General features: G+C 60.5%; 50 protein-coding genes (2 of these 50 cut by a window edge). 22 read left to right on the forward strand and 28 right to left on the reverse strand.

What is annotated here, in order from left to right; genetic code table 11:
- The 3 genes from ACQK2L_RS29005 to ACQK2L_RS29015 all read left to right on the forward strand — a co-directional run.
- Positions 1-364 carry the 3' end of a hypothetical protein gene (locus tag ACQK2L_RS29005; protein ID WP_425400544.1) on the forward strand. It extends 1,049 nt beyond the left edge of the window, so the window shows 364 of its 1,413 coding nt (coding positions 1,050-1,413); the start codon falls outside the window, past its left edge; its stop codon occupies positions 362-364.
- A gap of 811 nt (positions 365-1,175) precedes the next feature.
- Positions 1,176-1,565 carry a CARDB domain-containing protein gene (locus ACQK2L_RS29010; protein ID WP_425400545.1) on the forward strand — a complete coding sequence of 130 codons (390 nt, stop codon included), beginning with the start codon at positions 1,176-1,178 and terminating at the stop codon, positions 1,563-1,565.
- Between the two features lie 575 nt (positions 1,566-2,140).
- Positions 2,141-2,959 (forward strand): hypothetical protein, encoded by an 819-nt coding sequence (locus ACQK2L_RS29015; protein ID WP_425400546.1) that lies wholly within the window; start codon positions 2,141-2,143, stop codon positions 2,957-2,959.
- Positions 2,960-3,320: 361 nt separating this feature from the next.
- Here ACQK2L_RS29015 and ACQK2L_RS29020 read toward each other — a convergent pair whose 3' ends face one another.
- From ACQK2L_RS29020 to ACQK2L_RS29030, 3 genes are all read right to left on the reverse strand, one after another.
- Positions 3,321-4,214, reverse strand: a complete 894-nt coding sequence (locus ACQK2L_RS29020; protein ID WP_425400547.1) for an endonuclease/exonuclease/phosphatase family protein — start codon at positions 4,212-4,214, stop codon at positions 3,321-3,323.
- Between the two features lie 225 nt (positions 4,215-4,439).
- On the reverse strand, positions 4,440-4,925 hold the full coding sequence (locus ACQK2L_RS29025) for a chemotaxis protein CheX (RefSeq protein WP_425400548.1): 486 nt from the start codon (positions 4,923-4,925) through the stop codon (positions 4,440-4,442).
- Between the two features lie 39 nt (positions 4,926-4,964).
- Positions 4,965-5,330, reverse strand: a complete 366-nt coding sequence (locus ACQK2L_RS29030) for a response regulator (RefSeq protein ID WP_425400549.1) — start codon at positions 5,328-5,330, stop codon at positions 4,965-4,967.
- Between the two features lie 341 nt (positions 5,331-5,671).
- Here ACQK2L_RS29030 and ACQK2L_RS29035 point away from each other — a divergent pair, with 341 nt between their 5' ends.
- From ACQK2L_RS29035 to ACQK2L_RS29060, 6 genes are all read left to right on the forward strand, one after another.
- Positions 5,672-8,323 carry a chemotaxis protein CheW gene (locus ACQK2L_RS29035; RefSeq protein ID WP_425400550.1) on the forward strand — a complete coding sequence of 884 codons (2,652 nt, stop codon included), beginning with the start codon at positions 5,672-5,674 and terminating at the stop codon, positions 8,321-8,323.
- A 2-nt stretch (positions 8,324-8,325) separates the two neighbouring features.
- Positions 8,326-8,790, forward strand: a complete 465-nt coding sequence (locus ACQK2L_RS29040) for a chemotaxis protein CheW (protein WP_425400551.1) — start codon at positions 8,326-8,328, stop codon at positions 8,788-8,790.
- 92 nt (positions 8,791-8,882) lie between these two features.
- The gene (locus tag ACQK2L_RS29045) at positions 8,883-11,663 is read left to right on the forward strand and encodes a methyl-accepting chemotaxis protein (protein WP_425400552.1); all 2,781 of its coding nucleotides are present in this window, start codon (positions 8,883-8,885) and stop codon (positions 11,661-11,663) included.
- Between the two features lie 154 nt (positions 11,664-11,817).
- Entirely contained in the window at positions 11,818-12,933 is a 1,116-nt protein-coding gene (locus tag ACQK2L_RS29050; RefSeq protein ID WP_425400553.1) for a protein-glutamate methylesterase/protein-glutamine glutaminase, read from the forward strand.
- Positions 12,924-13,790 carry a CheR family methyltransferase gene (locus ACQK2L_RS29055; protein ID WP_425400554.1) on the forward strand — a complete coding sequence of 289 codons (867 nt, stop codon included), beginning with the start codon at positions 12,924-12,926 and terminating at the stop codon, positions 13,788-13,790. The genes ACQK2L_RS29050 and ACQK2L_RS29055 overlap by 10 nt, the downstream gene beginning before the upstream one ends.
- 64 nt (positions 13,791-13,854) lie before the next feature.
- Positions 13,855-15,264, forward strand: coding sequence for a glucoamylase family protein (locus ACQK2L_RS29060; RefSeq protein ID WP_425400555.1), 1,410 nt, complete (start codon positions 13,855-13,857; stop codon positions 15,262-15,264).
- Positions 15,265-15,282: 18 nt separating this feature from the next.
- On the opposite strand, the gene rarD is transcribed toward ACQK2L_RS29060, so the two are convergent.
- Positions 15,283-16,266 carry an EamA family transporter RarD gene (gene rarD, locus ACQK2L_RS29065; protein ID WP_425400556.1) on the reverse strand — a complete coding sequence of 328 codons (984 nt, stop codon included), beginning with the start codon at positions 16,264-16,266 and terminating at the stop codon, positions 15,283-15,285.
- Positions 16,267-16,616: 350 nt separating this feature from the next.
- Between rarD and ACQK2L_RS29070 the strand changes: the two genes are divergently transcribed.
- The 3 genes from ACQK2L_RS29070 (at position 16,617) to ACQK2L_RS29080 (ending at position 21,217) form a co-directional block, all read left to right on the forward strand.
- Positions 16,617-18,869, forward strand: a complete 2,253-nt coding sequence (locus tag ACQK2L_RS29070; RefSeq protein WP_425400557.1) for a tetratricopeptide repeat protein — start codon at positions 16,617-16,619, stop codon at positions 18,867-18,869.
- Between the two features lie 140 nt (positions 18,870-19,009).
- Positions 19,010-20,560, forward strand: a complete 1,551-nt coding sequence (locus ACQK2L_RS29075; RefSeq protein WP_425400558.1) for a sulfatase — start codon at positions 19,010-19,012, stop codon at positions 20,558-20,560.
- 144 nt (positions 20,561-20,704) lie between these two features.
- Positions 20,705-21,217, forward strand: a complete 513-nt coding sequence (locus ACQK2L_RS29080; RefSeq protein WP_425400559.1) for a hypothetical protein — start codon at positions 20,705-20,707, stop codon at positions 21,215-21,217.
- A gap of 815 nt (positions 21,218-22,032) precedes the next feature.
- On the opposite strand, the gene ACQK2L_RS29085 is transcribed toward ACQK2L_RS29080, so the two are convergent.
- The 3 genes from ACQK2L_RS29085 to ACQK2L_RS29095 form a co-directional block, all read right to left on the reverse strand.
- Positions 22,033-23,799: an arylsulfatase gene (locus ACQK2L_RS29085; RefSeq protein ID WP_425400560.1), complete on the reverse strand. Its 1,767-nt coding sequence runs from the start codon at positions 23,797-23,799 to the stop codon at positions 22,033-22,035.
- A complete protein-coding gene (locus tag ACQK2L_RS29090; protein WP_425400561.1) occupies positions 23,780-24,076 on the reverse strand; it encodes a hypothetical protein in 297 nt (98 codons plus the stop codon). Before ACQK2L_RS29090 ends, ACQK2L_RS29085 begins: the two co-directional genes overlap by 20 nt.
- 370 nt (positions 24,077-24,446) lie before the next feature.
- Positions 24,447-25,349: a CAAX prenyl protease-related protein gene (locus tag ACQK2L_RS29095; RefSeq protein ID WP_425400562.1), complete on the reverse strand. Its 903-nt coding sequence runs from the start codon at positions 25,347-25,349 to the stop codon at positions 24,447-24,449.
- A gap of 466 nt (positions 25,350-25,815) precedes the next feature.
- Here ACQK2L_RS29095 and fusA point away from each other — a divergent pair, with 466 nt between their 5' ends.
- Both fusA and ACQK2L_RS29105 read left to right on the forward strand, forming a co-directional pair.
- Positions 25,816-27,924, forward strand: a complete 2,109-nt coding sequence (gene fusA / locus ACQK2L_RS29100; protein WP_425400563.1) for an elongation factor G — start codon at positions 25,816-25,818, stop codon at positions 27,922-27,924.
- A 115-nt stretch (positions 27,925-28,039) separates the two neighbouring features.
- A complete protein-coding gene (locus ACQK2L_RS29105; RefSeq protein ID WP_425400564.1) occupies positions 28,040-29,431 on the forward strand; it encodes a PhoPQ-activated protein PqaA family protein in 1,392 nt (463 codons plus the stop codon).
- A gap of 1 nt (position 29,432) precedes the next feature.
- On the opposite strand, the gene ACQK2L_RS29110 is transcribed toward ACQK2L_RS29105, so the two are convergent.
- On the reverse strand, positions 29,433-31,220 hold the full coding sequence (locus ACQK2L_RS29110; protein WP_425400565.1) for an ATP-binding cassette domain-containing protein: 1,788 nt from the start codon (positions 31,218-31,220) through the stop codon (positions 29,433-29,435).
- Positions 31,221-31,393: 173 nt separating this feature from the next.
- Between ACQK2L_RS29110 and ACQK2L_RS29115 the strand changes: the two genes are divergently transcribed.
- From ACQK2L_RS29115 to ACQK2L_RS29135, 5 genes are all read left to right on the forward strand, one after another.
- On the forward strand, positions 31,394-32,806 hold the full coding sequence (locus ACQK2L_RS29115) for a Gfo/Idh/MocA family oxidoreductase (protein ID WP_425400566.1): 1,413 nt from the start codon (positions 31,394-31,396) through the stop codon (positions 32,804-32,806).
- A gap of 35 nt (positions 32,807-32,841) precedes the next feature.
- The gene (locus ACQK2L_RS29120; RefSeq protein ID WP_425400567.1) at positions 32,842-33,120 is read left to right on the forward strand and encodes a hypothetical protein; all 279 of its coding nucleotides are present in this window, start codon (positions 32,842-32,844) and stop codon (positions 33,118-33,120) included.
- Positions 33,071-33,631, forward strand: a complete 561-nt coding sequence (locus ACQK2L_RS29125; RefSeq protein ID WP_425400568.1) for a hypothetical protein — start codon at positions 33,071-33,073, stop codon at positions 33,629-33,631. Before ACQK2L_RS29120 ends, ACQK2L_RS29125 begins: the two co-directional genes overlap by 50 nt.
- 275 nt (positions 33,632-33,906) lie before the next feature.
- A complete protein-coding gene (ligA, locus tag ACQK2L_RS29130) occupies positions 33,907-36,051 on the forward strand; it encodes an NAD-dependent DNA ligase LigA (RefSeq protein WP_425400569.1) in 2,145 nt (714 codons plus the stop codon).
- Between the two features lie 42 nt (positions 36,052-36,093).
- Entirely contained in the window at positions 36,094-36,687 is a 594-nt protein-coding gene (locus ACQK2L_RS29135; RefSeq protein ID WP_425400570.1) for an HAD family hydrolase, read from the forward strand.
- Positions 36,688-36,693: 6 nt separating this feature from the next.
- Here ACQK2L_RS29135 and ACQK2L_RS29140 read toward each other — a convergent pair whose 3' ends face one another.
- Entirely contained in the window at positions 36,694-38,364 is a 1,671-nt protein-coding gene (locus ACQK2L_RS29140) for a sigma-70 family RNA polymerase sigma factor (RefSeq protein ID WP_425400571.1), read from the reverse strand.
- Positions 38,365-38,548: 184 nt separating this feature from the next.
- Complete coding sequence (locus tag ACQK2L_RS29145) at positions 38,549-39,559, reverse strand: DUF1207 domain-containing protein (RefSeq protein WP_425400572.1); 1,011 nt, start codon at positions 39,557-39,559, stop codon at positions 38,549-38,551.
- A gap of 302 nt (positions 39,560-39,861) precedes the next feature.
- Between ACQK2L_RS29145 and ACQK2L_RS29150 the strand changes: the two genes are divergently transcribed.
- A complete protein-coding gene (locus ACQK2L_RS29150; protein WP_425400573.1) occupies positions 39,862-40,176 on the forward strand; it encodes an MTH1187 family thiamine-binding protein in 315 nt (104 codons plus the stop codon).
- Between the two features lie 26 nt (positions 40,177-40,202).
- On the opposite strand, the gene ACQK2L_RS29155 is transcribed toward ACQK2L_RS29150, so the two are convergent.
- The 12 genes from ACQK2L_RS29155 to ACQK2L_RS29210 all read right to left on the reverse strand — a co-directional run bounded on the left by ACQK2L_RS29155 (position 40,203) and on the right by ACQK2L_RS29210 (position 48,888).
- The gene (locus ACQK2L_RS29155) at positions 40,203-40,418 is read right to left on the reverse strand and encodes a DUF6980 family protein (protein ID WP_425400574.1); all 216 of its coding nucleotides are present in this window, start codon (positions 40,416-40,418) and stop codon (positions 40,203-40,205) included.
- Positions 40,419-40,446: 28 nt separating this feature from the next.
- Positions 40,447-40,671: a hypothetical protein gene (locus ACQK2L_RS29160; RefSeq protein ID WP_425400575.1), complete on the reverse strand. Its 225-nt coding sequence runs from the start codon at positions 40,669-40,671 to the stop codon at positions 40,447-40,449.
- 5 nt (positions 40,672-40,676) lie between these two features.
- Positions 40,677-41,111 carry a secondary thiamine-phosphate synthase enzyme YjbQ gene (locus ACQK2L_RS29165; protein ID WP_425400576.1) on the reverse strand — a complete coding sequence of 145 codons (435 nt, stop codon included), beginning with the start codon at positions 41,109-41,111 and terminating at the stop codon, positions 40,677-40,679.
- 77 nt (positions 41,112-41,188) lie between these two features.
- On the reverse strand, positions 41,189-42,499 hold the full coding sequence (locus tag ACQK2L_RS29170) for a hypothetical protein (RefSeq protein WP_425400577.1): 1,311 nt from the start codon (positions 42,497-42,499) through the stop codon (positions 41,189-41,191).
- The gene (locus tag ACQK2L_RS29175) at positions 42,496-43,140 is read right to left on the reverse strand and encodes a hypothetical protein (protein ID WP_425400578.1); all 645 of its coding nucleotides are present in this window, start codon (positions 43,138-43,140) and stop codon (positions 42,496-42,498) included. Before ACQK2L_RS29175 ends, ACQK2L_RS29170 begins: the two co-directional genes overlap by 4 nt.
- Complete coding sequence (locus tag ACQK2L_RS29180) at positions 43,140-44,237, reverse strand: PilW family protein (protein WP_425400579.1); 1,098 nt, start codon at positions 44,235-44,237, stop codon at positions 43,140-43,142. The genes ACQK2L_RS29175 and ACQK2L_RS29180 overlap by 1 nt, the downstream gene beginning before the upstream one ends.
- Before the next feature lie 10 nt (positions 44,238-44,247).
- Positions 44,248-44,751: a pilus assembly FimT family protein gene (locus tag ACQK2L_RS29185; RefSeq protein ID WP_425400580.1), complete on the reverse strand. Its 504-nt coding sequence runs from the start codon at positions 44,749-44,751 to the stop codon at positions 44,248-44,250.
- Positions 44,752-44,894: 143 nt separating this feature from the next.
- Positions 44,895-46,091 carry an L-2-hydroxyglutarate oxidase gene (gene lhgO, locus ACQK2L_RS29190; RefSeq protein ID WP_425400581.1) on the reverse strand — a complete coding sequence of 399 codons (1,197 nt, stop codon included), beginning with the start codon at positions 46,089-46,091 and terminating at the stop codon, positions 44,895-44,897.
- Positions 46,092-46,099: 8 nt separating this feature from the next.
- The gene (locus tag ACQK2L_RS29195) at positions 46,100-46,573 is read right to left on the reverse strand and encodes a flavin reductase family protein (protein WP_425400582.1); all 474 of its coding nucleotides are present in this window, start codon (positions 46,571-46,573) and stop codon (positions 46,100-46,102) included.
- 105 nt (positions 46,574-46,678) lie between these two features.
- Positions 46,679-47,545, reverse strand: coding sequence for a DUF4105 domain-containing protein (locus tag ACQK2L_RS29200; RefSeq protein WP_425400583.1), 867 nt, complete (start codon positions 47,543-47,545; stop codon positions 46,679-46,681).
- Positions 47,546-47,655: 110 nt separating this feature from the next.
- Entirely contained in the window at positions 47,656-48,507 is an 852-nt protein-coding gene (gene hisG, locus ACQK2L_RS29205; protein ID WP_425400584.1) for an ATP phosphoribosyltransferase, read from the reverse strand.
- A gap of 48 nt (positions 48,508-48,555) precedes the next feature.
- Positions 48,556-48,888, reverse strand: a complete 333-nt coding sequence (locus ACQK2L_RS29210; protein WP_425400585.1) for a phosphoribosyl-ATP diphosphatase — start codon at positions 48,886-48,888, stop codon at positions 48,556-48,558.
- 171 nt (positions 48,889-49,059) lie between these two features.
- On the opposite strand from ACQK2L_RS29210, the gene miaA reads away from it, so the two are divergent.
- Positions 49,060-50,001: a tRNA (adenosine(37)-N6)-dimethylallyltransferase MiaA gene (gene miaA / locus ACQK2L_RS29215; RefSeq protein ID WP_425400586.1), complete on the forward strand. Its 942-nt coding sequence runs from the start codon at positions 49,060-49,062 to the stop codon at positions 49,999-50,001.
- A gap of 761 nt (positions 50,002-50,762) precedes the next feature.
- Here the strand turns inward: miaA and ACQK2L_RS29220 are convergent.
- The 6 genes from ACQK2L_RS29220 to ACQK2L_RS29245 all read right to left on the reverse strand — a co-directional run bounded on the left by ACQK2L_RS29220 (position 50,763) and on the right by ACQK2L_RS29245 (position 57,169).
- Positions 50,763-51,362 (reverse strand): hypothetical protein, encoded by a 600-nt coding sequence (locus ACQK2L_RS29220; RefSeq protein WP_425400587.1) that lies wholly within the window; start codon positions 51,360-51,362, stop codon positions 50,763-50,765.
- 138 nt (positions 51,363-51,500) lie between these two features.
- A complete protein-coding gene (locus tag ACQK2L_RS29225; RefSeq protein WP_425400588.1) occupies positions 51,501-52,499 on the reverse strand; it encodes a polyprenyl synthetase family protein in 999 nt (332 codons plus the stop codon).
- The gene (moaC, locus tag ACQK2L_RS29230; RefSeq protein WP_425400589.1) at positions 52,496-52,999 is read right to left on the reverse strand and encodes a cyclic pyranopterin monophosphate synthase MoaC; all 504 of its coding nucleotides are present in this window, start codon (positions 52,997-52,999) and stop codon (positions 52,496-52,498) included. Before moaC ends, ACQK2L_RS29225 begins: the two co-directional genes overlap by 4 nt.
- Positions 53,000-53,121: 122 nt before the next feature.
- On the reverse strand, positions 53,122-53,682 hold the full coding sequence (locus ACQK2L_RS29235; protein WP_425400590.1) for a hypothetical protein: 561 nt from the start codon (positions 53,680-53,682) through the stop codon (positions 53,122-53,124).
- 62 nt (positions 53,683-53,744) lie between these two features.
- The gene (locus ACQK2L_RS29240) at positions 53,745-55,031 is read right to left on the reverse strand and encodes a hypothetical protein (protein WP_425400591.1); all 1,287 of its coding nucleotides are present in this window, start codon (positions 55,029-55,031) and stop codon (positions 53,745-53,747) included.
- 68 nt (positions 55,032-55,099) lie between these two features.
- Positions 55,100-57,169, reverse strand: coding sequence for a hypothetical protein (locus ACQK2L_RS29245; RefSeq protein ID WP_425400592.1), 2,070 nt, complete (start codon positions 57,167-57,169; stop codon positions 55,100-55,102).
- A gap of 198 nt (positions 57,170-57,367) precedes the next feature.
- Between ACQK2L_RS29245 and ACQK2L_RS29250 the strand changes: the two genes are divergently transcribed.
- On the forward strand, positions 57,368-57,671 hold the beginning of the coding sequence (locus ACQK2L_RS29250; RefSeq protein WP_425400593.1) for a hypothetical protein. 431 nt of this gene lie beyond the right edge of the window; only the first 304 of its 735 coding nucleotides appear in the window; its start codon is at positions 57,368-57,370; its stop codon lies beyond the right edge, outside the window.

Raw genomic sequence — 57,671 nt, forward strand, 5'->3', positions numbered from 1 at the left:
GGTCGCCATGCTACTATGGACGCTCGGGCCGGCGGCCATCGGTGCCGCGGTGGCCGCTCCGCTGATAGCGCCCGATGTAATCACGCTGGACAAAGTGTTCGCCGCAGTCGCCACGGGCATCGCCATCCAACCGTTGATGCTCGCCCTGTCCCTGCGGCTGGCCCTCATCCAGTCGGGACTGAAGCGCATGTTCGGCATGGTGTTGGTCTTGTACCTGCTGATGGGTATCGCGGTAGTTTCGTTCTCCACGTTCACCAAAGCCGGCTATGGCTGGGGAGCCCTGATCGTGACGATGACCCTGGCGCTCGGCATATGGAGCCTCAAATGGGCACGCAAGGCATGGCTAAACGCCGAGTTCGGATAATGTAGCTCGACTCTGCGAGTCGAAACGCTCGAAGTACGATGGCCGCCTCGGCCGTCGGTGGGTGAAGAACGCACCACCCAAGGTTTTTGGATGCCACTGCTGGTTCATCGAGCGTGGCCCTTGTAGTGCGTGTCGAAATCAAGCGACACCGGGTTCTTCGCCGCCCGGTGGAATGGAGCCAGCAGTGCTCCTTGGGGTTTGCATTTAGAGCACTGCTGGCTCGTGGCAACGTGGCGGTAAGTCACTCGCACGTTGTCTGCCGAGATGCGGTATTCTCACGGCACACGACGATAAACCAGCAGTGGCACCCAGAACGATTGTGAATTCTCTCTTCTCTGTTGCCTCCCATGAAGCATTCGCCGTCAAGTCGTTGGGTGGGTGGTTCTGCCGGCGCAGTGCTTCGCCATTTGGAGCAATCATCCACCGGCAGGTTCACCCACCGTTCACCATAGTCGCCAATGGTGGGTGAACCCATCGGCGGGAACAATCCTTGGCCGAGACCCGTTGTCCTCGCCGATGGAACCACCCACCCTACTTACTGTCCGTGCTACCTACTGTACTATTCGAATGCACTGTGATGGGTCCGCGCGAGCTGAGACTCGCTTGACCCATCCTACTTCTCTGCTTTCTCTGTTGCCTCCTGTTCCCTGATTCTGCGAGGTCGTAGCGTCTTGGCGGTAGCACGGCGAGAAAAATCTCGATCTTCTCGTAACAACGCACTCCGCAATCGTATGAGGAAGCAACAACCTTCCCATAGGGCCGGACTCGCTTCGGCCACTTCCACTAACCTACGATTTGAGGAAATGAATCGATGAAGAATACATTTTTGTTTCTGTTTGGTCTCGCCGTGGCTGTGAGCAGTATCGGCGAGGCTCAAGCGGCCAACGGACTCCCGAAAGTGGATTTCCAAATCGGGCAAATCTACCCCTTAGGCCAAGGCTTGGCCATCCCGGTGAAGAATGGCGGATTTGTCAGGTCGCCAGGCACGACCGTGTCGGTAGCAATCTACGACGGCCAAAGCCGGCAACTGCTGATGACCAAGATCCTGTCGGTGGCCGCCATGCAGCCCAACCAAAGTCGACGCGTGATCGTAGTCCCGCCGTCGAACGCTCAGTCGGTAGTCGTCAAGGCCACCATCGATCCCGGTAACCGAGTACAAGAGACGAACGAGAACAACAACATGACCTCGTCTCGCCACTGATACTCGCTACCGAATCGATCCCCTCGCAGGAGCCGGCCCATCTTGGGTCGGCTCCTGTTTTTTGTTGGAGCAATCGTAGTGGTGAATGCAGGTAGCTACCGTCGCCAGACGGTGGATGCGTTGCCAAGCACGTTTGCAGCCCCGATTTATTGTGCGCCGCGTGTGCATGCTATCCTCTTCTCTGCTTCCTCTGTTGCCTTCTGTTCAAACGTCTCTCGAGAATTGCCGTAACTGCGCTTAGCTTGTTACGGCCTACGTCATTCCCGGTATGGAAGTATCATGGCCGCCTCGGCCGTGACGAATTCTGGCTACGGCCGGGGCGGCCATAGTACAGTGCCATTCGTATGTAGCTAACATCGCCAGACGGTGGATGCGTTGCCACGAACGTTTGCGGCCCCGATTGTCATGTGCTCTTGGTGGGGGCGTCCACGCTCTGGCGAGCGTAGCTACGGGCGCTCGGAGCGTGGAGCGAATGGCTACTTTCTCTTTCGCGCTTGGTAGTTGTCTTACACCCGTTTGGTAGAACTTAGGTAGACGAAACTGTACACGCATATACCTACCTAAGGAGCCCGAAGATGGCGAGACCACGAGTACTAGACGATGTGAAAAAAGGTGAAATTGCCGCCCTGCTTTCTACCGGGATGAGCATGTCGAATGCGGCTCGGTACGTTGGTTGCGATCGGAAGACGATTCGGCGGGAACGTGAAGTCGACGAGGCGTTTGACGAGCGGATTCGCCGGGCTCAGATGGGGGCCGAGTTGAAACCTCTGCAGGCGATTCGGGAAGCGGCTTCCAAGCATTGGCGGGCGGCCGCCTGGCTCATTGAGCGGCAGGACAAGCAGCGCGCTGCGCGGCGGAAAGCCAAGCAGGCCGACAAGGTGACCGTGTCGCGGAAGCAGCTTGCCAAGGTGGCGGTGAAGGTCAAGCGGGCGGCGCTATCCTTGGTCGCGTTTCCTGAATTCGAAGCGGAGGTGGCGCAGAAGATCGACGAGGCGCTGGTCGAACTCGCGCCGGTGCTGGCGGCGCCGCGACCATCCGCGCCTGAGCCGGTGGAAGTTGAAATAGAAAAAGAGGTCGCCAAGGAAGCTGCCAAACCAAACGGCGCGAAATCCCCTTCACCAACCAAACCAACGTGGCAGCAGTCGGCCGCGTTTCTCGAGCAGCTTCGCCCGGAGCGATATGGTCCACCGGCCGAGCGGCCGGCCGAGCCGCCGACGGAAAAGGAGCTGAAGTTCGCCGCGGCGCTGCAGGACTTTCGCGACGACTTGTTCGCGGAGCTCAGGAAGGAGCATGCTGAGCGAATGGGTGAAACATGCGGGGAACAACTCGGTGGGGCAAAACCAGCCGACGTGCAAAAAGAGTCGGAAAACACCGAGGTTGGCGATGAGTCGTAGGGGGTGAACTTCTCGGGTTTTGGGCCAATGGATGGGATGTTGGGGAAAAACCAACCCAAGTGGGTAGCACGGACAGCTGGCCGGAGTTGCTCTAGCCATATGCCACGTGCACCACGGCCAGTTGTCCGTGTGCGCAGCACAAGAGGTCTTGGAAGGTACCTTACGGATAGCGTTAACACCTCTTGTCGCAAGCGACACCGACAATCGGTCGAACAAGCGTGTTGGATATAGCAATGCTGCGCGCGACCGACTGTCGGTGCTACCCGATGTTAGTAGCCGGATCGCCACGCGGTGCGCGATTGGTCCACTCAATCCTCCGTCTGGCGACGGAAGCTACGGAGAAGGTGCGCGCGTGGAGGTGCTACTCCTTTGCTGCGAGCTTCACCAGCACGGGATAGTGGTCCGAGGGATAGACTCCGTCGAAGTGGGTGCGGATGATCTCGGCCGAGAGAACCTTCCACTTGGGCGCGCTAAAGACGTAGTCGATCGACTGGCCTTGCGTGGCGCCGCGGAAGCCGTTGAAGGTGAGTTCGTCATCGCTCACGTCCGGATGCGCCTGGCGATAGGCGTTTATTAGTTGTAGGCGCTCGTCGGCCAGGAGTCCGGTAATCGCTGGGCTGTCGGGCTTGGCGTTGGTGTCGCCGGTCACGATCGCTCGGTCGGCAAGGTCCATCGCGGCCAGACGATCGGCAATGAGCTCGGCGGAGAACTTGCGTGCGGTCTTACCCACATGGTCCCAATGCGTATTGAGAAACACGAACTGCTGGTCATCGTTTTCACGGTCCTTGAGCTGCACCCACGAGGCGACGCGCGGACACGCGGCATTGGGATGTTGACTGCCGGGCTCGGCGGGCGTTTCGCACAGCCAGAACGTGCCTTGGTCGGTGCGCTCGAAGCGTTCGCGGCGGTAGAAGATCGTACAGTGCTCGCCTGCTTTGTCGCCATCGTCGCGACCGACAGAATAAACATCGTACTCGGTGAGATGTTGCTTGAGATCCTCGAGTTGGTTAGGTCGGACTTCCTGGAGTCCCAACACATCGGGCGCTGCCTGATCGATCACCTCGAGCACCAAGTCGCGGCGATGGGGACCGGTGGTCGTCGACCACGCGGTCTCCGGCGGCGACACACGGCGGCCACCGTCGTAGCGAATGTTGAAGGTCATCACCTTGAGCGGTTCGGCCGCCGAAAGCGGCTCGCAAGCGAACCCCACAACGAACAGCAAAGCCAGGAGGACGGACTTGGAATTAGCAGACATGGCGATGGGGCCTCTGGTGTGTTTGCAGAAGTCACGGGCATGCGAAGTGGCCGCTCGATGCATGATACCAGTTTCCCAGCCAGCCGGCAGCCATGCGCCAGGCTCTGCACGAGCGCGCAGGTGCGGACAGAATGGGCGCAAGAGAATTCGCCTCGGCACGCGCGGCAGACCGCGCGCAGCGTGGGCGATGAGAAGCAGTCATCGACCAGGACGACAAAAGTGGTACTAGCCGATGACGATGTGAGCGTCGACGGGCGACTCGATCAGACCGACTTCGATGCTGAAGTTGCCCCACTCGCAGTGGAACGGCAACGACAACGGTTTAACCTTGGACGGAAAGCGAATGGAGTGGTTATGACCGACGATGACCGTGGGCAAGGCCAAGCTCATTTCCAGGCTTTGCAACTGGGTCTTGGCATTGCCGGCGATCATGTTGGTCAGCTCGCCCACCGTGTCGACGACGTCTTCGTCGAGATCGGTGTAGGTTCCACCCATGAGCGTGCGTGTAGCTTCGAGTGCCACGTCGGCTTCGAAGCTAATGACCACGTCGCCATGGGCCTTGCCCGACAATCCAATGATGCCGGTGATGTCGTACTGGGGACAGAATGTCTCGTTGACGCTCAAGCCAGTCCGCTGGACATTCGCGCCGAGCATCGTTTTGAAGACATCGACGGTCGACTCGATAAACGGGTTAATGTATTCCGCTCGCATCAGCGTTTCTCCGAATTAACTGTGTTCCGCCTTGAAAGGTTAGGCCAATGAGAGTTTCTCGATCTTCGCCAGTAGGGCGTCCGCCTCGAAAGGCTTGGTCAGGTAGTCGGAAACTCCCGCCTGGATGGCTTGTAACACGCTTTGCTTTTCGCCTTCGGTGGTCACCATGATGATCGGCACGGTGCTTCCGGTGCCACGGATTTCTTGGATGACTTCCAATCCGGTCTTGTTGGGCATGTTCCAGTCGGTGAGTACCAGATCGAAATGCTCTTGGCCAAACTTGGCAATGGCGTCAGCGCCATCGACTGCCTCGGTGATTTCCGAGATTCCAGCGGCATTCGCCGCACGAACAATGATCTTCCGCATTACGCCAGAATCGTCAGCAATAAGTGCCTTGATGCTCATCTCAGCTAGTTACTTTCTATTAGGTCGATACGACGTTGCGCCCCTACAAATCGCTGCGACGGCAAACCGCCCTGGTGGCCTGCAGACACAGTCCACTGCCAGATAGATAGGTTGTAAAACCGCACCATGCAAATAGTTGGTCCCATACTTTTCAAACTGCCGGTCAATCCTGTGGAGAGCATTGTGCGAGACAGACCGCCTGTACGATCTGCGTGCGGCTAACCGAGGAAAAAAGCGGAAAAACTCATTGGAAACTATGAGTTTCGTTCTATGTTTTCACGTCCGGCCCCGGGGCAACTAAACGGGGGGCCTGAGTTAGAACCACTTACTTAGGCAACGACATGGCAATCGAAGATGAGGAACTGCTGGGTGAGTTCATCGTGGAGTCGAATGAACACCTGGCCAACATCGAGAACGAGTTGTTGGCCATCGAGGAGGGCGGAGCCAACATCGACGTCGACCTGGTGAACAAGGTCTTCCGCGGTGTTCACTCCATCAAAGGAGCTGCTGGTTTTCTCGGTCTCTCGACCATCAAGGAACTCGCGCACAGCTTAGAGAACCTTCTGAACAAGATTCGCAGCAAGGAACTCGTACCCGACTCGGAAAACACCACCTTGATGCTGCGAGCCGGTGACACACTGCGGGTGTTGATCAACGACGCGGCCAACTCCAACAGCACTGACGTGTCCGATCAGATCGCCGCTTTGGATGGCGTGGTCGATGGAGCGGGCGCTGCAGCGCCAACTGATACCACTGAAGACACACCCGAGCCGGCGGAGCCCGAAGTTGCTCCGCAGCCTGCACCCGTGGAAGTCGCCGCCGCGCCGACCGCACCTCCCACGCCAGCAGAACCGGCCGCTAACAAGTCGGCCGCTCCCGCGGTCGAGTCGAGCATCCGCGTCTCCGTTGGCGTGCTCGATCAGCTGATGAACCTGGCTGGTGAACTGGTGCTGAGCCGGAATCAACTGATGCAAGCGGTCATCTCGCAGGAGCGAATGGGCCTGGAGGCCGCCGCGGGTGACCTCGATCAGGTGACCAGCTCGCTGCAAGAGGCCATCATGCAGACCCGCATGCAGCCGATCGGCAGCGTGTTTGGCAAGTTCCCTCGCATTGTTCGCGACTTGAGTTCGCAACTCGGCAAACAGTGCAAGATCGAGATCGAAGGCAAGGAAGTCGAAGTCGATAAGACTATCATCGAAGCGATCGGTGATCCGCTCACGCACCTCATCCGCAACTCGGTGGATCATGGTGTCGAATCGCCCGAGAAGCGAGCCGCCGCAAAGAAGAACCCCGAAGGCACCGTGTGGCTGCGGGCGTTCCATAAGGCGGGTAAGGTTTGCATCGAGATTCAAGACGATGGCGGCGGCATCGACCCCGCCAAGCTCAAGGGCAAGGCCCTTGAGCGAGGTTTGATATCGGCCGACCGTGCGGAGCAGATGAGCGATCGCGAAGCGGTCCGGCTGATTTTCCATCCCGGCTTCTCCACGGCCGAGAAGGTATCGGACGTCAGCGGTCGCGGCGTCGGCATGGATGTCGTGCGGACGAACATTGAGAAGCTTGGTGGCAACGTGGACGTCGACTCCGAAGTGGGCGTTGGCACCAACATCCGCGTCACGCTGCCGCTCACGCTGGCCATCATCCCTTCGATGATCGTCAAGTGCGGCGGCGAGCGACTTGCCCTGCCGCAGGCCAATATTGCCGAGTTGGTGCGTCTGCGTCCCGGCGAGGTCAGCTCGCGCATCGATCGCGTCAAGTCGGCCGAAGTGCTCCGCCTGCGTGGCGCCCTGCTGCCGTTGGTGCGGCTGGACAAGTCGCTGGGCATGATTCCGCAGGATACCACCGACCAGGATTCGCCGATGAACATCATCGTCTGCGAAACCGGCCAGGTACGCTACGGGCTGATCGTCGACGGCATTCACGACTCCGAAGAGATCGTCGTCAAGCCGCTCGGCATGCACCTCAAAGGTTGCAACTGCCTGGCGGGCGCTACGATTCTGGGCAACGGACGCGTGGCGTTGATTATCGACGCGGCCGGCATCGCTTCGGAAGCTGGGGTGCAACTCACGCACGACACGAACGAGCAGGAAGAGTCGATGCAGCAGGGCGGCGACCACCAGAACAGCCAGTCGCTGCTATTGTTCTCGTCCGATCCGGCCGACCGGTTCGCCGTGCCGATGGGAATCGTGGCACGCATCGAACGGGTGCGGGCCGACCAGATCGATACCGTGGGCGGACAGGAACTGCTGCAATACCGCGGCACGACCCTGCCGCTGGTGGCCGTCGAGGACAAACTGAACGTCCAGCCACGCCCCAAGTTCGAAAGGGTGTACGTGATCGTGTTCACTTTGGGCGAACGGGAAGTCGGCTTGATTGCCCCGCAACTGGAAGACATTCGCGAAGTGGCGAATGTGATCGACGACGAAACGTTCCGCGAGCCGGGTGTGGCGGGCAGCCTGGTGATCGACGACCGCGCTACGCGTCTACTCGATGTGTTCGAGCTGGCCGAAGTCACCCACCCTCAGTGGTTCGCCGAAGCTCGCGAAGAACACGCTCCCGAAGAAGAAGACGCTCCCAAACGGATCCTGCTAGCCGAAGACTCGTCGTTCTTCCGCCGCCAGGTAGCCGGCTTCTTCAAGAACGAAGGGTTTGAAACCTACGAGTACGAAGATGGCGCCGAGGCATGGGAAGCACTGTCGGTCGAAGGAGTCGAGGTGGACATCATCGTGTCGGACATCGAGATGCCGAACATGGACGGGTTCCAACTCTGCGAGAAGATCCGTCACCACCCTTCGCTGAAACACCTACCCTGTGTCGCGCTGACCTCACTCTCCAGCGAAGCGGACATTAACCATGGCAAGGAAGTTGGATTCAACGACTACCAGGTCAAGATGCATCGCGAGAACCTGATTCGATCCGTTCGCAACCTGCTGGTTGCCGCTGGCGGACCGAAGAAATCGAAACCGCGGCGCAAGCTGGCCAAGTCCGGGAGCTAAACATGACTACCGAAACTACTACCAACTCGTACGTTGATACCCACAGTATGCAGCTCGCCACGTTCTACGTGGGCGACATGCTGCTGGGACTTGAGATCGACCAGGTACAAGAGATCAATCGCTGCCTCGACGTCACGATGGTGCCGCACGCTCCCGATTGGGTGCGGGGGGTGATCAACCTGCGTGGCGACGTGGTGACCGTGATCGACCTGCGATCGGTCCTCGGCCTGGAACGAGGCACGGTGACCAAAGACAGTCGAAACTTGATTGTCAACGTGTCTGGCGAACTGGTTGGCCTGTGTGTCGACCGCATCGCCGACATCATCACTGTCTCTCGCGACGACGTGATTCCCCCACCGCCCAACATTGCCGCGGTGGACGAACGCTTCTTCAGCGGAGTGTTCACCGGCGAGAACGACATCGTCGCTGTCTTGAACTTGCAGGAGGCATTGGAGACCAGCAACTGACGAAAAGCGTTTCCGAGATTTTGTTCGCTGTAGATTTTTTGAGTTCACTGAAGCTGTCACAACAACACCTGTTTCGTGCTGGAGGATTTCTGATGAAGAGGCTGCAGTTTAGTTTCCGCACCACGCTTACGCTCGTGTGCCTGGCTTTCGCACTGGCCCCATTGGCCGTGTTGACCCTGGTTTGCTGGAAGTCGGCGGAGAAGATCTCCGACGACACTGCCAAGATGTATCAAGCCGAAGCGGCAAAGATTGGCGATCTGATCGACCGAAACCTGTTCGAGCGTTATGGCGATGTGCAAGCATTTGCTGTGAACAATGTGGTCAAGAACCAGGACCTGTGGGGATCGCGTGATCCTGAGAACCCCATTGCTCGCTCCATGAACCAGTACGTCGACCTGTACGACGTCTATTACTTGACCATGCTGATCGACACCGAGGGCAACCTCGCTGCAGTGAACAATCACGACAGCGATGGCAAAGTGGTCGATACCAGCAAGTTGTTCGATTTCAACTACGCTGACGAGCAATGGTTCAAAGACGCCATGGCCGGTAAGTTCTACGAATCGGAAGACCGCACCTTCACGGGTACCGTTGTCGAGCACCTGCACGTCGATCCGCTGGTTCAGCAGGTATACGGGGACGAAGGACTGTCGCTGGGCTTCACCGCCCCGGTCTATGACGACAATGGCCAGGTGATCGGTGTTTGGAAGAACGTCGCCAAGTTCGGTCTGGTCGAAGACATCGTACTCGCCGCTTACAACGACTTGAAAGCACGTGGCCTCGGCTCGGCGGAACTGACGCTGTTGGATGAGAACGGAAATATCATCGTCGACTGCGATCCTTCCACCCAAGGCACCGCGGGCATTCATCGCAACATGGATGTCATCGGCAAGTTTAATCTTGCCGACAAGGGTGTGCCCGCTGCCCAGCGCGTCGTCGCCGGCGAGGCAGGCAACCTGACTCGCAGTTATCATGCTCGCAAGCAGATTGATCAAACCGCTGGCTTCAGCCCCCTCACCGGTGCCCTCGGGTTCCCCGGGATGAAGTGGAATGTTCTGGTACGCGTTAGCACCTCCGAGGCCCTTGCCGCCGGAAACGCTCTGAAGACCACGTGCCTATATACCTTCGTCGGCACCGCTCTGGTCATCCTGGTTGCCGCCTACTTGTTCGGCAAGCGGATGGGCGATGTCATCTCCAGGGCGACCAATTCGATGGAAGCCGCTACCAAGAACGACTTCACCAACAAAGTGAAGACATCGGTGGGTGGCGACCTGGGTCGCATGGCGACTGCCTTGAACAGCATGCTCGATTCGTTGAGCGATGCGGAGATAGCCGCCTACGACTACACAGCCAAGCTGGAAGCGGCTGGTCGCGCCCAAGCCATCATCGAGTTCAACCTCGACGGCACCATCATCGATGCGAACGAGAACTTCCTCAACGCTGTGGGCTACACCCGCGACGAGATCGTCGGTCAGCACCACCGCATCTTCTGCGAGCAAGAGTACACCAACTCGCCAGCCTATGCTGCGTTCTGGGACAAACTGAAACGCGGAGAGTTCGACGCGGGTGAGTACATGCGACTCCGCAAGAACGGCGAGGAGATCTGGATTCAGGCTTCCTACAATCCGATGTTCGACAAGGATGGCAAGGCCTACAAGGTTGTGAAGTTTGCCACGGACATCACCCAGCAAGTGAAGCAGCGTCAAGAGATCGAGCGACGCACCAAGATCGACAACAAGAATGCCGAATTCCAGGCACGTGAGGTGTCGGAGTTGTCCAGCGTCTTGCAGAGCATTGCCGATGGCGACCTGAGTCAGGATTACCAGGTAGCCCCTGGCGACGAAGACACGGTCGAGACTCGCAACGTGTTCAGCAACATCGCGAATGCGGTGAACGCGATGTCCGACAAGCTGCGTGGATTGATTCGCAATCTGGCCAGCAACGCCGGTCAGTTGGCAGCCACTTCGCAGCAGCTGTCGTCCACGGCCAACGACCTGGCCAGTGGAGCCGAAGAGACCACCGGGCAGAGCGCCACGGTGGCTGCGGCAGCCGAAGAGATGTCGACCAACATGACCAACATGGCTTCGTCGACCGAAGAGATGACCACCAACGTGCAATCGGTGGCCAAGGCTGTCGACGAGTTGACCGCGAGCATCGGCGAGATTGCGAAGACTGCCGAGCAGGCTTCGAACATCGCTCAAAACGCTACGCAGTTGACCGATAGCAGCAACCAGACGATTGGTCAGTTGGGCGAAGCCGCCGAAGAGATCGGCAAGGTGATCGAAGTGATTCAGGACATCGCCGAGCAGACCAACCTGCTGGCCCTGAACGCCACGATCGAAGCCGCCCGAGCCGGCGAAGCTGGCAAGGGATTCGCGGTGGTTGCGACCGAGGTGAAAGAGCTGGCCCGTCAAACGGCCGACGCCACGCAGGACATTCGTGTCCGCATCGAGGGCATCCAAAGCTCCACCAAGGAAGCCGTTCGCTCGATCGCCGATGTTGGCGAAGCGATTCAGCAGGTAAACAGCACTTCGAGCACCATCGCTTCGGCGGTCGAAGAGCAGAGCATTACCACCAAGGAAATCGCTGCGAACGTCAACCAGACCGCTTCGGCCACCACCACGGTGTCCACCGGCGTTGCCGAAAGTGCTTCGGCCTGCACCGAGATTTCCCGCAACATTGTGGGAGTCGATCAGGCTGCGAAGCAAACCGCTCAAGGTGCTTCGGAGACGCAGACCGTTGGCGGCCAACTCTCGGAACTTTCCGAGGAACTGCAACGTATCGTCGGTCAGTTCAAGGTCGACACCAACACGCTGGCTAGCGTGGGTGCAACGTCCGAAGAACAGTTCGGCGAGCCTGTCCTGGCAGGCTAGATAGAAGTAGGGAAGAGCTTGGTAACCGCGCCGCGGGCGACATGCCCGCGGTGCGGCGACCAGCGTTTAGGTCTTCGGCGCGGCGTGCTGGCGGATCGATCCCCCACCCGCACACCGCCCTGGATGCCTAACATTGCAACAAAGATACATTGCCTTGAATACACCACCCCCCATCATTGATCCACTCCGAGTGTTGGTTGTCGACGACTCGGCCCTATACCGCAAGTTGGTCTCGCAAGTACTGCAAGAGGCGGACGGCTTGGAGGTAGTGGGCACTGCATGCAATGGACGCGTGGCACTCGATAAGATCCAGCAGCTCCGACCGGACTTGATTACGTTGGACCTGGAGATGCCCGAACTGGATGGCTTGGGGGTATTGCGTCACCTGCAAGATAACCACTCATCCGTTGGGGCCATCGTGCTAAGTGCCTTGTCCGCTGAAGGAGCTACCGCCACGACCCGTGCGTTGGACGCCGGAGCGTTTGACTTCGCGCTGAAGCCCACGTCGAAGTCGCCCGACGCCAGCATGGCGGAACTCAAGGAGTCGCTGATTCCCAAAGCGCACGCTTTCGCAGAAACAAAGAACCGAAGCACGGCCAAGCGCGCGGCGACGCCGCATCCGGTCGCGGCACCAAGCGACCAGGATATGCCGCTGTGTCCCACTCGCGCTGGACGGGTGAATCCTCGGATCCTGGCCATCGGCGTCTCGACCGGCGGCCCCAAGGCCTTGTCGCAATTGATTCCCAGCCTGCCAGCCAATTTCAATGTGCCGATCGTCCTGGTGCAGCACATGCCGCCGGTGTTCACCAAGTCGTTGGCCGATGAGCTGAACCGCCATGCGAAGATCAATGTCGTCGAAGCGCAACATGGCGACATGCTACAGCCCGGCACCGTGTACATCGCACCGGGCGGCAAGCAGATGAAGCTCCAGCGCGCAGGGTTCTCGTCCTCGGTGGTCATTTCGGACGATCCTCCGGAACGCAACTGCCGCCCTTCGGTCGACTACTTGTTTCGTTCAGTGGCCGAGATCTACGGCGGCGACGTGCTGGCATGCATCCTCACCGGCATGGGCGACGACGGGCACCTGGGCTGCAAACTACTGAAGCGTCGTGGCGCCATCATCATGGCGCAGAATGAAGCCACCTGCGTGGTGTATGGCATGCCACGGCAGATCGTCGATAGCAATCTGGCCGACTGTATCTTGCCCTTGGACAAGATCGGAGAGGAAATGCTGAAGTTAACCGGGCAGGAGACAGCCGCATGTCGTTAGCAGAACAAGTTCAGCAAACTCTGTCCCGCCCCGCAACCAGCGACGACGGCGTATCCGCTCTAATCGACCTGGTGGACGAACTGTGCGGCGTCTATCTTGACGAGACCAAAGGCTATTTGATTGAGTCGCGCCTTGCGCCGATCGTCAAGCGACTCGAGTGCCGCGACTACGCCGAACTGGTCCAGCGGGCCAAGGGTGTGGCGGGTAGTGACGTGCGCAGCGAAATCGTCGATGCGATCACCACGCACGAAACGTTGTTCTTCCGCGACGAGTCGCCATTTAACGCACTGCGATACAAGATCCTACCCGACTTGATCGAAGCGATCGAGTCGAGCGGGCGGCAACGCCGCATCCGCATATGGTCGGCTGCTTGCAGCACCGGGCAGGAAGTGTACAGCATCGCCATGGTGCTGCACGAGATTGCTCAGATGCTGCCGGGATGGGATCTGCAGATTTTTGGCACCGACGTCTCTCCGGCGTCGGTGGAAACTGCCCGACGTGGCTGGTACTCGAACCTGGAAGTGGGACGAGGCCTCGACGACCTGAACAAGTCGAACTACTTCAGCCACGAGGCTGCCGGCTGGCAAGTGTCGCAGGACCTGCAACGGCTCGCCAGGTTCGATGTTCGCAACTTGCTGCAGCCGTTCCCGGAGATGAACCTGTTCGACATCGTGTTCTGCCGCAACGTGGCGATCTACTTCAAGCCAGAACAGCGCGCCGACATGTTCCATCGCATCGTCGACACGATGACGCCGGGCGGTTGGCTGTTCGTGGGCTCGGCCGAACGGCTGAGCGACCTGGGGGCGGAGTTCACTCCCGAGACCCACTGCAACTGCACCGTGTACCGCCCGAAGTAGCGTGGCAGGAGAGCAGAGCGAGCGCCAGCTTGCTCGCACCGCTGCTCGCGCGGATAATCGAAGCATGGATCTTCGTTACACCACCGCGCTAGTGGTCGCTGCGTGTTGCTGTTCGGCGGCTGCACAGGACATCAACCTGTCTGCAGAAGCCCAGGCGGCACGGAACTACCCGTTCTCGCCCGACGAGAACCGCTTGCTGGATGAAGTGCAGCGAGGCTGCTTCGACTACCTGTGGAACGAGGTTGGCCAACCCGCGGGTTTGGTCCGCGACCGACTGACCGCCGACGTATCGAGTGTCGCCGCGGTAGGGTTTCAGCTGTCCGCTTTGCCGATCGGGGTGGAGCGGGGATGGGTTTCGCGCCGCGACGCGGAACAACGCGCCAAGACGATCTTGCGTGCGCTGATCGACGAGCGTGGGAACAAGAAATACGGCATCTACCTGCACTTTGTCGATCAAGACTCAGCACAACTCAAGACCGACGCGCCGGAGGTGCAAACCAGCACCGTGGACCACGCCCTCCTGCAGTCGGGCGCGATCCCCGCTGCGGTGTACTTCGGCGGCGAGGTGCGTGAGTTGGTTGATCGGCTGATCAGCGACGCCAACTGGCGCGCATATGCTCGCGAAGGCGACCAGCTGTTGACGTTTGGCTGGCGGTCGCAGAGCTCCCAAACCCTCAACGCCGATGGCAAACTTGTGAAGTGGGTGTGGCACATCGCAGGCGCCGAGGAGGCATTGTGCTACCTGCACGCGGTCGGCGCGCCGAACCCGCAGCACGCGCTCGACGCGCGTGTGGCGTATCAGCTCAAGCGCAAGTTAGGCCGGCACGATGCCCTGCCGCCCTACGTGGTGACGTGGAACGGGGCGATGTTTACCTACTTTTTCGACCACTGCTGGATCGACTATCGCCGATACCAGGCGGACGATCCCAGCAAGCTTGGCGGCCAAGGACCGCGCGTACATTGGTTTGAAAACACGCGGCGCGCGTTTGTCACGCATCGCCAACGCTGCACCGAGAAGTCGCCGGAGCTTCTCACGCTCGGTCGCAACCGTTGGGGATTGGGACCCTGCATGGGGCTGAACGACAAGCAGCAACCCGGCTACCTGGTTCCCGAGTCGGTGCCCAACCACAGCGGAAACGATCGATGGCACAATGGCACCGTGGCGCCGTACGTCACGGCTGCAGCCCTGCCGTTTATGCCCAAGGAGACACTCGCGGCGCTGCGCGAGATGAAGAAGCTGAAGGATAAACAAGGTCGGCCGCTAGTGTGGCGGTCGCCCACCGAGGGTGGTTACGGATTCTTGGATAGCTTCAACCTCGAACAAGATTACGCGCCCGAGGACTACATCGGCATCAACGTGGGCCCGATGCTGCTGTTGATCGAAAACGCGCGGTCAGGGTTGGTGTGGGATCTCTTTCACCAGCACCCTCACGTCCGCCGCGCGGTGGAGCGGCTGGGGTGGCAGGAACGCTAACGAGCGCGCCGCGACACGTTACTGGCACTCCATCATCGTGCCGCTGGTTGGTTCGGGTTTCTTGCGTGTGATCACACGTATGTCCGCCAGGAACGCCGCCACGCCGAGCCAGATGAAGGCGAAAGACGCCAGCGCCGAAGCGCTGAGCGACTCGTGATTCAGAGTCACTGCGATGAAGAGCTGTCCGGTCGGCACGATGAACTGCAGGAACGCTACCGTGCTGAGTGGCAACCGCCTCGCAGCGCTGGCGAACCAGATGAGCGGCGCCGCGGTGGCCGCGCCCGACAGCACGAGCAGCAGGCTTACGATCCAATCGCGGCCGAAGATCGGCGCGGGGCCGGCCATCTCGCGATAGCACAGGTACCCCAAGCCAAGTGGCAGCATCCAAACTCCCTCCACCAGCAAGCCCGCGATGGCGGTTGCGTTGATCTGCTTGCGGAACAACCCGTACAGCCCAAACGAGAAGGCAACCAGCAGCGAGATCCACGGCAAGTGCCCCAACCGCCACGTTTCCCACGCCACGCCCACAGCGGCCAATGCAACGGCCAGCACCTGGGCGCGCCGCAATCGCTCGCCCAGCACCGCGACGCCCAGCGCGACGCTAAGCAGCGGATTGATGTAGTAACCCAAACTGGCGTGGCTAAGGCGGTCGGTCGCCGCGCCGTAGACGAAGCCCGTCCAATTGCCCAGCATCAACAGCGCTGTCACCCCCAGCAGCAGTCGCGAGCGGGGCGACGCCAGCAGCGCGCGGGCTTCGCCCATGCGGCGTAGTCCGGCGAGTAGCACGATGCAGGAGACCATCGACCAAATGCCGCGATGGGTCATGAACTCGAGACTCCAGTCGAGCCGCGTCGCGCCGCCGGAACTGAAGTGCCCCAAATGCTGCACGCGGTGGTTCAGCGTGACCACCAACACGGGAAACACTAGCGCCCACCACCCGAACGCTAGCACGGCATAGATCGTCCCGGCAAAGCGGCTGTGCGAGGAACTATCGTGCGGCATGGGTGGGCGTGAGTGAGGCAAAGGGGGCAGGGACACCGCCAGGACCATGCGCGGTGCTAGCAGGTTCACGTCTGGCAAAGCAGTGCTTCGATGCACGAGTTTTAGGAGCCTGGCGAAGCACTAGCATAGATGGCAACCCGGCTGCTCGGATAGAGACACCTGGCAAACTTTGACGGTTGCGCGGATTCTTCCGGATTTCCGGGTGAATTGGGTGAGGATGAGTGTACTGGTTGCCGATACGACATTGCAGACGATGTCTCTGCACACGGTGCTGGCAATCCACGCCATGGGTAGAGTTCCAAAAAGCTCGCAATATTTGCTTGTCGCATTATTCAGATTGGTGCAGCGCCATGATCAAGTTGGTTCGTGAACTTCCCGTTCTTAGCCTGCGACTGGTTCGCTCGACTGGCCTCGCGGCGTTGCTCGCCGCAGGCGTGGCCGGTGCTCAGACCGAAGGGGTAGTGTTCGTCGAAGACATTCAAGAACAAGCCCAACGGCTGGCGCAGCAATCCAACTCCGCCCGCACCAACCAATACCAGGCGCCTGCCCCGTCGCAGCGGTCGCGTTTTCCGCAGCCGTCGGTCAATGGCATGCCCAGCGGTGGGCAGCAAATGCCATTGAAGCAACAGATGCGGCAAGAAGAAGAGAGCGGCTGGTCGTTTAAGAAGACGCTTGGTGGCTTGTTCGGCGGCAACAAAGAGCAGCAGCAGCAGACCATTCAACCAGCGACCGCATCCGGGCGCATGGGTTCGACCTCCGGCAACGCCGCGGTCGCACCGAATCGCAAGATGCTCACGTCACAAACCGCGCAGTCGCAAGCCGCGCAGGAATCCACCAAGCGTCCCACTCGCCCGACATTGTTTGGCGGCTCGAACGAACGTCCCAACCCTAACGCCATGCGTGGCACGGGGCTTTCGTCTTCGACCAGTCGTGATTCCAACAAACCGGTTGGCTTGTTCTCGCTACTTAGCGGCGGCGACAAGGAAGCCAAAACGCAGCCGCGCGAGCGAAACACTCCCGTTTTGCCCACGCCCTCCTATCGGCAAGAGCCCGTAGCAAAGCCCGAGCCGAGGCGTCAAAGGACTCCCGAGCCGATGGTCGCCATGGTGACCGACCGCGACGAGTCGGTTGCTGCTCAGCCAAAGCAACCAACCGGAGCCAACACCGCACAAGCTTCGCAGGCATCGAAGTTCCCCAGTCTCGCGCAGCGGAACGCTCCGATGCCGCGACCTGCATCCATGTCGCCTGCATCGATGTCGCCTTCGTCCCAGCTGCCCGTCGTCACCACGCCGGCGGCAAGCAGCGACACATTGCAAGCCCGCACCGCGCAGCAGCCGGCTGGGCGGGCGAGCAACATGCCCATGCCGATCAATACGGTTCAGCAAGCAGGGGCTCAGCAGCCGATCAGCGCTCCGCGCGAAATCGTCAACGAGCACGCCATGGCCCAGGCCGCAGCAGCGGCCAAGTCGATGCCGCCTCAGCGCAAGCTTGTGAGTCCCGCACCCAAGCCGCAACCCGTTCAACCGAAGCCGGTCGCGGTCGCAGAGGCGATGCCCTACCCGACCGCTCAGCCTGCCAACCCGGTGACACCGCCCGAAGCCAAGTCGGCCGAACCTTCTGAGAAGGCCATCGCGCTGTTGACCGAGGCCAACCAGCAATCGAGCGTCGCCAAGACGGAAGCCGAATACACACAAGTGATCCAACTCTGCCGCCACGTGCTGGCTATCGATCAGAGTCAGGTCTGCATCGACTATAGTCACGATCTGGCAAGTTGGGCTTTGAATCGTCGTGGCGAGCTTCGCACCGACGAAGGCCGCATCAAGGAAGCCCTGCTCGACTTCGAAGACGCTTTGCGACTCGATCCCGAGCGGTACCGCGCCATCCACAACCGTGGCGTGTTGGCCGCTCAGGCAGGTCGCTTCGCCGATGCGTTCGACGACTTCAATCGCACGATTGAATTGAATCCCGAGTTTGCCAAGGCCTTCTCGAACCGCGCTGCCCTGTGGATGCGTGCCGGTGAACTCGAGAAGTCGTCGGCCGATTATCGTCAGGCGATCGCCATCGATCCCGATCTGGCGGTGGCCCACAAGGGTCGCGGCCGCGTGTGCCACATGTTGGGTCAGTTCACGCTCGCCCTGCAACACATGGACGCCGCGGCGCACCTGTCGCCGGGCGATGCCTACATCGCCTGCAACCGCGGCGACCTGCTGATGGACATGGGTCGCTATCGTTCGGCCAAGGCCGACTACGAGCGGGCGATCGAGTTGGACAACTCGTTGGCCGTCGCTTACCGCAACCTGGCTTGGCTGCAAGCCACGTGCCCCGATCGCGAATGCCGCAACGCCCAATTGGCCTTGGCCTCCGCCAAGCGAGCGTTGGAACTCTGCGGCGAGCCGACCGATCTGGAATACGACACGCTGGCTGCCGCCCACGCCACCGCGGGCGATTTCGAAGCCGCCCAGGCCGCGATGCAGAAGTGCATGGAAGCGGCCAGCGAGAAGGACAAGCCGAACTACCTATGGCGAAAGCAGCTCTACGAGCAAGGCCAGGCTTACATCACCGAGCCCGCCAGCGACGTTCAGCAGGCCAGCTACGCCGAGTGACGTAGCGACCGATCAATGGGAGGGGGGACGCAAGGGCTCAGCCGTGCAAACGGCTGGGCTTTTAGCGTTTAGGGTCCTCAACGTTGACTTTGTGTATACTCAGGCAACGTCGACCCCAGCACCCTTCGCTAGACCTGAACATGCCCCTGTCACACAAGTGCCTGCTCACTCTCGCTTATTGCCTTCTCTGCGTAACGAACATCTGTCAGGCTGGCGACACTCGGCCCAACGTCGTATTGTTCCTGGTCGACGATATGGGAGTGATGGATACGTCGCTGCCGTTTCTGACCGACGAGTCGGGCAGCCCGGTGCGGCATCCATTGAACGACTACTACCGCACGCCCAACATGGAGCGGCTCGCCGAGCGGGGCATGCGGCTCAGCAACTTTTACGCGATGAGCGTGTGCTCGCCGACGCGCGTGTCGATCATGACCGGTCAGAACGCCGCGCGGCATGGTACGACCAACTGGATCAACCCTACGAATAACAATCGCGGACCGTGCGGCCCTGAGGATTGGAACTGGACCGGGCTGGGCGATGAGCAAGTGAGCTTACCGCGGCTGCTGAGCGCGGCTGGCTACCGTACGATTCACGTCGGAAAAGGCCACTTTGCGCCGCGCGACTACGCGGGCGCGGACCCGAAGGACGTTGGCTTCGACCGCAACGTGGCCGGGCACTCGGCCGGGCATCCTGGGAGTTACTACGGCACGAAGAACTTCAAGAACGGCCCCAACGACAAGGTGCACGCGGTGCCGGACCTGGAGGCGTATCACGGAGAGGACATCTTTCTGACCGAAGCCCTCACTCGCGAAGCGAAGCGGGAAGTGAGCGAAGCGGTGGCGGCCGACGAGCCGTTCTTCCTGTACATGGCCCACTACGCGGTGCACAGTCCGTTTCAGTCCGACGCTCGCTTCGCGGAGCACTACAAGCAGTCGGGCAGAAAGAAGCCCGCTCAGGCGTACGCGACGCTGATCGAAGGCATGGACAAGTCGCTCGGCGATTTGCTCGATCATGTCGAGTCGCTCGGCGTGGCCGACAACACGCTATTCATATTCCTGGGCGACAACGGCGGCGACGCCCCGCTGGGCGGCGCCCACGAAATCGCCTGCAGTGCGCCGCTACGTGGCAAGAAAGGCTCGCACTACGAAGGTGGCATGCGAGTGCCCTTCATCGCCGCGTGGGCCAAGGCCGACGCCGATGAGCCAAACCAAGCCAAGCTACCCATCACCGCCGGAGCGATCCGCAGCGAAGTGGCCTCGGTGTGCGATCTGATGCCAACGCTGCTGGAAGTGACGGGAGTCACCGCGCCGACCAATCACCCGACGGACGGCCACAGCTTGAGTCCGCTACTCTCCGGCCAGGCCGACCCCGCCCGCCGTGACACGTTCCTGATGCACTACCCCCACTCGGTGCACCGCAGCGACTACTTCACCATCTACCGCAATGGAAACTGGAAGGTGGCGTACCACTACTACCCCGAAGACACACCAGAAAAGGTGCGGTACGAGCTGTTCGACCTGTCGGTTGATCCATCCGAATCCAACAACCTGGCGGAATCGGAACCGGAGAAGCTCACGGAGATGATGAGTGAGTTGCTCGCCGAACTCGAACGGCAGGGGGCGAAGTATCCGACGACACGGGATCGGAGTGGGGTGGTGAAGCCTAAGATGCCGGGTGGGACACCGAACTGAGCAGTTGGTTCGCTGGAACCGTGCATCCTCCCAGTTTTTGGGGTGGATGCGATGATCGATAGGACTGAGAGACGCTTCGACTCAATCACAGACTTCTTCAAGGACCCCCACATCCTATACGAAGTCACTTCAGGAGCTACAAGGATGTACCACACAATCTTGACCTTATCCACGCTGGCTTGCATTACGTCAATCGTTGGTTGTTCTACTCAAAATCAGACGGACGTGAAAACTGTCGGTGCTATCGATGGCGCGGACAGCCTTCAGGAAGAACACAACTTTACCGCGGTTAAACTTGTTCACGCCCAGATAGAGGCCACGAGACGGCCATTTCAAGAACAAGTCAGTTCTGCAAATGGCACCATACAAGTACGTTCAGCCTGCAATGAGCTTCTAAGCAAACTACAAGCAATCGACGCTTCTGGCTGCCCGGCAGATTATAGAGAAGAATTTGAAGAGCTAGTTTGTAACGTAGAAGAAATGTGCTCCATCATGGAATCTCATCCCACGGAACCGCCTCAGACGCAGCAAGAGATTGCCTTTGCAGATGAGTCGCAAGAACGGTTGATGAATGGGATCAACAGCCTATCGCGATCTGACGAAGAACTTGACAGGGTTGCCGAGCGGTACGGACTTGATATCGATCGGGGGAATTGAATATAGAACGATCAGGCGGATTCGAGGTGCTCGTGTCCTTCCGCTCTACCACGCTGCACGCGCGGCAGAACACCCAAACAGCAACTCACCGCCGTTTCGAAGGGTGGTAGAACGCTATGAGTTCCAGTTCAGATCTATGCTTCCGCTGCGGCAAGCCTTCGGAAACGCTCCGGCCAATGCCAAAGCTGCTGTGCGTACTCATGCGACCTGCCAATCTTGTGTTCGGGGTATTTCGTCCCTCGTCGACATACTGCCCCAAGTGTCGTCGTGCAATGATCACTCCAACCGTGGTGTTACTGCTCTTTGCGATTGGGATTCTGAGCATTGCGCCGCTTCGCTTCTTCGGGCTGATTCGCTAAGCAGTTTTATATTACGTTATCGCCCAAAGACTTGGGCGAACGGGGAAGCTTGGACGCCAAGGGACTGAAGCCTGCAATGGCGGCACAAAAACTCTACCAAGATGAGCGCAGGTCTGACGAATAGCAGGTCGCAAACCAGCACCCGAACTAGCCAATGGAGTCCCATATGAACAAGTCACATATCCTTTCATTAGGCATAAGCCTAGGCACTGGATTTGGCGTAGTCTTGGGCGCTGCAGTTGGAGCGACATCTTCCAGCATTGGCGTCAGCTGGGGTATCGCCATGGGCGTCGTGCTTGGCTCGTGCATCGGGCTTCTGACCGGGATCGCCCTGTTCCTTAGAGGCGGCGATGCAGGCGGAAAATGAGATGAGTTAACGCCTCCCCACCAGGTACCTCACAAAATCTACCAGCCCCGCGAACTTGCACTCCTCGTCCATGTAGTGCTCGATCGCCTTCAGTCGTCGATTCTCCGCAGCACCAATAGCCGAAAATCCATCACCTCGTCACCTGCCACGTCCAGTGCGCGCAATGTCAATGTTCCTTCGCCCTGGGCAAGATCGATGGTGCCCATTTCGAGTGCCTTCCAGTCTTGTTCGTACGACTCCGTGCGACGAACGCGGTCGGACTCCGCACCGATCAACTCGGAAGGATGGGCTGGCACCTTGCAGCTCACGGTCGAATTGCCGGAACGAAGTTCCACGTCGGATCCCGCATCGGAGGCATCGCAAGAGTAGTAGAGGGTCGCACCAAATCGGCCCGACTCCGCCACTTCGACTTTCCAGTCGATCGTTTCGTCGGCGTTGGTCCAGTTGGTCATGAACGAACTGTTCGGGTGGCGACTCGATCGCTCAATGCCGCCGGTGGCGGTTGCGTCGCGAGCTGGCAGTTGCGTCACCTGCAGGGAGCGATGCCCCACCGTGAACGGTTGGGGCGATCGTGGGGTTTCGTCGAGCACTTCGCGTCGCCAAGTGTCCACCGCCGCGCGAAACTCCTGGGCAACGTCGGGCTGCTGGTCGGTAATGTCCTGCTGTTGTCCTGGGTCTTGGTTCAAGTCATACAGGCGGCCGGCGTGGTCGAGCACCAAGTGACCGCGCCGCGCACTGACCTTGCCGTTCCAATGGCTGTAGACAAATCGTTCGGGCCAAACGGTCGATTGGCCTTGGACGAGGGGCGCCAGGCTCACGCCATCGGCTTCCGGCGTTTCGGCTTCGGCCAGCTCACACAGGGTTGGTAGCAAATCAATCGCCGCTGCGTTGGGCGACACCACCTGCCCAGCCGGAATACGGCCCGGCCACTTGATGAACAGCGGAGACCGCACGCCGCCCTCGTCGGTCGAACCTTTGATGCCGCGCATCTCGCCATTCCACCGATGCCCATTGGGTCCATTGTCGCTCAGGAAGACAACGATGGTATCCTCCTGCAGCCCTTCGGCGTCGATAGCATCGGTCAGGCGTCCCACGTTCCAATCGATGTTCTCGCACATCGCCAGCGCCGCCCGCGTGTGCGGGATGTTCTCGGCGCTGTGGTTGGTGCCTCGCTGGGCCAGCTGCTGCTGAGCGTGAGGCTGCCACCAACGATCGGGCACCTGCATGGGCGAATGAGGCGTGTTGTACGCAAGCAGAATGAAAAACGGGTCGGACTTGTGCTTGCGCATGAAGTCGATGGCGTGAGTGGTTAACTCGTCGGTGAGATAGCCGTTCGACTTTTCGATGTGACCGTTGTGATCCACCAGCGGGGCAAAGTACTGGCCCCAGTGGCCGGAGCAAAACCCGTAGAATTCATCGAAGCCGCGGCACTTGGGGTGGTAGGGGGCTTGGGTGCCGTTGTGCCATTTGCCGAAAGCCGCCGTGGAGTAGCCCTGCTGCTTGAAGACGTCGCCTAAGGTTTTCACTGCTGGCTGCATGCGTTCGAAGCCGCGGCTCACGCCACTCACGCCGACGCGCGGGTGATGCAATCCTGTGAGCACCTCGGCTCGGGTAGGCGAACAGACTGGCTGGACGTAGAAGCGCTCGAACGACGCTCCAGCGCTCGCGAGTCGATCGAGGTTCGGAGTCCGCACACTTTCGTTGCCGTGGCCGCTTAGATCGCCCCATCCCATGTCGTCGGCAATCACGATCAACACGTTCGGAGCACGCTCGGCAGCGAACAGTGCACACGAGGCAGAGAAGCACAACAGCCCGGCGACGAGCATTGTTCCAATTTCACGCGTTTTGTTCATCATCTCGCCCTGTCGCTCGATGGCGGTACCCGCGCCCTAAGGCTTGGCATTTGGCAAAGTCGAAGAGGCCGCTGTAGGAGTACTCCCCGTCAATGTAGTGTTCGATCACGTAAAACGCAAAGTAATACGCGCGGCAGAACGCCCACACGGCAAGGGCCAGGAGCACCGCAACCCGCCAATCGGGAGCGAACAACAACAGCAGCACCGAACTAACCACGCCGATCGCCAAGAGCAGCGCGGCTTTGAGGTACATCAGTCGTGGGGACTTGAGGTCAGACATGGGTCTAGTTCCCTGCTGCAAACGATACCGCTACGAGTAATATGGCGATCGCCGTTTGCAGGAGAATCCAAAACCAATAGATGGACGGTGACTTGGCTCGCTCAACGACTTCATTCGTACCGCAAACGGCAATTCCTGTGCAGAGCTGAAACCCCAGTGCAAGAATTGATGAAGCGAAAATGAAAACCTGAAGCGCGGTGAGCATAATACTTTCACAACCACAGTCTAGTCGCACTCCAGAGCTAGCCGGAACGCCATGCAATTCGCGCGTTTCCCGCTGGTCTTCGCGGTGGCAAGTGTGCCACCGGCTAGGGTATCGCTCCTATACACTCATCCCTCACCCCTAATCCCTGAATCCTGCCCCCCTCCCCTACCACAGTTCCCACCAACCAGTCAGTACGACCACCACGCCCAGCAGGAAGTTCGTCACCGCGTGGGCGGTGACGCAGTCCCAGAAGTTCTTGGTGCGGACCATCAGCCAAGTGACCAGGCTGAACCACACCAGGGCGGCCAGCTTTTCGGGGTGGTAGAGCACTGGCACCAGGATGCCGGCGGCGACGGCCAGCCGGTTCACGTGGCCGAAAGGGATCTCGGTCCAGTTGTCGTGCATCACGTACCGCATGAGGAACCCCCGCAAGAAGGCCTCCTCGACTAGCGGCACCAGCAGCGCCAACCCGAAGAACCGAATCGCCAGGAAGGCGTATCCCGACGCATTGTGGCCCAACGCCCCCAGCGGGTTGTATTCCGCGCGAGGGCCAAGGCCCAACCAACTGACCACCGAATGGTCTTTGCCCAGCCAGTTGACCAAGTGTCCTTCGAGATTCAGTTTGCAGCAGGCGAGCCACAGCAGCACCCCGACCACGCCCACCCCAACGGCCAACGGGGAGACCTTAAACGGCCATTGCAGGTACACCGGCAGGAACCACAACACCACGGCCAGCGTGACGACGATCTTCACCGTGTAGACAATGGGGTAATACTTACGAGGGATGTTCATCCCCATCCGGCGGCTGGTGGCTGCGAAGTCGGTTTCTTCGATGTCCGGGTCGTCGAGCAACGCGTCGTCGATTTCGGCCTCGTCAAACGGCAACTCGAGCACGTCGGCCTCGCCGCTAGCGGCTGCTGCGGCGGGCTGCCTAAGCGGCTCGGGCTCCAGAGTCTGCAGCAGCATGTAGACCGCCATCGGCAGCACAAAGGCCAGCGTCGCACGGACCTTGTTGGCACTGTCGCCGGGCTGGGTGGTGGGAACATCAGATGCAGGAGTATCGGACATGGTCGGGATCCGGCAGGAGGCGGGTTTTGGGCAATTTTGGCTAAGACATTAGCCTGCAACAGGTTGCGACGCCCGAGAAGGTAAGGAGCGGTCACTTCCCAGAATAGCTGCTGGGCGGCTTTCCGCGAACTGGCTTCACCCGATTTTAACGCCCGAGTGGCCCAGTTGGGCTAGCAAGAGGCTATTTTTTAGCTAAGATACAGGCTTCGATTGCCAGCCCCGCCCCCGAACATAGCGCCCTGCCCGCTGTGACAGGGACCGCCCACCGATGGAAGCACCCTCGGCTCGCATCCGCGAGACGTCGGGTGGCGTGAACCCATCGGTGCGCGAGGTGTGTCAATTCGAATCCGCGAGTTTCGTAGCCAGGGATCGGCTCTTGCCTCGTCCCGCCTGTTTACCAAGCTGTATTCGCAATCAGCGAGTCCGTCGCCGGCAAGCAACGTTCGCTCATAGGTTAGAGAGAAAAATGGACCTTCGTAAAGTTCGTAACATCGGTATTTCCGCTCACATCGACTCGGGCAAGACAACCTTGAGCGAGCGGATTTTGTTCTACGCCGGACGTATTCACAAGATCGAGGATGTCCGCGGTGGCGGCGACGGCGCCACGATGGACCACATGGAACTCGAGAAGGAGCGTGGTATCACGATCACCAGCGCGGCCACGTCGCTGGAGTGGAACAAGCACAAGATCAACCTGATCGACACGCCGGGCCACGTCGACTTCACCGTGGAGGTGGAGCGTAGCCTCCGTGTGCTCGACGGCGCGGTGTTGGTGCTGTGCTCGGTGGGTGGCGTGCAGTCGCAGTCGATGACCGTCGACCGCCAGATGAAGCGGTACCACGTGCCCCGTTTGGCGTTCATCAACAAGATGGACCGCACCGGCGCTAATCCCGACAGCGTGATCAAGCAGGTCAAGGATAAGCTCGGCGCCCACGCGGTGGCGATGCAGATCCCGATCGGCAAGGAAGACAAGTTCGAGGGCGTGATCGACCTGGTGAAGATGAAGGCCCTGTACTTCGACGGCGCCAATGGCGAGACCGTCCGCGAGGAGGAAATCCCCGCCGATTTGCAGGACGAAGCCAACGACGCCCGTCACCACATGCTCGAAGAGCTGTCGATGTACAGCGACGAGATGATGGAGAAACTGCTGGGCGAAGAGGAGATCAGCGAGGAGACCATCCACGACATCACCCGCCACGCGGTGATCGAGCAGGAGTTCACCCCCGTGTTCATGGGCAGTGCGTTCAAGAACAAGGGTGTGCAGCCGCTGCTGGAAGCCATCACGCGATACCTGCCGGCGCCGACGGAAGTCACCAACAAGGGCATGAATCCCGAAACTGGCGAGGAGATCGTTATGGGTAACGACTCCAACAAGCCGCTGATCGCCATGGGCTTCAAGATTACCGACGATGAGTACGGCCAGCTCACCTATTTCCGCATCTACGACGGCAAGGTCGAGAAGGGTGGTACCTACTTCAATCAGCGTTCGGGCCGCAAGGAACGGTTCAGCCGGTTGGTGCGAATGCACTCCAATAAGCGTGAGGAAATCGATACCGCCGTGGCGGGCGATATCATCGCGGTGATGGGCGTCGACTGCGCCAGTGGCGATACCTACTGCGACACATCGAACTACTGTTCGCTGGAAAACATCTTCGTCGCCGATCCGGTGATCAAGATGTCGATCGTACCGCTGTCGCGCGACAACGCCGACAAGCTGAGCAAGGCCCTGCAGCGGTTCCGCAAGGAAGACCCCACGTTCCACGTCTACACCGACGATGAGACCAACGAGACGATCATCGCCGGCATGGGCGAGTTGCACCTCGAAGTGTACGTCGAGCGGATTCGCCGCGAGTACGGCGTCGACGTCGAGGTGGGTGCTCCGAAGGTCAGCTACCGCGAAAGCGGCCAGCAGGCGTACGAGTTCGACCACAAGCGGAAGAAGCAGTCCGGTGGTTCCGGTCAGTACGGTCACATCGTCGGCGTGATGCGTCCGATGACCGACGAAGACCGCGCCGCGATGGAAGAGAAGGGCGAGTCGGGCGAGTTGTACTTTGAAGACCAAGTCACCGGTGGACGTATCCCCAAGGAATACATCCCCGCGGTGAAGAAGGGCTTCGAGGAGATGATGGACAAAGGCCCGGTGGCCGGTTACCCGGTAGTCGGCATGGCGGTCGAACTGAAGGACGGCACCTACCACGATGTCGACTCCAGCGACATGGCGTTCAAGCTCACTGCACGCGAGTGTTTCCGCGAGCACTTCAATCGCATGAAGCCGCTGCTGCTCGAGCCGATCATGAAGATGGAGATCGAGTGCCCCGACGACTTCCAAGGTTCGGTGGTCGGTCAGGTCAGCTCGAAGCGTGGCATGATCGTCGAGACCGACTCGGCCAATGGCGTGACGCGCATCATCGCCGAAGTGCCGCTGGCCGAAACGTTTGGCTACTCGAACGACCTTCGCAGCCAGACCCAAGGCCAGGGAACGTTCTCCATGGAGTTCGCCAAGTACTCGCCCGTGCCGTCGAGCATTCAGGCCGAGATTGTCGAAGAACGCAAGGCCGAACTGCAACCTGCCTAGTGGGCGAGCGGTCACCTACCGTCGAAATCCCCACGAGCCCGGCGTGCAAACGTCGGGCTCGTGTTGTATGGTGAGGTAACTTGATGCCACACGCGATGCAACGACGGAGACTGCCATGCTTAGAGTGCTTCTCGGATTGACGTTGGTGATTGGCTCGTGCACCGCGATGGCCAAGCCGGCGGCGGACAACCTTCGCCACAAGCAACTGGGCCTCCCCGCCACCGGGCTCGACGAGTACGTCGCCCAGGCAGACGACTCCTACGCCTGGCGCGTGGTGTCCGATCAGACTTCGGGCGGCGTCCGGTTTACGGTCATTGAACTCACGTCCCAAACGTGGCAAGCGGGCGACGTCAGCCCCGGCGTGTGGAAACACTGGCTGAAGGTTTGCACGCCAAAGGACGCGACCGGCAACTTGGCGATGCTGTTCATCTCGGGCGGCAAGCACACGGCCCCGCTGCCAACCCATCCCACTCCGCAGTTGCTCGCGGTAGCCCAAGAAACCTCTTCGGTGGTCGCCGAGTTGCATTGCGTGCCGAACCAGCCGCTGGAGTTTGGAGGCGATGGTATTGGGCGCAGCGAGGACGATCTGTTGGCCGAGTGCATGCAGATCGCGCTGGATACGAAAGACCCGACTCGCTTGGGACAACTGCCGATGGCCAAGTCGGCCGTGCGTGCGATGGACGCCCTCGAGGAGTGGTCCGCCAGCGACGCTGAAGTGGAAGACCTGACCCGATTCGTGGTTTCCGGCGCGTCGAAGCGTGGCTGGACTACGTGGCTCGCCGCCGCGGTGGATCGTCGCGTCGCGGCGATCATTCCCATCGTGATCGACGTGCTGAACGTGCGTCCTTCGCTGCAGCATCAACTCGACGTCTACGGCGAGTGGTCGCCCGCCTTGCAGGACTACCAGAACCGGGGCTTTCAAGGTGAGTTGTCGCACGCGAAGTTCGACAAGCTGTTTGAGCTGATCGATCCTTACACGTACCGGGAGCGGTTCGCGATGCCCAAACTGATTGTCAACGCGACAGGCGACGAGTTCTTCCTGCCTGACTCTTCCCAGTTCTACTTCGACGACCTGCCCGACGAAAAGCACCTGACCTATGTGCCGAACGCGAACCACTCGCTGGCTGGTTCCAATGCGCTCGACTCCATCATTGGCTTCTACTCCATGATCCTCGCCGACCAGGATCGTCCCGCGGTCGAGTGGAGTCCCACGCAGGCCAACGGTTGGCAAGTTCGCTACAACCGCCCGCCAAATCGCGTGCGGCTGTGGCAAGCGAACAACCCGCAGGACCGCGACTTCCGCCTGGCGACGCTGGGGGCGGCGTTCAAGTCGCAGGACCTCGCACCTGAGGCAAGCGGCGACTATGTAGTTGAGCGTCGCACACTCAACGGCCAGGATGGCTGGACGGCGTCGCTCGTAGAGGCGGAGTTCGACACCCCCAGTGGCCGAGCCTTGCGACTGACAACACCGGTGTGGGTCGAGGGAGAAGCCACCGGAGGAAAGTAGCTCATCCCTCGAGCTCTTCCCACCGCTCGTATGCGTGGGCCAGTTCGTCGTTGAGTTGCTTCATCCGCTCGCTGGCTGTAGAAATCTCGTCCGGCGACTTCTTGAAGAACTCCGGATCGCTCATCGCGGCGGTCAGCTCCAGCGTCTCGGCCTCGAGCTTCTCGATCAACCCGGGCAGCATCTCCAGTTCGCGTTGGTCCTTGTAGGAGAGCTTCGTGGTTTGCGGCTTGGACTCGCCGGACTTGGCTGCGTTCGACTTGGCGGCTGGTTTGGGTTTTTCCGCTGGCGTTTCGACTTTGCGCTGGCGGACCCAATCGTCGTAGCCGCCGACGTACTCGCGAGCGCCGCCCGGCTCGAAGGCGATGACGCTCGTTACCACGTTGTTCAAAAACGCCCGATCGTGACTCACCACTAGCAGCGTTCCGTCGAACTCGATGAGTCGCTCTTCCAGCATTTCGAGCGTTTCGGCGTCGAGGTCGTTGGTCGGTTCGTCCATCACGATCACATTGGCCGGCTTGGCGAACAGTTTGGCGAGCAGAATGCGGTTCTGCTCGCCGCCGGAGAGGAACCGCACCTCGGTCCGCGCCCGCTCGGGCGTGAACAGGAAGTCCTGCAGGTAGCCGAGCACATGGCGGCTGCGGCCGTTGATCGTGACGCTGTCGGAACCTTCGCCCACGTTCTCCTGCACAGTCTGGTCGCCATCGAGGGTGCGCCGTAGTTGGTCGAAGTAGGCGACCTCGACCTTGGTGCCCAAGCGAACGCTGCCCTGCTGAGGCTTGAGTTGTCCGAGCAGCAGCTTGAGTAGCGTGGTCTTGCCCGCGCCGTTGGGGCCGATGATGCCAATCTTGTCGCCCCGCATGATGTCGGTGGAAAAATCGGCGACGATCGGCTGGTCGCCGTAGGCGAACGAGATGCCTTCGGCCTTGGCCACCAGCGCGCCGCTCTTCTGAGAGCTTTGAATCTCGAGCTTCGACTTGCCTACTCGCTCGCGGCGCTGCGCACGCTCCTCGCGCATGGCCTCGAGTGCTCGCACGCGGCCTTCGTTGCGGGTGCGGCGGGCCTTGATGCCCTGGCGGATCCACGCTTCCTCTTCGGCCAGGCGTTTGTCGAACAGAGCGTTTTGCTTCTCCTCGGCATCGAGCGCCTGTTCTTTGCGAACCAGGAATGTGTCATAGTCGCACGACCAATCAAAAATCCGCCCGCGGTCGATCTCCAGAATCCGCGTGGCGAGCCTGCGGAGGAACGCGCGGTCGTGCGTGATGAACAACAGCGTGGTTGGCCACCCAAGCAGCAATTCTTCGAGCCAAGTGATCGCGTCGATGTCGAGGTGGTTCGTCGGTTCGTCCAAGAGCAACAGGTCGGGCTCGGTGACGAGTGTTTGCGCAAGCAGCACTCGCCGCTTCATGCCGGACGATAGCGACTGGGCCTCGAGCGAGCCGTCGAGTCCCATCCGGCTCAGCAGCTTGTCGACTCGCGGCCCGACGTCCCACTCTTCCAGATGAGGATCGTGTTCGTGCAGCGCCGCGCCCACCACTTCGGCAATGGTGCCCGGCAGGTGTTGCGGCACGTCCTGCGGCAGGATGGCCACGCGACTGCCCGCGGTAATCACGACCTCGCCATGGTCGGGCTGGACGTCGCCTGCCAGGAGCCGCATGAGCGTGGTCTTGCCAGCGCCGTTGCGGCCCAACAGGCCAATCCGCTGCCCCTGCTCGATCTGGCAGGATACATCATCTAGCAGCGCCGGCCCGCGATAGGCGATCGTCAATTCTCGAAGTTCAGCAAGTGCCATGAAGCCGTCTGGGAACCCGCAAACAAGGGGGAAAGGTGGGATGTTGGGCTGGGCTCAGGATACAGGGGCCAAACCCGAACTTTCGATTTTAGCTTGCTGCGTGTTAGAATGCAGGTGTCAGGCCGGGGTCTTGCTGCACGTTGAATTCCCATCTTTTGACTTGGAACCATCCTATGATCTTACCCAATCGCCGCGATTTCCTCCGTTCGACCGCCACGGGTCTGGGAGTTGCGGCCGGCAGCTATTTCATCGGAAACCAGGCGACCGCTGCGGAGAGTTGGTGGTCGCCGCTCGAACGTCCGGTGTTTGGATTCATCGGCACGGGAATTCGCTACCACACCTACTTGGGTCCCCAAGCCCTGACGTTCGGTCCCGCGGCCGCGGTGTGCGATGTCGACTCGGTGCAGGCGGGCAGAGCTCTGCAAACAGCCGTCGACCACCATCGCCAACAGGGTTGGCCGATCGCCACGGCAGTGTACGATGACTATCGCCGCGTGCTGGATCGCGACGACATCGACCTGGTGATCATTGGCACCCCCGATCACTGGCACACGAAGATTGTCATCGACGCCATGCGGGCTGGCAAAGACGTGTACTGCGAAAAGCCGCTGACGCTCACCATCGACGAGGGCCAGCAGATCGAACGCGTGATGAACGAGACCGGCAAGATCGTGCAGGTCGGCACGCAGCAACGCACCGAGTTCAACCAGAACTTCGCCCGCGCCGCCGCCTTGGCCCATCACGGCCGAGTGGGCGACATCGAAACGGTGACCTGTGCCTTGGGGCAAGCCCGCCGCTGCGATGCGCTGCCGGTGACCGCACCGCCCGACTCGCTCAACTGGGAGGTATGGCAAGGGCAAGCCCCATTGAACGAGTATCGGGAAGGGCCACTGGTGGACATTGCTGGCTGGGGCGCCGGCTTCCCGTTCGGTCGCACGCACAATTACTTCCGCTGGTGGTACGAGTATTCCGGCGGCCGCATGACCGACTGGGGCGCCCATCATCTGGACATCGCCATGTGGGCGCTCGACAAGCTTGGAGATCAACGCGATCAAATGACGGTCGAGCCGTTGGCAGCCGATCACCCTGTGAAGCTGGTAAAAGGCATGCCCACCGAGTCCGATCGTTTCAATACGGCTGTGACGTTCGATGTGAAGGTGACCTTCGAAGATGGGAAAGTGCTCCGCATTCGCGACGACGCCAGCGACAAGGGCTTTGACAATGGCATCATGTTCGAGGGCACCAAGGGAAGGTACTTTGTCAATCGCAACAAACTTACCGGCAAGCCGGTCGAGGACCTGGCCAGCAATCCGCTGCCGGAGAACGCCATCGAAGAACTCTATGGCTGTCCGATCCCCAAATCGCACATGAGCCACTTCGTGGAATGCGCGAAGGCGCGCCGCCAGCCGATCTCCGACGTCGTCTCCCACAATCGGGCGCTCGTCTTGGCCCACACGGCAAACATCGCCCTGCGGCTGGATCGCAAACTAACCTACGATCGCCAGACCAATCGATTCGTCAACGACCCGGAAGCCAACACCTTCATCAGCCGTGTGCAACGGAAGGGTTACGAGATAAACGCTTGAGTGGTGTTCGCGAAGAAGGACAAGTTGTTCGTGCCATGAACATTCCCGAAAACACCCAAATGGACGCCGACTTCTGGCGCGACGTGGAGCGCGCCAAGCGGCTCACGCCGCAAGAGCGGGTGCGGATTGGGCACGAGTTGTTCGAGCGTTCAATCTACCTGATGACCCAGGGGCTCCGGATGCAGCATCCCGAGTGTACGGAACAGGAACTCGCTGCCATGCGACGGGAGCGGTTAGCACGCATTCACCAGTGGGAGTCACGAAGTGCTCAAGTCGGAACTGATCGTCAAACAGGTGCTGGCGTCGCTGAATGAACATGGCCATGCCTTCATGCTGGTTGGTTCTTACGCCACGAATCTCTACTGCGTGCCGCGGGGCACCCAAGACATCGATCTAGTGGTCGAAAGCAAGTTTATCTCGGCTGCCCAAGAGGTTGCTAGCGCGCACGCGGACATCCACCTCGATCGTCAGCTAGGCTTCGAATCGGTAACGGCCACCAAACGAGTCTTGCTCACGGCCGATGACACGGACTTCAAAGTGGAAGTGTTCGAATTGAGCGAGGATCCTCACGATCAATCGCGTTTCAAACGACGTCTGCCAGTTGAACTCTACGACGAGCGCGCCTGGGTCGCCACGGCCGAGGACACGATTGTCACGAAACTGAACTGGGCCATGAAGACAGGCCGAGGCAAAGACCGTGACGACGCCCAAAACGTGATGGCGGCCCAGCATGAGACGCTCGACTGGCCCTACATCGAGCAGTGGTGTCAGGAACATGGCACGCTGGAGAAGCTCGTGGAGCTCCGTACGCAGCTTGGGGTATAACTGCTAATATTCTCGCCGCGTGTCTGCGCCGCATTCTTCGCTAGGCCGTGGAAACTGGACACCCGGCGTGGTCCAATGTGGTGTTGTCCAGCACTGCGCGCCAGCGGTAGCACTGGGCAAAATGCCGCCGTGGCCGCACAATGGGCGGAGGGTTTTGTCGCACCCAATCGTGTTTTCGCTGCGACAAAACTCTAAGCGATTGCTGGATAACGACTTACGAAAATCGTTTTGTCGCACTACTGCGACATTATTCACAGCCCGAGCGAATCTTTGCCATGGACGACGCCCAACGCATCCAGCAACTTCGCGACGAGATTCGCGAGCACGATCGGCGATACTACGTCGACGCCACGCCGACGATCTCCGATCGCGACTACGACCGGCTGCTCGAGGAGCTCAAGAAGCTCGAAGCCGCGCACCCCGATCTCATCACGCCCGACAGCCCCACGCAGCGGGTTGGGGGTGAGCCGATTGAGGGGTTCGAGCAGGTGGCCCACGCGCGGCCGATGTACTCCATCGACAACAGCTACGACGCCGACGATCTGCGGAAGTGGGCCGATCGGTTGCCGGTGGAGGTCGAAGAGTATGCGATCGATCCCAAGATCGACGGAGTCGCGATCAGTTTGCGGTACGAGGACGGCCAGCTGGTGCTGGCCGCGACGCGGGGCGATGGGCAGCAGGGCGACGATGTGACGCAGAACGTGCGCACCATTCGCTCGGTGCCGCTGTCGCTCGACACGGCTGGCACCGCTCCGCCGCCGGTGCTGGAGGTCCGCGGCGAGATCTATTGTCCTTGGGAGGAGTTCAACAAGTGGAACGCTGAACTCGAGGACGAGGGGCAGCAGCTGTTGGCCAACCCTCGCAACGCCACCGCGGGACTGCTGAAGCGGCACGACGCGCGGATCGTCGCCCAGCGACGGTTGGAGTTCTGCGCGCACGGGCGGGGCGAGTTCGAGGGCATGGAGGCCGCCAGCACGATCGATTTCTATGAGAAGATTTCTGCCTGGGGCATCCCGACCAATCCTCACACCAAGGTTGCCAAGAATATCGACGAAGTGCTGGAAGTGATCGCCGAGTTCGAATCGACGCGTCACGATTTGCCGTACGCGGTCGATGGCATGGTGGTGAAGGTCAATCGCTTCGACCTGCAGGATGAGCTCGGCTTTACGAGCCGATTCCCGCGGTGGTGCATCGCCTACAAGTACGCTGCCGAGCAGGCGGAGACCTCGCTGCTGGAGATTCAGTGGCAGGTCGGCAAGACGGGCAAGCTCACTCCGCGGGCGACGCTCGAACCGGTGCTGGTGGCCGGAACCACCGTGCAGCACGCCACGCTGCACAACATGGGCGAGGTGCTTCGCAAGGACCTGCACATCGGCGATCGTGTGATCATCGAGAAGGCCGGAGAGATCATTCCGCAGGTAGTCGAAGCGCTCACCAAGCAGCGTCCTGCCGACGCGGTGAAGCCCACCGCTCCCACGCAATGCCCCGAGTGCGACGGCGACGTGGAGATCGAATACGACCAGCGGCGCGTGCACGACATCAAGTCGTGGGAGTCGCGCGTCGAACGCGAGAAACAGCGGGCCGAAAAGAAAGGCGAAGATCCGCGTGAGATTCCCGAGCCGCCGCCGCTCACCGAACTGGACGAAACGGCCCGCTACTGCATGAATCCAGAGTGCCCCGCGCAGTTCCGGGAGCGGCTCGAACACTTTGCCGGCCGTGGTCAACTCGACATCGATGGAATGGGCGAGAAGGTCGTCGAGCAACTGACCGACGCCGGGCTGGTGAAAACGATCGGCGACGTGTTCCGACTGCACGAGCGGCGCGACGAAGTGCTCGAACTCGAACGGATGGGCAAGAAGAAGGCGGACAATCTGTTCGCCGGAATCGAAGCGGCCAAGCAGCGCGGGCTGGCGCGGATGCTCTCGTCGCTTGGCATTCGTCACGTTGGCTCCACCGCTTCGCGAATCCTGGCCGAACACTATCGCACCATCGACAACATGCTCGCAGCCAGCGAGGACGACATCGCCACGTTCAAGGTGGGCGAGAGCGAGTCGGGCATCGGTCCGGAGATCGCCAAGTCGCTGTACGCGTTCTTGCACTCCCACACCGGCGAGGCCGTGATCGAGGAACTCCGCACCGCTGGGGTCGTGCTCGAAATGCCCGAGGAAGAAACCAGTGGCTCGGCCGGATCGTCGCTGGCGGGCAAGTCGCTGGTGGTGACCGGGTCGCTCTCGAAGTACTCCCGCAAGGAGATCGAGGAGCTAATCGTCAAACACGGCGGCAAGGCGTCGAGCAGTGTGTCGAAGTCGACCGCGTATCTCGTGGCAGGCGAAAAGGCGGGCAGCAAGCTGGACAAAGCCAACAAGCTAGGGGTGCCCGTATTGACCGAAGAGGAGTTCGAGGCATTGATTGCAGAGTAACCGCTGGCGGCCTATCCGCGCAAACTAGAACAGAAAGAGAACATGCTACCGATTCCCGAAGACACCACTGCCCTATTATTCGACTGCGACGGCACGCTGGCCGACACGATGACGCTACACTACGAAGCGTGGCACGAAACCCTGCTGCTGCATGGCGTCGACTGCCCGCGGTCGTTCATCGACGAGCACGCCGGCGTGCCGACCGACTTGATCGTCGAGCATGTGAATGCCCGCTGGGGTACGTCGCTCGATCCGCACGCGATCACGGAAGAAAAAGAAAACCGTTTCCGCGAGGTACTCCACCTTACCGAACCGATTGAAGAAGTGCTGGCCACTGCGCACGCCTACCATGGCAAACTGCCGATGGCCGTGGTATCGGGCGGACCGTTGGACGTCGTGTCGGCGACGCTGGTCGCCATCCATGCTTTCGATCTGTTCCCGGTGATGGTCACCGCCAGCGACCCAGTCGCGCCGAAGCCCTCGCCCGACATATTCCTCGAAGCGGCCAAGCAACTAGGAGTCGATCCGGCGAAATGCCACGTGTTCGAAGACGGCGATCCTGGCATCGTGGCAGCCAAGGCGGCGGGAATGACGTTCACCGACGTGCGTGAGGTGATCGCTCAACGGGAGTCTTAGAGCGTCTTAGAACGCAAAACCGGTCGGCTTGGGGTCGTCGGAGATTCCCATTTCGGCCTCGCGAATTGCCGCGTCCGTCTTAGCGGCCTCGGTATTCATCAGTTGGGAAAGCAGTTCGTTCAGTTCCCGGTGCACGCGATAGTTTTGTCGCACGAGAAGGCGGTCGCCGAGCACGGTCATGGTACCCGCGCCGCCCTTGGTTTCCCAAGTCGTTGGTGCCACCACACTCATCAGGGAAGTGAGTTCGAAATCGTCGAATGTTGGAACCGGGTAAACGCGAGTCTCTAGACGAGCCTGTTCGTCGTCCTGGTTGAGGATCAACAACACTTCGTTCTCGACAACATAGGTCAGATCTATCTGAGCGAGCATGATGTTCAGCGCCGACTCCAAGCTGATATTCCTGAGGTTCACGTTGACTGGCTCATCTGGTGAGATCGCCATGTCTTCCAAGGACCGGAGATCTAATTGGACTTCGATGTTGTACTCGTCACGAAGGAAATTGACGATCTCCGACAGCGGAGCACCCTGAAATTCGAGGCCCAAGTTGTTTAGTGGCTTCGTGAGCGCTTGCTCAATCTTCAGCTCTGTCTTGGAGCGAGGCTTGAGATCGACAATGCGAGGGCCTGCTTGGGAGCTACTTCCAAGCGGGGCTGTTGCCGAACGATTCAACACTGGATCTGCGGCGTAGGGATTGTCCTCCGCTATTGGTTCGGCGCCAAAAGGATCGGGCTTGGCTGGACGCGCTGCTGTGACTTGCGTGCTGGACGCTGGCTCTTCCGATGTGGCTGCAGGGGCCGCTGCATCGAGGGCGAAGGGATCGGTGCCCTGGTTTGCTTCGCCTTGCGAGAAGGCGACCTGCGCGGTCAATGTGGCGGCAAGGACTCCACCAAACATGGCGGCGGCAACGATGGGCTTGGAGAGAATCGTAGCGTTCATGGCGCCTAGCTCCTGGAGGGCGATGTGGGTGGATGTGGTTGGTTCGCTTGCAAGGGCGGAGATTGTTGCACTGCTTCCGGAAATTGCGAGATCGACTGTGGAACCTGTCAGCTCAGCGGATATTTCACCCGCCGACACGCGGGTGGCCTTCAGCGTCGCCACCAACACGGCCAGCGTCACGCCACGCCGCAGCAGTCGCACGCGCAGTCGCTGCTTGCCCCGCTTCAATCGTCCTTCGAGGGCGGCAATGGTGATGCCAAGCTCCTCGGCCACCTCGGCGTTGCTGCGCCCCGCCAGGTACCGGAGCACCAATGGTGTGCGGAGCGTCTCAGGCAGTTGGTTGAGTTCCTCGTCGGCCACGGTGCCATCGTGCCGGGCGAGCAGTTCGTCGAGCGGGTCGGATTCGGGGGCGGCGATTTCCATGAGTTCGTGGGTGGTCCGTCGGGAAGCCTCGCGACGCATTCGCATCGCGATGCGCGTCGCGGCGCCGTACAGCCACGCGGCGACCGAGTCGCGTTTGCGAATCTTCCCTGCCGATCGGGCGAGCACCAGGAACGTCGCTTGGAAGGCGTCGTCGGCGTCGCTGCTGGAGTTCAATCCGCGGCGGCAGGTGGCCATCACCAGCGGCCCGTGGCGCTCGACCAACTGGCGGAACGCCTCCTCGTCGCGCGATTGGGCAAACCGCCGCACTAGCGCACGATCGGAAAGCTCGTTCAGGTCGACGTGGGGGGTGTCTGCCATTCCGCCAATTCTAGTACGAGCCGCACGGGCGCACAGTCACAGCGGCGGCGAAAGTTGCCAAGTTTCTACGTCGAAACAGCGCTGCAAGTGCCCAGTGATCGGAGCTGGTAGTTGCGTGATCTACACAACTAGTGCACCGAGAGCCGCCGAGCGGGCGCGAAAAATGGCGAAAAACGCCCAGAGATCAGAAATCGTACCAGATGCCGAGGCCGTACTGTTCTTCCGACTCGTCATAGAACTGGTAGTAGTTGCTGTGGCCGGTGAGCCACTGGAAGCCGGCGCGGAACTGACTGCCCGACTCGCCACGCCACAACCAGCCGAACTGCAGGGCGTAGTCGCCGCCGAAGTTGATTTCCTCGCGCAAGTGGCCGTTGGTCGCAAAGAACGGAGTGCCGCGAGACCCAGTCACGCCGGGCTGGGCGTATTCGGCTCCGAACTGGAACTCCCAAGGCTCGGCTCCACCAGCGGTGAAGAAGGCGTAAGCCGTCTCGCCGTACAGTCGCCAGGCGGGCGTCGGATTGTACGAAGCGCCGAAGATGATCGCATCGCGTACGTAGTTCTTACGTTCCCAACCGGGCGTACGGACAATCCACTCATCGCCCAAGTGCGAGCTGAGGTGGTAGTAGCCAAACTTGTACTGCCACTGCCCACAGCCATAAGTGAGCGGCACACCGAAGCGGAAGTCCGAGACATCGACGTCGCGCTCGTGGTCGAGATTCAAGCGAATGATCGCTGCGCCTTCGATATCGAGTTCCCAGCCTTCCGGGCGCATCGGGTTGGAAGTCCCATTCCGCCAGAGGGCACGACGGCCACCGAGAATCACGTCCCACAGCGTTTCGCCGCTCGAGGTCTCTTCCAAATGCACCAACTGCATCTTTGGCTCGCGCGGACCCGCCATGTAGCTGCGGTAGATCAACCCATCGGGCAGCCACTGCTGGCGCCAAGGTTCGCAACCACAGGGGTCGCAGTAGGGGCCGCTGGCATAGTAGTCGCTCAGCGTCAGTTCGGGATCGACCACCGTGGTGCCGACCGGCTCCTGACTGATCCAGACTTCGCCATTGTTGGGCGCAGGCGAGTTGGCTTGGAACTCTTCGAGCGGCACCAGCGTCTGCGCGAAGAGGTGCGACGCGGTGCCCCAGGCGCACACCAGCACCAGACCGGCAAGGCGGACAGCGGGCGCAAGGGAACGAATCATGGGGTGGACCGAGATAGGCACGGAAGCGGTCTCAACTACTTTCGATGGCGCGAAACATCAGCACAAGATGTATGTATTGGTATCGTCTTTTCCGAGCCACAAAGCCGGCCCTGAAGCTTAGCGAATGAGAAAAACCAGCAGAATAGCGATTCGCGTTCCCGTAAGTTCCAGTGTCATAGCGACTTGGGCGACGGCTCGTTCGTAGACAACGAGTTCAAGCTAGCTTAAGTTGCATAAGGTTTGCCACGCGGGCAAGTTGGTAAAGCTCGCACTGCCATCGGTGCAATCAGAGAGAGAAGATCATGGTGCTGTTAGAGATGAGTATCGTCCCGTTGGGGCTTGGCGAAAGTGTGAGCCAATACGTGGCCGAGTGCGTGGAGCTGATTGACCAAAGCGGCCTGGACTATGAGCTGCACTCGATGGGAACCATCGTCGAAGGCGAACTGCCCGAGGTGCTAGCACTGATGCAATCGTGCATCGAGAAGCTCGCCGAGTCGAGCAACCGCGTGACCTGCACCGCGAAGCTCGACTACCGGAAGGGTAGCGGTGGACGCTTGCAAGCGAAGGTCGCTAGCGTGGAAAGCAAGCTAGGCCGAGCCGCCGGGCGTGGCGGTTGAGCTGCGGTATGCGGGGAACGACACGCTCAGCCACCATTTTTTAATGGGCTGTTCAACTTCGCACCACACCAGGGACAAAACTGGATCTCGACCATCGAACTCCCACCGTCATGAACTATGAGACCGCAACTTCCATTCTTCCCTTGCAGGATCAAATGATCGGGACATGCAAAGGGGGACGCGTGTTGATCGCAAACATGGTTGACGTTTCGCGACATCGTCTCGCAGCAATGTTCACGCATGGTTCGTACTCAACTTGTAGCACATCAACTAGTCGCATCGATGCTCGTGCTTCAAATCGGCGAGCATCCGTTCAAAGTCCTTCTTGCATAACTTGACTAACTCGCTGGGCCGCATCCAAAATCTGAGTTTTTCCAGTTTGGTCAGAAGTTCCTCCGTCTCTCCATTTTCGCGTCTCTCTTCGGCCCACGCGTGATATCGTGGTGCTTCACTCAGCAGATAGTAGAACGGTGCATCTTTTCCCTGCGGAAACATGTTTCTCACTCCCCAATGATCTTCACCAACACCCGCTTCTTCCGCCGCCCATCAAACTCGTAGTAGAAAATGTGTTCCCACGGACCGAGGTGCAGTTTGCCATCGGTGATCGCGACGATGACCTCGCGGCCCATGATTTGCCGTTTGTGGTGCGCGTCGGCGTTGTCCTCGCCGGTGCGGTTGTGCAGATAGCCACCTGAGGACGGGTCGCCGCCAGGATCGAACGGCGCGAGGCCCTCGAGCCAACGCTCGTAGTCGGCGTGCAGGCCCGACTCGTTGTCGTTGATGAACACGCTGGCGGTGATGTGCATGGCGTTCACCAGCACCAGGCCGTCCTGCACTCCGCTTTCGGCGACCAGTTGTTCGACCTCGCGGTGCAACGAGACAATCCCGCGCCGCTCCGGCACGTTCATCCACAGCTCTTTGGTTAGCGATTTCATGGCAAGAAGGACTTCTGAGGGAAAACGGAAAGGTGTTTCCACCAATCATAAGTCAGAAGCCATCGCCCAGAAATCCCTCAGTAGGCTTCTCGTCGCCAACTGCCGGGGATCACCTGCATCGTATCGCTCGCCGCGAAGCCGGGCGGTGGGTTGTCGTAGTACACCCGTTCGAAGTCGACATCCAGGCGGACCATCGATTCGATGTCCAGGCTATCGCAGACCATTCCGCCCTCGACGTCAGTAGCGTCGGTGACGGTTGCCTGGCCGCGGATGTAAACCAGCCCGTCCAGCTTCGCGTTGTACCAGTCGGTCGGGGTCAGATTAGCAACACCGCCATACGGCGTGCCGGGCGGGTTGAGATTAATGCCCCAACTCAGTTCATTGAGTGTCTTGTCGCCGTAGTCGGAGACCGAAAGGGTGAAGTCTCCATCGACCAGCAGCGTGGGATAATTGGCCACCACTCGCTCGAATACGGAGGTCCCGAAGATGCCAGAATCGCTGCCCGGATTCAGCACCACGAGCGTGCCGACGATGCGGCAATGCTCGATCGACAAGTCGGCGCCTTGGCAGTCGATGACATAAATACCTTCTGCATTCGTTGTGCCGAATCGATTGCTGGCGGGGCTCAGCACGACTCCCTCCAGGATGAGCGCTCCTGAGTCGGTGGGAATCTGCGAGATGTCGATCCACGTGCCCATCGACTTGTAGTATTCGAACATGTCGTCGCCCGGCAACACTCGTTGCGCGACGCCTTGCAGGATGGTTCCGTCGATATCACCGGTGGCAGTTCCCACGACTTCTACGTCGGCATCCAGCTTGGTGCTGCCATTGGTCGCATCGATGCTGCCATTGGAACCAACCGTCTGATTGCTGTCGATCTCCGTCTCAAAGTACCACCAGCCAGCTTCAAGGGTGATCGACTCGTCTACCAACAGCGCCACCTCCAAGCAGCTTAGTGGCGTCCCTACCGGCATCACTTTCACCGACTCCACGGCCACGGCGTCGCCAACCTTTCCAATGCCGTAGATGGTCATGGTGTCGCGCTGGTCGTCGGTCAGGTCTTCGTCGGCGTCGACGATCTTCCAGCAGAACTGGCCATTTCCTTTGTTGGTGAAACCTCGCTCAATGTCGTTCTGAAGCGTCGACCTCCACGCCGAGTCGTTCTCCAGGTAACTCAACCCGTGCTCGGCCCCGCTGGCGGCCAGCAGACGGGCCTCCTGCATCTGGTTGTAGGTGGTGTTCGTACGCATCTCGAGCCGCACGACCGTAATCGCCACCGAGGCCATCATGCCGACGATGAGCGTCACGCCGAGCACCGAGATATACAGCGATCCGCGGCGGCCAGAGCGTTTCGAGTTGTTGGGAGATTCATACATAGCTGGAGTCACGGCCCCATGGCGTGGTTGCCCACCGAAGCGCACACCTCGTGCGTTTGACCGCTTGCGGTGCAAGTGATCACAACACCCGTAACCACGGTGGCGTCCACGCCCAACGCCTGCTTGTGGTGCCCGTCGCGACTGCAGATCGCCACCATTGTGGTTAGCTTCCCGTCGTCGTCGCACACAGTCACGGTCACCTGGCGGATGCCTTGATCGCTTTGTCCATCGCCTAGCTGCGTGCTGGGCGACTGCCAGTTCAGCTGGACCACATCGGCCTTACGGAGCCAGCCGTCGGTTCCTGAAATCGGGTTTCCACCTCGGGTCTCCGGTTGGCTCGACCAGTTGCGGTAGTCGTCGATGTCGTCGAAACCGGCGCGACTGGCGGGAGAGCCTACCTCGTCCGATTCGATGCCAAACACGACGGGCGCGGTGTCGTCGGTGTCTTCGTAGGGGAGCGATAGGATTTCCGCCATCAGGCTGGCGGCCAAGGTGTTGGCATCCAACTGCTCGCTGGCCACCCGTGTTGCGGTGATGGCGCTGCCCACCGCATCGAGCGATACGATCGTCAGCATGCCGACCAGCAGCGTGGAGATCACTACCTCCACCATACTGATGCCCGAGCGTCGCTGTTGACTTGCAGGGTAAGCCACTATTCTTCCTCCGGCTCCGGTGCAATGGCCAGCGTTGCAGTCAGGTACTCCTCGTAACCGCCTGCATTGAACTGAGCTTCGAAGGCGGTGCCATGCAGTTCCTTGTTGAAGTAGGCCGCACCGCCTGAGCAGGTCCCCGTTCCTGTGTTGCTATAGCGCATCACAATGGTCGTGTGCCCCGACATGCCCGCGTCGCCTGGCGAGTCGATGTCGTTATCGTCGAACGCGCCGATGCGGAGGACAAGGCAATCGTCGGCCGTGGTGGTGATCGCTGGAGCGGCAGGGTCATCCGCCTGGCCCTGAGCGGTGGCCATCACGTTGATTGGTGAGTCGGGATCGTGGCCAGTGAATCGCGTGATCCATCCATAAGCTTGCTGGCCATCCGACCACGTGAATCCCACGGGGTCCGCCTCGCTGGCGCCGGCAATCCGCCACCAGATGCGCAGGGTTACCGTGCCGCCTTGCTGGGAAATCCACGACGTGTTCCAGCCGCCGGCAGGGATGTTCAGCGACGAAGTCGTGTCGCCATCGGTAACCATGCAGGCGACCAGCAGGTCGCCTTCGGCCGTGTCGGCGGGCAGGGCAACCGAAAGCGACGTGCCGTTGTACATTAGCCGCGCGTCCGCGTAGCCCTCGTAGATCACTAGCGGATTGGAAATGACCTCGACTTCCCGCGCCTCGATCTCCCGCTCCAGGCAGGTGAAGTCGATCGAGGTAACATCGTCGATCAGATCGACGCCCTGCTCGCCGTTCATGCTGAACGTGACCGGATCGCCGGCGGTGCCGCCCCAGGCGTAGCGGAGCGTCTCGTACTGCCCGTCGCCATCGCGGTCGGGAACCGTAAACGTCAAAGCGGTCGAGGAGCGTTCGGTAAACTCGCGGGCGTGTTGCAGGTCGCGAACCAGTTGGTCCAAAGCGCGGGCGGTTCGGCTGCGGTTCGTCGCGTCGCTTTCGGCCACGTCGAGCGCCTCGCTGGCAAGGTACACGCTCGAGGCCATGCCGGCTACCAACAGCGTCGCCAAGACGCTGGCAATTGCCAGTTCCACAAGCGTGTAACCCGTCGGACGTGATCGATTTGCGAGTATGAAGCGTGGCATTTGAGTTTGGTTAGTCGGCGACTCTCGCCGCACCGGTTACAGGGTCGATAACCACCGAGCGAACCACGTCGCCCGACGATACGCTAATGCTACCGTCAACCAAACGCTCTTCGTCGCTGCCGCACCAGGGTCGCCCGTACAGGTCATACTTCAACGTGGTCTCGACATCGTTGTCGCTATCGAGGAACTTCGCGGCCACAATGTCCGCAGGGTACGAGGTGCTGCTGAGCGACACCTTGTACGCGCGGCTCGGATGATCGGGATCGGCGAGGCCGCTAAACCCGTACACTTCGCTATCGGCGTCGAACGTCACGCTGGGCTTCGAACTGCTCGACGTGATCATCGCTTCGGCCCGCAGCCGGTTCAGGTCGGCGGCAATTCGCCGGGCGGCGCCATCGGCGCGATTGTTGTCCAGAGCCGCGGTGAACTTCGGCGCAGCCGCAGCGGCCAGGATGCCCATGATGAGCACCACAATCATCAGCTCGACGAAGCTGTAACCTCGTCGGTTTTTCAAATGGTGGATAGAGTTCGTGGGCAATGCGGACCTCAGCGCATGGGGGCTTCTGAAATCTACGTTTCACCCATGATTGATGCACCCAGACGCGCGCTCCGACGGGGGCAATCGAGCACGCAGATACCACAGCAGCGGCAGAACCGTTAGAACCGGTCCACCAACCGATCGACAATCAGGTTGCCGATGTTCAGCGACGCGGTGGCGGCCGGCGAAGGAGCGTTCAGAACGTGAACGAATCGCTCGGTCTCTTCCACCAGAAAATCGTCGACCAGTTGCCCATCTTGGCGCACCGCCTGGGCGCGGATGCCAGCGGGAGCCGCTTTCAGATCGCGGCCGCGTATCTCCGGCACCAGGTTTTGCAGCGCGCGGACGAAGGCCGACTTCGAACAGCTGCGCCACATCTCGCCCATGCCGGTCCGCCAGTACTTGCTGGCCATTTTGCGAAAGCCGCTGTAGCCAAGCGTCTCCGCCAGCTCCGATGGGTTCATCTGCCAGCGATGGTACGCTTCGCGGCCGAAGGCAAGCACTGCGTTGGGGCCACACTCCACGCCGCCGCCAATCATCCGCGTGAAGTGAACGCCGAGGAACGGAAACGCCGGATCGGGCGTGGGGTAGATCAGGTTGTTGACCAGTTGCTCGGCGTCGGGCTTGAGCTCGTAGTACTCGCCGCGGAAGGGAATGATCTTCACACTCGGCAGCGCGCCGGCGATGGCGGCCACTCGATCGCAGTAGAGCCCGGCACAATTCACCGCGTGCGCGGCGGTGAACTCACCTTTGGTGGTGCCGAATACCAACTCGTCGCCAACGAGCTGCACGGCGGTCACTTGGGCGCCGGTCACGACGTTGCCGCCCGACTCGATCACTCGATCGGCCAAACGGTGGCACACGTCGACGTAGTCGACGATGCCGGTCTCGGGCACATGAATCGCCTGTACCCCACGGGCGTGCGGCTCGAGGTCTTTGAGACGATCGCGATCGATCATCTCGCACTTGACGCTGTTGGCCTGGCCACGCTCGAAGATGTTCTCCAGCGCGGAAACCTGCGACTCGTCGGTGGCAACGATCACCTTGCCGCAGACATCGAAGTCGATGCCCTCGCGCTGGCAGAACTCCTCCATGGCCAGCTTGCCAGTGCGACAGTTCTCGGCCTTCAGCGAGCCCGGCTTGTAGTAAATGCCAGAGTGCAGCACGCCGGAGTTGCGTCCGGTCTGATGCAGAGCAAGCTGGGGCTCTTTCTCCAGGACGGTGACCGTCACGTTGGGCAGACGCTGGGTCAATCGGTACGCGGTGGCCAACCCGACGATACCGCCACCGACAATAATCGCACTACGTTCGGTCATGCTGAAGCTCAATAGTGCGCGCCGCTCTTGCGAACGTGGACCATCGGACGGTCTTCGCCCGCGATCGCGCCACGCACTACGCGGGCGACAAACACGCGGTGGTCGCCGGTATCGACATGCCCCGCCGGCTCGCATTCCAAGTGGCCGAGCGCTTCGGCGAGCATCGGCACTCCGGTGCGGCAGTTCTTGGTCTCCACGCCCTCGAACGCAGGCACGCCCGGCTCGAAGCCTTTGCCAAAGTGCTTGAGAAACTGCGTCTGCCCGTCGCCGACAAGATTGAGCACAAATGGCTGGCCTTCGGTGAGCCAATCGCAAACGTACCGGCCTTGCTTCACAGCCACGCTCACCATCGGCGGCTCGAAGCCCGCCTGCATCACCCAACTAGCCAGCATCCCGGTTGCACGATCACCCGTGCCCACGGTGAGAATGAAGATGCCACTGGGGACCTTGCCGAGCGCGGCGTGAAAGTCGGATTCAGACATTGCGGGTACCTATCGATTCAACTCGGTCACGGCACTTGGCCACTGCGAGAACAGTTTCCCAGATCGAAGAGCGATTTGCAACGCACCGCTCTCGTCGGCTGAGCTCTAGCGCCGGATGAGAGTCGAGAAGTCCTCGCGGCCGGTGTACTGCTGGGCCTTGGGATTCACGTAGGCCGCGGTTTTGGTCTGCTCGAACGTGCCGCGGCGAATGATCAGCCCCTGGTCGTACGCCAGCTTGTCCGACAGCCCCGGCAGCCATACGCGATAATCGTACGTCACTCGGCGGGGCTGGACGCGGTTGATGTGTTCGATGATGTTCGTCGTGCAGTTGTTGGTCAGCGTGTCATAGAATTCGGGCTTCGCCGCCAAACCGTTGACGCGGGCCATCACGTCGCGAAACAACCGCTGCGCTTTTTCGGGCGTGGCGGTCGATCGGTAGAGGTAGACGTCGCGGTCCTTGAAGTTGGTCTGCGAGAGAATGCTGTCGCGCTCGTCGGCCACGACGTACGTCAACTCAAACTGCCGGGTGCTGCCCTTCACGGGGCCATAGGTCTCGCCCTTCTCCTTGCGGACTTCGGCACTCACCACCAGGTAGTCGAGTGGAGCATTCGGCGGGGCGATCTCGAAACTGATCTGCGTGTGCGCAAGCGCCGGATTGCCGGGAAACGGCATCAACACGAAGTCGACTGCGCGAATGTCGCGGACGTCGAACGATTTGTCGTACCAGTCGGGTACGTAAGTATCCGCGTCGATGTACTTGCAGTAGCGGACGTTCTGAATGTTGACCCTCGAGCCTTGGAACTCGGCGGTGGGCAGCACAGCGTAGTACGGTTCCCAGTCGCGGTGCTGCGACGGAGCAACCATCTTCTGCGCCGTCTGGCAGCCAGAGGCCAGCGACAACGCGACCAGCGCCGCGACGACGCACCGGTTGCGCGAGCAGAGCGTGTTGGCATTGGATGGAGGAATTGGCATGAGTGTCGACGTGGCAGCGCAGACATTTCCCCCCAACAGAAAAGCGAGCGGAGCATAGAGATTTGCTGCTAGCCGAGCAATGCCATCACCCGGTGCGTGCTAGCAGTGCTTCACAACCGGCAATTCTGGATGGCGGTTTCGAGGATTGCTTGCGCGCCGGCGGCTTCGAGCTTCTCCATAATGCCGATCACTTGCTTGCGAGGCACCATCGCGCGTACCGAGTACCAGCCTTCGCGTTCCAGTTTGTTGACCGTCGGCGAGCTGTAGCCCGGCGTGATCTCCTCGGCGGTCGCGAGGTTCTTTTCCTCGATGTTGTATTCCAACAGCGAGTAGCTCCGCGCGATCACCACGCCTTCGAGCCGGCGGACCACTCGATCGGCCAACTCGCGATCAACCACTGAGGCGCTCTCGACGAGCACCGTTTCGTACGAGCCGATGGTTTCGAGAATGCGCAGCCGATTGGCGGCCAAGGTGCTGCCGGTCTCCACCAGGTCGACAATGCCATCGGCCACACCCAGGGTGATGGTTGCTTCGACCGATCCGGAGAGTTCCACCGTGTGGCAGTCGGCCCCTTGTTTGGCAAGATACTCACGCGTGATGTGGGGAAAGCTGGTGGCGATGCGGGCGCCGTTCAGATCGGCGGCCGTCTTATAGGGCGAGTCCTCGGGCACGCAAATCGCCAATCGGCAGCCGCCCAGCCCCAGCGATAGCCGCTGCGTGAGTTCGACGCCGGCCTCTTCGATCAAGTCGCCGCCCGTGATGCCAAGCCCGATCGCCCCTTCGGCGCACATCACGGGGATGTCGTCGGTGCGAAGGAAGCAGATGTCGATGTCCATCTCCTTCACCTTGGCAAACAGGCTGCGATCCTGCCGTCGGAAGCTGAGCCCCGCTTCCTTGAGCAACGTGGCCGCGGCTTCTGCCAGGCGGCCTTTACTGGGGATTCCGATACGTAGATTGGGCATGATGATTTGGTGGGGGCGTTAGGCGGAGGGCAGCGGGCGGTGAATGGATCACTGCGGCCGCGAGGCTTTTTCTTCTAGTCCGGACATGCCGAACCGGCGGGCGAGTTCGCTTTCGACTTCGGCCAGCTTGATTTGGCGGTGGGCCATCAGCACCATCAAGTGGTACAGCACGTCTCCTGCCTCGGCGATGGTGTGCTGGCGGCCCGCCTCGTCAGGCTCTCCGGCAGCCTCGACCACTTCGGCCGCTTCCTCGACGATCTTTTTGCCAATCTTCTCCACGCCGCCGGCCAGCAGCTTGGCCGTGTACGACGAATCGGCATCGCCCGCCGCCTGGCGAGCAGCGATGGTCTGTTCGAGTTGGTCGAGCGGACGTGCGGTCATGCGCGGTTGTTGATTGCAGAGGAAACGTAACTAGCCGGGAGCGGCGTGCGGTCCGAGAGCATCCGACGTCGCCAAACGCTATAGGGCCGCGTGGCGGACCGGCGAGGAAAACCCTATAACTACCAGTCTAATCCGCGCCCCACTGCCTGACAATGAACCACCTGGTGACGTGTGTCGAAAGAGCTGTTCCTCGATGAATGTTGGTTTCTCACCGGTCCCACGGCGATCGGAAAGTCGCAAGTGGGACTCGAACTGGCGAAGCGGCTGGATGCGGAAATCATCTCACTCGATTCGATGGCCATCTACCGCGGCATGGACATCGGCACTGCCAAGCCGGGTGCCGACGAGCAGGCCGTGGTGCTGCACCATTTGATCGACATTCGCGATCCGGAGCAGGAATACAGCGTGGCCCAGTATCTGGACGACGCCGAAAAGGCGGTCCGCGACATCCGCGGTCGCGGGCGGCAGGTGCTGTTCGTGGGCGGCACGCCGATGTGGCTGAAGTGCCTGCTGCGAGGATTGTTCGAAGGCCCGCCAGCCAACTGGGAACTCCGCGAGCAGATCGAGCGCGAAGCGGCCGAGCTGGTGCCGGGCGAGTTGCACAAGCGACTCGCGCAAGTCGACCCGCTGGCCGCCAGCCAGATTCATCCCAATGACACACGCCGGCTGATTCGCGCGCTGGAGGTGTTCCGCTCGACCGGCGAACCGATCAGTCACCAACAACTGGAGTTCGAAGACGCGCGCCCCGCCGACCAATGCCGGGTGTTCGTGCTCGATCGCCCTCGCGAGGAACTGCACCGCCGCATCGAGCAGCGCGTGGATCGCATGCTGACCGATGGCCTAGTGGACGAAGTCCGCACGTTGACCGCCGAAGGCAAACAACTCGGCCGCACCGCCAGCCAGGCAGTGGGATACCAGGAAGTGCTAAGTCACTTGACGGGCGAGCTTGACCACGACGCGATGACCGAGCGCATCAAGATTCGCACTCGACGGTTCGCCAAACGCCAGGGCACGTGGTTTCGCAGTCTGAGCGAATGCCGGTGGGTGGAAGTGGGGGAAGTGGAAGAGGCCAGCAACGTGGCCAATATCATTCGTGCTATGGTTCATGCCTAGGCGAATGCTAGAAAGGCTATGAAGCAGCCAAGGGCCAGGACCGCCATTAACAAAAGCACTGGAAGGATTCTTGTTTCTCGCTTGGGTGTCGTGCTGCTCAAAGTAGATGGATCCTCAATGCAAGAAGCCATCTTCTTAGATTCTTCTTCAAAGAGACGCTTCGCAGTTCCATTACATAGAGCCAATAAGACCAATGCTCCCGTTAGGGTGCCTCCAGGAAAGCGCAATAGCCAGAAGATCGACAGTCCCCGCGCCCACCACAATGACCGTTTCTCGAAGGTCCTCAATCCGTGGGCCGTTGTCAGGAAAATGGCCGACCATGATCCTGCGAATATAGTGATAAGTATTGCCTCAAACGGACTCATACTAGTCAGTTGGCTGTCCGGTGAGCTTGCGGACACCAACATGATATAAACGCCGGCTAGGAATCCAACTCCCGAGAAACACCCGACCACGTAGTACAGAATGCTGACCGTCCTAACCCAATTACGGCATCGTCTCAGCTTCCGATCTTCGGCATCGATAGCCGATGCACGAGTGGGTGCAACCAAGTCAGCAAGAGGCGCCTCAAACGGATTGTTCGAAACGACTGTGGATGATGCATTCATCAACTGCCCTTCTCTCTGGACGAACCGAGGATCCCCTACATGTCCGGGTCGGCAAATAACCGAGGCCGACTTTAACGATTGCGCCGACTTTAAGCTGAAGGCATTGCTAGCTCACTCAACAGGCAGCATCGGCATATGAACTGCAACCTCGCGCTAACCTCCGATGATCGCCGCGGTAATGCCCAGTAGAACCACCACGAGCAGGAGCCCGAGAAATATCCACACGATGATGGATGTCCGGTACTTGATGTGGGGTGTCTGGCGAATGACCTCCTGGTAGTGATCGGAGAGCACGTACGCGCCTTTGGCCGACTGAAGCAGCCACAAGATATAGGCACTTATCAGCGTGCCGATTGGAAATCCAAGCAGCCCGATCGCCGCCAGCACAGTGGCAGGTGTCCGTACCTCTGGATTCAGTCTCCGCAGTCCCAAGCCTGTCCAAAGTTGAATGCCGGAAACAGCGGCGACGAACATCCCCATAGCCAACAATATCGCGACACCTTCCCAAACGATTCGCTGACCAGTTAGCGAAACGACGAGGGCGGTTAACCAAATCACGCAACAGAAAACGCCAACTCCACCGCCAAGTAGGTAAAGGAGACCGACAGACTGCAGAGAAGCTTCGTGAGAAAGGTACTTTCGACGGATCTGCTCGACTTCGGTATCGGGATGCTTGATACTCGCTTCGCCGGTCAACGGAGCGGCAAATGGGTTGGGTTCATCAAAGGGATTGGGTTCGTCTAAGGTGCTCATGGCAAGAAGAGAGCAAAGAAGGCACGATGGAATAGGTACAAACCATCTTCCTCTACCTACCAAGTAGCTGCAAGTACAGTACCTGTAATACCTGAATCGCACCGTGCGGGCCTTAGGCCGCTTGTAAAGAAGGAACACTCAGCCCTGGCGGCTGACCACGAACGCTGCCAGGTGCTCGAGAGTCGCCTTGGCTGGCGAATCGGCCAAGCAGGAGAGATCGGCGGCGGCCTTTTCGGCGAACTGCTGGGCCACGCCGCGGGCGTAGTCCAGCGAGCCGAGTTCCTTGAGCGTCGCCACGGTCGCGGCGACTTGCGTGCCTTGCTCCAACAGAGCGAGGAAGCTGGTGCGCGGTCCGTCGACCAACGTGTCGCGCGCGTGGATGAGCGGCAGCGTCATTTTGCGCTTGGCGAGGTCACGCCCCAGCGACTTGCCGGTCGCCTGCTCGTCGCCTGCCAAGTCGAGCAAATCGTCGGCGATTTGAAACGCCATGCCCAGATTGCGACCATAGCTGGCCAGCGCGGCAACGGTCTGGTCGTCCGCGTCGCTGAATCGTGCTCCCAGTTCGCTGCAGCACGCACACAACTCGGCCGTCTTGGCGTCGATGATCGAGTAGTAGTCGTCTTCGGAAAGCGAGAGATCGCCCTCGGCCAGCGTCTGCTGCATCTCGCCTTCGCAGACGCGATTGGTGCTCTTGCCAATCAGCTGGCAAGCTTCGGCCGTGCCGACCGTGGCGGCCAGGTAGAATGCGTGAGAGAACAGGAAGTCGCCCAGCAGCACGCTGGTTTCGTTGCCCCAGCGGGCGTTCACCGTGTCGACGTGCCGGCGGAGATCCGCTTCGTCGAGCACGTCGTCGTGCACCAGCGTGGCGGTATGAATCATCTCCACCACCACGGCCAGGGTTTCATGGGCGTCGGTCAGTTCGCCCGTCGCCTGGCCGGCGAGCAACAGCAGCGCGGGCCGCAATCGCTTGCCTCCCAGCCGATATCCGTGGCGGACCACCTGGTCGACGTTGTCGTGCCGGCTGCGTAGTTCCTCCTGCAAGCGGCGTTCGACCCCTTCCAGGCTAGTGCGGATGTCGGCAAACATGTCGCCGACCGCTCGCCGACTGCCAGCCGTTGTGGCTCCGACTCGTGTCATGCGTGGTCCTTCGTCCTCAAGTCCATGTCGTTGCGGTTCCAATCGCCGCTCTTTCCGCCCGACTTGTGCTCGAGCTGCACTCGCTGAATCACCAAGCTGCGGTCCACCGATTTTACCATGTCGTACACGGTGAGGGCAGCGGTGGTAGCGGCCGTCAGAGCCTCCATTTCCACGCCGGTCTTCGCGGTGGTGGTCGCCTCGGCCGTAATAATCAGCAGGGTCGAACTCTCAAATTGAAACTGTATTGCGACGCTGTCGAGTGGCAACGGGTGGCACAGCGGAATGAGGTCGCCAGTACGCTTGGCGGCCATGATTCCCGCCAACCGAGCCACCTCCAGCACATTTCCCTTGGCATGCTCGCCGGACTGGATCCGCTGGAGCGTAGCGGGCTGCATCGCCAGCTGAGCCGAGGCCACGGCCCGACGTCGCGTAACGGCCTTGTCGCCCACGTCGACCATGCGGCTGGCGCCAGAATCGTCGAAATGCGTCAGGTCACCCACTCGTCGCCCATCGCTGAAGTTGCTGTTGCGGCCGCCAATCGAGGGAATTGTAGCGAATTGGTGGCCGAAACCGAAGTAGCCGCGGCAATTTGACGCACCAGAGCGGCTGCTGGGGTGCGAGGCTAATTGTCAATCTGCTCCAGCGGAGCTTCTTCGATGCCGGCGTCCTCGGCCTCGGGGAACCACCGCCTCCGCACCTGGTCGGCCACCAGAAACACTCCGGCCTCGCAGGCCCCGCACAGGTAGCCCATGAGCGGGCCGAAGAGCACGGCAGCAAACGCTGCGCAGAAGAAATCGGAATCCCTCACCCCGTGAATAATGCCGAGCCCCATCCACCACAGCAAACTGTACACCACGCCCGCCACGGCCGACGCCCAGCGAGGGTCGTTGCCGTAGGGAAACAGCGCCTGGGCGATGGCCACGACCACGGTCATCCCTCCGATAAAAGCGAACACCGGCCACTGGGCATCGAGCGACCGGAGCAGCGTGAACAGTAGCGAATAGGCGAACGACACGGTCAGCATCGTGGCGATGTCGAATCGCCGCGGCACCGTATAGAGCGTCTTTTCCGTGCTTCGCGCCCGCTTCACACGTCGCTCCGGCGGCAGCCGAATCGACTGCGGCGGCTGCGCCCAGCGCTCGTCCTCGGGGGTCGGCGGTGTGATGTCGGAGTGGGGTGCCATGGGCCCGGGTGCGCGTATGCGCCGTCGCAGCGACTGCCTGAAAAGCTCTACCTGGCACCAGCTTAGTCGAGCCGTATGCGAAACACCACGTCCGGTTCACCGGTGCGATGCCCATTGCAGTCATCATTGGGGCCCCAGTTCTCCACTCCCCCGTCGTCCTCACGATCGAATCCCACACTGTAGACCCGAATCTCATCGGCCACACGAACCATGCTCAGCGGCTCACCGGTGAACGGATCGGTTGGGACTGCCGCTATGAACTCGGGCACGAGGACCTCTAACGACTCGGGCCATTGGCCGTGTTGCTCATGATAACGCACCGCTGCAATCGCTGCGGCGGCAGCGCGAAGCCGGGCAGTGACTTGAGCCGTGTGCGTGACCCGCGAAGCAATCGCCGCAGCCTGGAGCGAAGGCGCAGTGTCCTTGGCTCCCCAGGGAGTCATCGATTGCAACTCTCTGAAGTGAATGTTCTGTCCGTATTCGTTGGCCAGCTGTAGCGGCGCGGGCCACTCTTGTTGCAAGGCTTGTTCTACTGGTTCAAAGGACGTCAACACGGTGACCATGTCGTCGCCGTGCCACGCACCTCGCAATCGACCGCTAGTAAAGTTGCCGAGATGATCCGCAACGTTCGCCCGACAGCCGACGACTGCCTCGACTAGTCCCAGTCGCAAATCAACCGACTCTAGTTCGGCCTGTAGCTGCGCCAAGTCGGTATTCGCGGCCAGAAGACTTGGCAACATTCGTTCTAGAGCATGCATCGCATAGGTATGTAGCCTCGCACGGAGAATCTGAGAGTAAAGGCTAGGTTCATTGCCTAGCGTTTCAGCAGCATGTAGCACGGCGAGCAGATCGCCAGCGACCGCGGGCATGTCGCCCTCGTGAGCGTGTACGAATGCCCGCAGTACGAGCAACTCGCTAATTCGACGGAGTCCGCCCACGTGCGGAATGCTGATCCACTCCGGCCGGTAGTCGTCAACGTAGCAGCACCCGCCCTCCATTGCCAATGCCTGATCAATCGCCTGGTAGATCGTCGCCTGGCGTTGGACGTACTTTGCCTCGGTTGGTAGCGATGGCCAATCGAGATCGGGTGTTGGTGGGAGTGATTCTTCATAAGACGAAACCGGCCACTCGCCAGGGTGCGCCCTGAAGGCTGGTGCACTTCCCCTTATCGGCACCATCCATGCCGCGGTCGCGTTGGGTTCGCCAGGATGCGGAGCAACATACGTGTTGAGCTCGGTGGCATTCGTTGGCAATCCCCGCTCGTGCAGTGCTGCGATCTGTTCTTCGGCCAATTGGTTGCGGTGTCGACTTTTGCCGACGAACCATCCCAAGAGCAGCAGTGCAATCATGCACACCACGGCAGCTACTCGGTGTCGCGACCGTTTGGATACCATTCTGCACCTCACATCTGCATGGCTCAGAACTCAAACGGCGCGATCGCGCCGATCTTGTTCTGGACGTTCTGCAACTGCTTCCGCAACTCAGCGAGCCTCGCCCGCTCGCGCTCGATGCGGGTCTCCAACTCATCCAGCTTCGTGACGAACCGCTGATAAAGCTCGCTATTGCGGTCGAGTCGGTCCATCGACTTGCCGATGCGTTCCTGCTCGGCAGCCAGCGCCCGGAGTTCGGCTTCCGAGGAGTTGACCGCCAGGCGGAATTGGTTTCGCTCGACACGGTGCTTTTGATAGCCCTCCAGCGTCTGCTTCGCCTGCTCGTCGACCAACGGCGAATGGAGGTACACGGCCAATTGGTCGTCGGAGAGCTGCTCCACGGCAAACTTCTCTTGGTTGATCTGCTGCTCCACCACCGGCAGCTTCACTAGCTCGCCAGCGGGGACGGAAACCTCGAATCGCACCGAGTTGTCCGTGGTCTTGGTCACTTCCGGTTCAACCACGTCCCAACCTGCCTGCTGCGAACGCTCGATCACCAGCAGTCGTGGCTTGGTGCTTTGGTTCTTCAGCTGGTAGTTGGATGTCCGCCGGACGCGATGCTTGGTCAACATCACTCCCCGCACGAGCCGTGCTTCAATCATGCGATTCTCAGGCGGATCGACTTTGATCTCGACGTCGACCTCCGGATCCATCGCAAAGGTGATCAATCGCTCGGCCCCCGGTGGAGTGTCGGCCATTCGCGAGTCGCCAGCGTACTGGGCGTCGTCGAGCACGGTGATCGGGCCGCGCATCAGGTGCAGGTCGGTCGTGTTGGTCAGTCGCACACCGTGTTGCGGATGCTTGGCGTTGACACTCGGATCGTACAGCGACAGCTTCTCCCCCTTCACCTTGGCGTTGACGATCGGCAGCATGGCCGACGTTTCGCTCGCCAAGGTCACCGGGCTATCGATCTCGTAGTGGAACAGTTCGCCAACCTCGCTGGCCGAAGCCATCGTGGGTTGGCTCTCAGCAAGCCTGTCGCCGAGCGAACGTTCCGCCTGGCCGTCCGTCGCTTCCCCCATGCTGCCGCCGAAGCCGAACCCTCCTCCGCCGAATGCTCCGCCGCCGAATCCGCCCCCACCGAAGCTTCCTCCACCTCCACCAAAGCTGCCTCCCCTACCACCGGGACGGCGCGACGGCGCGAAATCGAGACCATACTCGCGCGGCACCAAACCTGCCACGGAACTGGGCTGCACTTGCGGTCGCTGGACGTACAGCGGCTCGTACAAGTTCATTCGAAACGCGAACGGCTGGCCGCTCACCAGGCTGAGGCCGACCTCTCGCCAGTCCTGGTCGGTCGTGTTCTCGACCATGGCCCAACCTTGCAGCAGTGCTTCGCCCGCGTCGTCCATCACCAGGCGGTAGCTAACCTTCCACACGGGGAACTCCTGCACGTAGCCAATCCGCACGCGGCGCTTGCCTTCGCCACGGAACTGCAGCGTGACACGCTTGGCGGGCGAGTCGGCCTGCATGGCGAGCAGTTCCAAGGCTCGCTGAAACCGCTCCTGCACCTCGGGATCGACCAGCTTGACCGAGGTCATCTCCGCCAGCGGTATGCGCCGCAAGCCGTCGTCGGTTTGCACTAATAACAGTTGCTGGTCGTAACTCTGCTCGCGATCGCGAATGGTTTGCGTCTCGACGCTCACGATTCGTCCCTCGATGTCCTTGCCCAACACAATTCGCTGTCCGCGAAACTGCTGCAAGATGTCGCCCAGTCCTGCGCCCGGCTGCAAGGCGAAGGGCAACGTGCCGAGGCTGCGGGCCACGGGGTCGCGGTTTTCGTAGGTCACGGTCGAGGCCTTGCCGCCATCCAGGTCCAGTAGCACCAAGCTCTTCAACAGGTCGTCCATGCCCTCGGTGGGAAACTCGAGCACCAGGTCCGCATCGCCATCGACTTCGCCCGCCCGCTCGAAGAACGCCACGCCCGATGTGTAGGCAACCACCTGCTTGAGGTGGACTTCCGGCTCCTCGACTGCATCGGCAGCAGCAGCGCCGGTACAGCTCGCAATAATCAGACCAGCCAAAGCGTACGTAGGAACAGATCCAGCGGCATTCATCGTGTGTATCCAAATTGGAGTAGACGGCCCAAGCTGCCCATCCATTCTAGCTGCGTGGCGGGGGTTATTCCAAACCAGCCACGGCCTGACGGAAATTGGAATCGACCGCGTTGTTTGTCGCCCCACCGCCCAACGTTTACCAGTAGCCACGAGAGGCTGTTTTTCAACCTTCCGCGTCCGAGTCCAAGGACCCAACTCATGCCTGCGCGTTTCCTCCTTCTCTTGGCAGCCTGTCTAACCTTCCCGCAATTGGCCCTGGCAGACGACTCGCCCTCGGACGATTCCTGGAGCTGGCTACAACAACAGCTTGCCACCCCCACGTCGCTGCATGTCCACAAGATGCCACTCGATCAGGTGCTGAAGCTGCTCGGGCAGCAAACCGGGGTGCAATTCGTCCTCGATACTCCGGCGCTGGAAGACCTCGGTATCTCGCACGACGAAGAAATAACCGTCTCGCTCGACTCGGTTTCGCTGGGCACGATGCTCGAACTGGCACTCCGTG

The sequence above is a fragment of the Aeoliella sp. genome, from assembly GCF_965227375.1.
Taxonomy (GTDB): domain Bacteria; phylum Planctomycetota; class Planctomycetia; order Pirellulales; family Lacipirellulaceae; genus Aeoliella.

Coding starts and splice junctions, on each gene's coding strand:
- ACQK2L_RS29090 (WP_425400561.1), bottom strand. CDS start 24,076: ATGTCTGACCTCAAGTCCCCACGACTGATGTACCTCAAAGCCGCGCTG.
- ACQK2L_RS29010 (WP_425400545.1), top strand. CDS start 1,176: ATGAAGAATACATTTTTGTTTCTGTTTGGTCTCGCCGTGGCTGTGAGC.
- ACQK2L_RS29160 (WP_425400575.1), bottom strand. CDS start 40,671: ATGTTTCCGCAGGGAAAAGATGCACCGTTCTACTATCTGCTGAGTGAA.
- ACQK2L_RS29055 (WP_425400554.1), top strand. CDS start 12,924: ATGTCGTTAGCAGAACAAGTTCAGCAAACTCTGTCCCGCCCCGCAACC.
- ACQK2L_RS29195 (WP_425400582.1), bottom strand. CDS start 46,573: ATGTCTGAATCCGACTTTCACGCCGCGCTCGGCAAGGTCCCCAGTGGC.
- ACQK2L_RS29040 (WP_425400551.1), top strand. CDS start 8,326: ATGACTACCGAAACTACTACCAACTCGTACGTTGATACCCACAGTATG.
- ACQK2L_RS29120 (WP_425400567.1), top strand. CDS start 32,842: ATGAACATTCCCGAAAACACCCAAATGGACGCCGACTTCTGGCGCGAC.
- ACQK2L_RS29020 (WP_425400547.1), bottom strand. CDS start 4,214: ATGTCTGCTAATTCCAAGTCCGTCCTCCTGGCTTTGCTGTTCGTTGTG.
- ACQK2L_RS29235 (WP_425400590.1), bottom strand. CDS start 53,682: ATGGCACCCCACTCCGACATCACACCGCCGACCCCCGAGGACGAGCGC.
- ACQK2L_RS29155 (WP_425400574.1), bottom strand. CDS start 40,418: ATGCGTGAACATTGCTGCGAGACGATGTCGCGAAACGTCAACCATGTT.
- ACQK2L_RS29180 (WP_425400579.1), bottom strand. CDS start 44,237: ATGCCACGCTTCATACTCGCAAATCGATCACGTCCGACGGGTTACACG.
- ACQK2L_RS29095 (WP_425400562.1), bottom strand. CDS start 25,349: ATGTCCGATACTCCTGCATCTGATGTTCCCACCACCCAGCCCGGCGAC.
- ACQK2L_RS29035 (WP_425400550.1), top strand. CDS start 5,672: ATGGCAATCGAAGATGAGGAACTGCTGGGTGAGTTCATCGTGGAGTCG.
- ACQK2L_RS29150 (WP_425400573.1), top strand. CDS start 39,862: ATGGTGCTGTTAGAGATGAGTATCGTCCCGTTGGGGCTTGGCGAAAGT.
- rarD (WP_425400556.1), bottom strand. CDS start 16,266: ATGCCGCACGATAGTTCCTCGCACAGCCGCTTTGCCGGGACGATCTAT.
- ACQK2L_RS29075 (WP_425400558.1), top strand. CDS start 19,010: ATGCCCCTGTCACACAAGTGCCTGCTCACTCTCGCTTATTGCCTTCTC.
- ACQK2L_RS29070 (WP_425400557.1), top strand. CDS start 16,617: ATGATCAAGTTGGTTCGTGAACTTCCCGTTCTTAGCCTGCGACTGGTT.
- ligA (WP_425400569.1), top strand. CDS start 33,907: ATGGACGACGCCCAACGCATCCAGCAACTTCGCGACGAGATTCGCGAG.
- ACQK2L_RS29085 (WP_425400560.1), bottom strand. CDS start 23,799: ATGATGAACAAAACGCGTGAAATTGGAACAATGCTCGTCGCCGGGCTG.
- ACQK2L_RS29105 (WP_425400564.1), top strand. CDS start 28,040: ATGCTTAGAGTGCTTCTCGGATTGACGTTGGTGATTGGCTCGTGCACC.
- ACQK2L_RS29145 (WP_425400572.1), bottom strand. CDS start 39,559: ATGATTCGTTCCCTTGCGCCCGCTGTCCGCCTTGCCGGTCTGGTGCTG.
- fusA (WP_425400563.1), top strand. CDS start 25,816: ATGGACCTTCGTAAAGTTCGTAACATCGGTATTTCCGCTCACATCGAC.
- ACQK2L_RS29210 (WP_425400585.1), bottom strand. CDS start 48,888: ATGACCGCACGTCCGCTCGACCAACTCGAACAGACCATCGCTGCTCGC.
- ACQK2L_RS29110 (WP_425400565.1), bottom strand. CDS start 31,220: ATGGCACTTGCTGAACTTCGAGAATTGACGATCGCCTATCGCGGGCCG.
- ACQK2L_RS29115 (WP_425400566.1), top strand. CDS start 31,394: ATGATCTTACCCAATCGCCGCGATTTCCTCCGTTCGACCGCCACGGGT.
- ACQK2L_RS29030 (WP_425400549.1), bottom strand. CDS start 5,330: ATGAGCATCAAGGCACTTATTGCTGACGATTCTGGCGTAATGCGGAAG.
- ACQK2L_RS29165 (WP_425400576.1), bottom strand. CDS start 41,111: ATGAAATCGCTAACCAAAGAGCTGTGGATGAACGTGCCGGAGCGGCGC.
- ACQK2L_RS29220 (WP_425400587.1), bottom strand. CDS start 51,362: ATGAGCACCTTAGACGAACCCAATCCCTTTGATGAACCCAACCCATTT.
- ACQK2L_RS29245 (WP_425400592.1), bottom strand. CDS start 57,169: ATGAATGCCGCTGGATCTGTTCCTACGTACGCTTTGGCTGGTCTGATT.
- ACQK2L_RS29240 (WP_425400591.1), bottom strand. CDS start 55,031: ATGATTGCACTGCTGCTCTTGGGATGGTTCGTCGGCAAAAGTCGACAC.
- ACQK2L_RS29140 (WP_425400571.1), bottom strand. CDS start 38,364: ATGGCAGACACCCCCCACGTCGACCTGAACGAGCTTTCCGATCGTGCG.
- ACQK2L_RS29025 (WP_425400548.1), bottom strand. CDS start 4,925: ATGCGAGCGGAATACATTAACCCGTTTATCGAGTCGACCGTCGATGTC.
- ACQK2L_RS29200 (WP_425400583.1), bottom strand. CDS start 47,545: ATGCCAATTCCTCCATCCAATGCCAACACGCTCTGCTCGCGCAACCGG.
- ACQK2L_RS29015 (WP_425400546.1), top strand. CDS start 2,141: ATGGCGAGACCACGAGTACTAGACGATGTGAAAAAAGGTGAAATTGCC.
- lhgO (WP_425400581.1), bottom strand. CDS start 46,091: ATGACCGAACGTAGTGCGATTATTGTCGGTGGCGGTATCGTCGGGTTG.
- ACQK2L_RS29225 (WP_425400588.1), bottom strand. CDS start 52,499: ATGACACGAGTCGGAGCCACAACGGCTGGCAGTCGGCGAGCGGTCGGC.
- ACQK2L_RS29135 (WP_425400570.1), top strand. CDS start 36,094: ATGCTACCGATTCCCGAAGACACCACTGCCCTATTATTCGACTGCGAC.
- hisG (WP_425400584.1), bottom strand. CDS start 48,507: ATGCCCAATCTACGTATCGGAATCCCCAGTAAAGGCCGCCTGGCAGAA.
- ACQK2L_RS29060 (WP_425400555.1), top strand. CDS start 13,855: ATGGATCTTCGTTACACCACCGCGCTAGTGGTCGCTGCGTGTTGCTGT.
- ACQK2L_RS29080 (WP_425400559.1), top strand. CDS start 20,705: ATGTACCACACAATCTTGACCTTATCCACGCTGGCTTGCATTACGTCA.
- ACQK2L_RS29045 (WP_425400552.1), top strand. CDS start 8,883: ATGAAGAGGCTGCAGTTTAGTTTCCGCACCACGCTTACGCTCGTGTGC.